The organism is Kocuria sp. CPCC 205263 (assembly GCF_040981075.1).
Lineage (GTDB): Bacteria > Actinomycetota > Actinomycetes > Actinomycetales > Micrococcaceae > Kocuria > Kocuria rosea.
On record NZ_JAVKPV010000018.1, the window covers coordinates 1 to 51,132 of the forward strand.

Genomic DNA, 51,132 nt, shown 5'->3' on the forward strand with positions numbered 1-51,132 from the left:
CCCCCGCTGCAGGACCTCACCGAGACCGACCTCGCCGACCTCACCGCCCTCATCGACGCCCTCCCCACCGGAGCTGACCAGGGCGATCGCCCGGGCCGGCACGCCGTCCCGGCCGCCGGCTGATCCGCCCGGCGCGGGCGCGCGGCTCAGGCCGCGGGCAGCAGCTCCGCCCGGTCGACGACGTCCAGGCCGTGGGCCTCGCCGACCGAGCGGTGCGTCACGTGGCCGGCCATCGTGTTGAGCCCGGCGGCCAGCGCGGGATCGGCGGCCAGCGCCGCCGCCACGCCACGGTCGGCGAGGGCGGTCACGTAGCGCAGCGTCACGTTGGTCAGGGCGTAGGTGGAGGTGTTGGGCACCGCGCCCGGCATGTTGGCCACGCAGTAGAACAGGGTGTCGTGCACCGGGAAGACCGGGTCCTGGTGGGTGGTGGGACGGCTGTCCTCGAAGCATCCGCCCTGGTCCACGGCGATGTCCACCAGGACGCTGCCCGGCTTCATCCGCCGGACCATCTCGTGGGTGACCAGCTTCGGGGCCCGGGCGCCGGGCACCAGCACCGAACCGACCACCAGGTCCGCCTCGGTCACCGCGCGCTCCACCTCGTAGGCGTTGGAGGCGACGGTCCGCAGCCGCCCGGCGTACCGGTCGTCCAGGGCGCGCAATCGGTCCACGTCGATGTCCAGGATCGTGACCTCGGCGCCCAGGCCCACGGCCATGGCGGCCGCGTTGGTGCCGGCCACACCCGCGCCGATCACGGTCACCTGGGCGGGGCGGACCCCGGGCACGCCGCCGAGCAGGACGCCCTTGCCGCCGCCGGTGGCGGTCAGGGCCGAGGCCCCGGCCTGCACCGAGAGCCGGCCGGCCACCTCGCTCATCGGCGCCAGCAGGGGCAGCCGGCGGTCCGCGGTCTGCACGGTCTCGTAGGCGACGGCCGTGACCCCGGCGGCCAGCAGGGCGCGGGTGAGCTCCGGCTCCGCGGCCAGGTGCAGGTAGGTGAACAGGATCAGGCCCTCCCGGAACCGGTGGTACTCGGAGGCGATCGGCTCCTTGACCTTCAGCACCAGGTCCGCCCGGGCCCACAGCTCGTCCGGGTCCACCACGACCTCCGCGCCCGCGGCGGCGAAGTCCTCGTCCGCGAAGCCCGAGCCGAGGCCGGCACCGGCCTGCACGAGCACCCGGTGGCCGCGGCGGCGCAGCTCGTGCACGCCGGAGACCGTGATGGCCACCCGGTGCTCGCTGGTCTTCACTTCGGTGAGAACGGAGATGATCATCGAGGGCCTTCCGCAGAAAACATAGAATGGTTGTCACAAAACTACGATCCGTCACCGTTGCCGGGGCAGAAGTCGACGATCCTTCGGCAGTCGGGGCAGAACTGGACGAACCATGGAGAAGGTGACCCCGCCCACGCGGTCCGCTCCGCAGGATCGGCGGCCCCGGGACGAGCTGGACGATCTCGACCGGCGCCTGCTCGCGCTGCTGCGGGAGAACTCCCGGGCGACCAACCAGGCGCTCAGCGAGGCCCTCGGCGTGGCCCCGTCCACCTGTCTGGCCCGGATGAAGGGTCTGCAGCGCTCGGGCGTGATCCGCCGGTTCACGGTCGAGGTGGACCCCCGGGCGCTCGGGAGCACCATCGAGGCCCTCATCAGCGTGCGCCTGCGGCCGGGGGCCCGGCACCTGATGTCCGCGTTCGGCGAGGGGCTGAAGTCGGTGCCGGAGGTGTCCCAGTTCTTCTTCCTGGCGGGCTCGGACGACTTCCTGATCCACGTCACGGCGCGGGACACCGACCACATCCGCCAGTTCGTCCTCGAGCACCTGTCCTCCAACCAGGCGGTGGCGGCCACGCAGACCAGCCTGGTGTTCGAGCACGTCCAGGGGTCCGTGGAGCCCTGACCGCTCGCGAGACCCTCAGCCGCGACGGGGCGTCCCGGCCGCGGCGCCCTGCGCGCGGGCCCTGACGGCGGCGGCCGCGTCCTCGGCCACGAGGTCCGCGTTGATCGCCGCGGCCGCGCCGACCCCCGCCCCCGCCGCCGAGGAGACCATGGCCGAGAGGTCGCCGGCGTTGCCGGCCGCCCACACGCCGGGGATCCCGGTGCTGCCCATCGGGCCCGTGGCGATGAGCGCCCCCGCGGGGTGGTCGGTCAGGGTGCCGCCGAGCTGCTCGTACAGCCCGGCCCGGGCCGCGAACCGGGGCGCCACGACCATGGCGTCCACCGGGACCTCCTGCCCGTCGTCGAGGACCACGGCGCGCAGCACGTCCCCGTCGGTGCGCAGCCGCTGCACGGACCCCTCGACCACCCGGATCCCGAGGGCGGAGAGCTGCTCCCAGGCCTCGGGGCCGGGGTCGGGCATCCGGTGCGGGAAGAAGGTGACGTCCTCGCTGAGCTGCCGGAACAGCAGCGTCTGGTGGATGCTCATGGGTCCCGCGCCGAGCACGCCGATGCGCCGGCCGCGGACCTCCCACCCGTGGCAGTAGGGGCAGTGCAGCACGCTCCGCCCCCACAGCTCGGCCACGCCCGGCACGTCGGGCAGCTCGTCGACCAGCCCGGAGGCGAGCAGCAGCCGCCGCGCGCGCAGCACGCCGCCGCCGGCGAGACCGACCGTGAACCCCTCCTCGTCCGCCCGGGCTGTGACGGCGCGGTCCCGGACGATCTCCGCCCCGTACTGCTCCGCCTCCCGCCGGCCGGCTGCCAGCAGCTCGAGCGGCGGGACCCCCTCCCGGCCGAGCAGGTTGTGCGCGCCGCCGGCCGGGGCGTTGCGGGGTTCGCCCGCGTCCACCACGACCACCGAGCGCAGGGATCGTGCCAGGGCGACGGCGGCGCTCAGGCCGGCCGCACCGCCTCCGACGACGACGACGTCGTACGCGGAAATGCTGCTCATGGTCCGTGTCCTCTCGTGCTGGTGGTTCATGCCCGGTGCGCCGCCCAGACGATGCGTCCGGCGCGCAGCACCAGGTCCTTCCGGTGCAGGACCGCGCCGGGGGAGTCCTCGGTGAGCAGGTGCTCGAGGGTGAGCAGGTCGTCGGCGGCCAGCCGGCCGGCGAGGACCGGGAGGGCGCGGCGCAGCGAGAGGTGCGCCCAGCGGCCCGTGCCGGGCGGGGCCGGCCGCGCCTCGACGCCGAACCGGCGCCGCCCCGTCAGCCGGAAGCCGGCCTCCTCGAGGTGGGGTCCCCAGTCGGGGACGGCGTTCCAGTGCGCCCGGGCGAGGACCTCGTGGCAGCGGCGCTCCAGGCCCGGGCGGCCGATCCCGATGTCCTCGGGCAGGAACCGCGGCAGCGCGTCCATCTCCACGACCGCCAGGAGCCCGCCGGGGCGCATCCCGGCACGGAGCTCACGCAGCAGCCGGTCCGGCGCGGCGAGCTCGTGCAGCGAGGAGGCCGCCCAGGCGAGGTCGACCGCCCCGACCTCGGGCCAGGCGGTGTCCAGATCGGCCTGCACCGTGCGGATCCGGTCGGACGGGCCCGGTGCGCCGGCCGTGGCGCGGAGCCGCTCGAGCCTTGGTGCCGACCGGTCGATCGCGACGATCTGCGCCGACGGGAAACGGCGGGCCAGGAGCCGGCTGCCGGAGCCGGTCCCCGCGCCGATGTCCGCGACCGTGCCCGGTGCGCCGCGGACGTGCTGGGCGACCCAGTCGAGCACCTCCTCCAGCAGCGGGGCCAGGACCTCGGCGTCCAGCTCGAGCAGCTCGGCCAGTCCGTCGTCGTCGTGCTGCTCGGGGTGGGTGTGGTGCCCCGCCGTCGGGTGCGGGGAGTCGCGCGGTGTCATGCCTCCACGGTAGGCGGAGAATGCCTTCGGGGCATACACTCTTGCCCATGACGCAAGAAATCGACCTGGACGCCGTGATCCGTCGCCGCATCCGCGGTCTCCGGCTGGCGCGCGGCTGGTCCCTGGACGCGCTTGCGGCCCGGTGCCACCTCAGCCCGTCCACGCTGAGCCGGCTCGAGACCGGGCACCGCAGGATCGCCCTCGACCAGCTGGTGCCCATCGCCCGGGCGCTCGACACCTCGCTCGACCAGCTCGTCGAGTCCCCCGAGGACGAGGACGTGGTGATCCGCCCGCAGCCCAGCAGCACGCCGGGGCTGACCATGTGGCTGCTGTCCTCCGAGCGGGCCCTGCACGGGATGACCGTGGCCAAAATGCGCATCCTGCCGGGCCCGCCCCCCGCACCGGACCAGCTGGCGGTGCACCCGGGCCGGGACTGGTTCACCGTGCTCTCCGGGACCGCCCGCCTGCACCTGGGCGAGCGGGTCGTCGTGGTCGAGGCCGGTCAGGCGGCGCAGTTCTCCACGATGGTCCCGCACGCCATCGTGGCGCAGGGCGGGCCGGTGGAGATCCTCACCGTGCTCGACCACGACGGCGAGCGTGCCCACCTGCACGCGGACGAGCCTGCCGACGAGCGGCGGGTGCGGGCGCCGGCCAACCGCCCGACGCCCGGCCAGGACGGACCCGACCCGGCCGGGTGAGGTGCGGCCGGGGCCGGGGTCGGGGCGCCCGGACGGCGGGCCGCTCGGGTCAGGCGCCCGGCGCCGCCGGCGCCGTCTCGGTGCGCCCCGACCGCCCGCGCCGCGCGGCCGGACCGGCCGAACCCGGGAACTGCGGGATCAGCGCCACCGACCCGGCGGCGACCAGGGCCACGGCGGCGAAGACGATGAAGTTCCACTGGAACGGCAAGGCCATCGAGCCGATCCAGCCGCCGATGAGCGGGCCCGAGATCGCGCCGATGCGGGCGAAGGACAGGGCCCAGCCGGTGGCGGTGGCGCGGGAGTGGGCGGGGTAGTACTCGGCCACCCAGCCGGTGAGCACCAGCGAGGTGGAGATCGAGCCGATGCCGGCCAGGGCCACGAACACGTAGTTGACCACGATGCTGTTGGGGAACATCAGCAGCAGGATCCCCGCCCCGCCCAGCAGGTAGAAGACCACCAGGATCAGCTTCTTGCCGTACGCGTCCGCGGCGCGGCCCAGGGCGATGCCGCCGGCGGCCGAGGCGAGGCTGAAGACCACCAGGAACGTCAGGGCCGGGCCGAGCTCGTAGCCGGCCGAGCGCATGATCGAGGGCAGCCACGTGTTGAGGCCGTAGACCAAGACCATGCCGCAGAACAGGGAGACCCAGAAGAACACCGTGGCGGTCAGGTAGCCGCCGGAGAACATCGCCGCCAGGGACTGCTTCCAGCCCACGGACCGCGCCTTCGCCTCCTCGGAGAGCACCGGCGTCCAGTCGCCCTCGACGAACGGGGCCACGCGCAGCCGCTCCGCCAGGCGGGCGGCCTCCTCGCGCCGACCCTTGCCCATGAGGTACTCGAGGGACTCGGGCAGCAGCCTGGCCACCAGCGGCAGCAGGACCACGGGCAGGAACCCGACGCCGACCACCCAGCGCCAGCCCAGCGTGGGCAGCAGGGCGATCGCCACGAGCGCGGCGGCCAGGATGCCGAGGGAGTAGCCGGAGTACATCACGCCGTAGTTGAAGGACCGGCGCCGCGGCGCCGAGTACTCGATGGTCAGGGCCGCGGCCACCGGGATGATCCCGCCCATGCCCAGGCCGCCGAGCAGCCGGAAAAGCCCGAAGACCTCCGGGGTGGGGGCCAGCGCGGCGCCCAGCTGCATGGTGGTGAAGATGGCCATCGAAACCAGCAGCATCCTCCTCCGGCCGATCCGGTCCGAGAGCGTGCCGATGACCATGGCCCCGATGAGCATGCCGACGAGGGCGTAGGAGCCGAGGCCGCCGAGCTCCAGCGGGGTGAGCTCCCACTCCCGGTGCTCCGCGAGGGCGGGCAGCACGGCGCCGAGCACGCCGACGTCGTACCCCTCGGCCAGGATCGCGAGCCAGCAGGCGAGCAGCACCCGGTTGGTCGTCTTCGGCGGGACGGGCCACGCGGCGGTGGTGGGACTGGTCATGCGGGAAAGTCCTTCGAAAGGCGGCGGGACGCCGGGGCGCGGGCGCTCGCCGGGGTGACCGGGACCCCCCATTCTAGGGAACGCCCGGGGCGGGGCGGTGGCGCCGGACGGGTGGCGGGGCCGGTGCGAATAATTGCCGTCCCCACCCGGTTGTACAGTCGAACAGGCGCCGCCCGCTCGAGGGCGCGCCGTCACCGCCTCGATCCAGGACCGTGAGATGACCTGTGCCCTGCCGTCCGTCCGGACGCCCCCGACCGTCCCGCACGTCTCCGACGGGAGCGACGACGACGCCCGCTGCCTCGGGGTGGACATCGGCGGAACGACCATCAAGTACGCGGTGGTGGACCCGGTCCGCGGCACCACCGTGGGCCCGGTCCGCCGGGTGCCCACGCCCGCGCCGGCCACCCCGGCCGCGGTGGTGGCCGTCCTGCGCGGGGTCCTGGAGAAGCTGGAGCGCGAGCCCGGGCCGGGCGGGCCCCTGGCCGGGGTCGGCGTGGGCGTCCCGGCGATCATCGACCACGGCATCGCCCGCTCCGCCGCCCACCTCGACGACTCCTGGATCGGCACGGACGCCCGGGAGCTGCTCGCCGCCGGACTCGGGCGCGAGGTCGCGGTGCTCAACGACGCCGACGCCGCCGGGCTGGCCGAGGTGCGCTTCGGCGCCGCCCGGAGCGCGAGCGGAACGGTGCTGGTGATCACGCTGGGCACCGGGATCGGCTCGGCGCTGTTCCTGGACGGGGAGCTGATCCCCAACAGCGAGTTCGGCCACGTGTGGTTGGACGGCCGGGACGTCGACGGCTGGGCCGGCGCCTCCGCCCGGATGGAGGAGGCTCTGGACTGGCCGACCTACACGGACCGGCTCCAGCGCTACCTGTCCCACCTCGAGCGCCTGATCTCCCCGGATCTCATCGTCCTCGGCGGAGGCATCAGCGAACGGCACCAGGAGTTCCTGCCGCACCTGCGGCTGCGCGCCCGCGTGGCCCCCGCGCAGCTGCGCAACGCCGCCGGCATCGTCGGCGCCGGCCGCCAGGCCCACCTCGGAGCCCTGCGGGCGTCCGGCCTCGTCGGCAGCCGCTGAGCCGGACCGGGGGCATCAGCCCCTGGTGTGCTCCGGCATCGGAGGCGCCGCCTCGGGCCGCCGGACGGTCTCCCGGGCGGTTTTCCGGGCGTCCAGCGGGCCGGTGCCCGCGGCGGTGGACCGTCGTTCCGGCAGCGCGCCGGGCCGCCCCCGGTCCTGCTGCTCCAGCCGGCAGAGCGCGGCGTTGTTCATGTTGATCGTGATCACGGCATCGACCCCTCGTAGCTCATGTCAGTGAATGTATGCGCGCCGCGGGGCCGCGCCGCAGACATCGGGGCGTTCCGTGCGTCACAGTCGGCTGTGCCGTCTGTCCGCCCTGGTGAGAAAGGGGTCAGTGGTTCGGTGACCGTGACTCTGTGACGCCCGGCGACGCCCGGGACGCCGGTGCCTGCAAGTTCGTGCACCGCGGCCGGGGGGCGGTGGACCGATGCGAAGGACTCTTCCCCTGTGTGACATGGATCTCTATCATGGGAAGGGACAGCGTGGTCGAGCACACCCGCCCGGCACCGGGACCTTCTGCAGCTCCCGATGCGCTCGCACGACTGGAGATCCCCGCCATGAGCCTTTCCGAACTGACCCCTGTTCCCGACGACACGGGACCCCTCGATGTCCTCCCCGGCATCGGTGTGGGTCCGGTCGTCGACCCGATCTCCTCCATCACCGTCTCCCACGTGGCGCGCTACCGGATGCGCACGGACCGCGCGGGACTGAACCTGCGGGCGGGCGAGGTGGTGCTGTGCGCGCCCTACGACCCGGTCGAGCTGGGCATGGTCGTCCTGGTGCGCTGCGAGGCCGACGGCTACAGCCCGGGCGCCCTGGTCCCGGCGTCCGACGTCGAGTACCTCGAACCGGCCGGTCCGTCCTTCGGCCCGTTCGTCTGGGGCACGCCGGGCATCCGCGGCTGAACGCCGCGTCCCGCCCGCCTGCCGCCGCGCCCGTCCTCGGGCCCGCGGCGGGGCCGGTCTCCGGCTAGGCCTCGGTGAGGGCGTCCGCGGCTGAACGCCGCGTCCCGCCCGCCTGCCGCCGCGCCCGTCCTCGGGCCCGCGGCGGGGCCGGTCTCCGGCTAGGCCTCGGTGAGGGCGTCCGCGGCTGAACGCCGCGTCCCGCCCGCCTGCCGCCGCGCCCGTCCTCGGGCCCGCGGCGGGGCCGGTCTCCGGCTAGGCCTCGGTGAGGGCGTCCGCCTTGTGGGTTGCCCGGGCCCCGGAGCTGTCGGACTCCACGATGTAGTGGGGATCGTCCGTGCTCGCGCGGTACGTGCGTCCGTCGAGCTCGAAGTCCTCGGTCTTCTTCTCGACGACCGTCCCCTCGGTCCTGCCCTGCGGGGTGTTCCACGTGACCCTGGTGCCCTTGCTCAGACCCATCCGCTGCTCCTCTGCTCGTCCGTTCCGGTGCGCGTGCGCCCCGAGGATGCCGCCGCCCAGGGTGCCCTGCCGTGCACGGTCCTCAGACTACGGAGCGCTCCGCGTCCCGGCTAGCGCGACGCGGAGGCTGGCTCGAGAGCGGCCGGGTCCTCGCGCGGGTCGCCGGCGTCCCGCTCCTCGTCGTCGGCGCGCGGCGCGGCGGGCTCGTCAGCGGTGACCACGAGGCGGCCCTCGGCGAGCGCCTCCGGCTCGACGTCCTGCTCGATCGTGGTGGCCAGCGGCTTCTCGGCGACGAAGCACAGCACGGCGGCCGCCAGCAGCCCCAGGGGCATGATCCACAGGTAGATGGGCGTCAGGGCGTCGTTGTAGGAGGTCACGATCGGGTCCTGCAGCGCCTGGGGCAGGGACGCGACCACGGCGGGGGTGAGCGAGTTGGCCCCGCCGGCGCCGCCCTCGAGCGCGGCCGCCGGGACGCGCTCGGCCATCAGCTCGGCCAGCCGGCTCGCGAAGACGCTGCCGACCACTCCCGAGCCGAGGGTGGCGCCGATCTGGCGGAAGAAGTTGTTCGCCGCGGTGGCAGTGCCGACCTGGCGCAGGGGGAAGGTGTTCTGCACGATCAGCACGAGCACCTGCATGGACAGGCCCAGACCCAGGCCGAGGACCGCGATGTAGAGGCAGACGTGCCACACCCCCTGCTCGGAGGTCAGGGTGGCGAGCAGCCCCATGGCCGCGGCCACGATCACGCTGCCGGCCACCGGCAGCCACTTGTAGCGCCCGGTCCGGCTCACGGCCTGGCCGGCGAGCACCGAGGTCACGAGCATCGTGCCCATCATCGGCACCATCAGCAGCCCGGACCGGGTGGCGTCGACGCCGAAGACCATCTGCAGGTAGGTGGGCAGGTAGCCGAGGGCCCCGAACATCGCCACGCCGGTGAGCAGCCCGGCGAGGGTGGTGAGGACGAAGTTGCGCTCGCGGAACAGGTGCATCGGGATGATCGGCTCGGCGGTGCGTCGCTCCACGGCCACGAACGCCGCGGCGGCCACGAGCGTCCCGGCGATCAGACCGAGGATCACGGGGTCGGTCCAGGCGTACTTGCCGCCGCCCCAGGTGGCGAACAGGACCAGGCAGGTCGTGGCCACGGCCAGCAGCACCATGCCGCCGATGTCCAGGCGCGGCCGGCCGCTGTGCCGGGGCAGCTTGAGGAACAGGACGGCCCCGGCCAGCGCGAGCAGCCCGAGCGGGATGTTGATCCAGAAGACCCAGCGCCAGCCGGGCCCCTCGGTGAAGAAGCCGCCGAGCAGCGGGCCGGCCACCGACGACACCGCGAACACCCCGCCCATGACGCCCATGTACTTGCCGCGCTCCCGGGCCGGGACCACGTCGGCGATCGCGGCCTGGGAGAGGATGATCAGCCCGCCGCCGCCGAGACCCTGGATCGCGCGGGCGGCGATGAGGACCTCGATGGTGCCGGCGAGCGCGCCGACCACGGAGCCGGCCATGAACACCAGGATCGCGCCCAGGAGCAGGGGCTTGCGGCCCATCAGGTCCCCGAGCTTGCCGTACACGGGCATCATGATCGTCGAGGCCAGGATGTAGGCCGTGATCACCCACAGCATCTCGTCGACCCCGTTGAGCTCGCCCACGATCGTGGGCAGCGCCGTGCTGAGGACGGTCTGGTTCAGCGCGGCCAGCAGCATGGAGAGCATCAGGCCGACGAAGAGCAGCGCGAGGTGCCGGGAGCCGGAGTCCGGTTCGGCGCGGTGGGCGGGGGTGCGGGTCATGAGAGCTTCTCCTGGAGACGGTGGAGGAGGGTGAGCGCCGACTCGTGGTCCTCGGTCGGTAGGCCGTGCGCGGGGGAGTAGCTCTCGGCGGTGATGGCGAAGCGCAGCGGGACGCCGCCGAGCAGGACCAGCATCCGGGCGACCTCGTCCACGCGGTGCTCACCGATCCCGGCCGACCACGCGGGGTCCCGGGCCAGCAGCTCCGCGAGGGTGTGGCGCACCAGGGCCTCGGCCTCGAGCATCAGCTCGTGCCGGCGGCGGCCCAGGCTCGGGTGGTCCTGCAGCAGCCTCCGGCGGCGCTCGGCGTCCCGTCCCGCGTAGGCGCTGCGGGAGACGGCCAGCAGCAGGCGCGAGACCTGGCCCAGCAGGTCGTGCTCGAGGGAGAAGCCGTCCAGCAGCTCCGGGTCCAGCGAGGGGGCCCGCATGCCCAGGACGGCGTCCTCCTTGGCGGGGAAGTAGTTGAAGAAGGTCCGCGGGGAGACGCCGGCCGCCGCCGCCACGGCCTCCACCGTGGTGCCCTCGACCCCGTGCTGCACCGCGAGGGCGGCGGCCGCCTCGTGGATGGCGGACCAGGTCTCGGCCTTCTTGCGGGCGCGCAGGGTGGGAGGGGAGTCGGCGTTCATGCCCACATTTTTGCATTTCTGCAAGTTTTGCACAACTGCAATATTTCCCGGGGTGCCCGCCGCGGCGGCCGGGCCCACTCGGCGGCGCGCGTCGGGCCCTCCGGCTCAGTCCTTCAGGGGGTCGTGGCCCCAGTTCATCAGGGAGTAGCGCCACCGGGTCTCGCGCACGTCCCCGTCGGGGCGCTGGGCCAGGTGGCGGTGGACGTAGCCGACCACCTTGCGCATGTGCTCGTGGTCGGCCTCGGTGCGCTCGCCCTTCGGCTTCTGCAGGATCTCCACGATCCGCCGCCCGGAGCGGTGGCCCACCGACTCCCCGCCGTCGTCCTGGCCCACCGAGGTGGACTCGTCGGTGTCCAGCCACGTCGACAGCTGCTCGGCGGTCATGTTGACGGCCTCGTCGAAGTCCTTGCCGGTGGTGTCGTCCTTCTCGCCCATGCCCTGCTCCTCGCTCTCGGACCGGGCGGCCGCCGTGTCGCCGCACGCCCTCGGTGCCCGGGCGCCCCGGGCACGAGGCCCAACCTACCGGCGCACCGAGGTGTCGGCGAGCAGCCGCGGGGCGTCGAGCACGGAGCCGCCGGCGGGCGGGTGCGGACGCGGCGCCCGGGCGGGTCTCAGGCCGCGACGCCCACCTGGATCAGGGTGTTCCAAGGGTCCTCGAAGCGCAGCACGGCGCCGTCGTGCCGGGTGGGGATCCGGTGGTCCGCGAGCCGGGACGCCAGGGCCGCGACGTCGTCGGCGTTCGGCAGGTCGATGTTGACCTGGCCCAGCCCCAGCGACGCCGCACGCGGGCCGGCCCCGGCGCTCTGCCAGGTGTTGAGCGCGATGTGGTGGTGGTAGCCGCCGGCGGCGATGAACAGGGCGGAGCCGATGTCGCTCATGACCTCGAAGCCCAGGATGTCCACGTAGAACTGCCGGCCCAGCGGGATGTCGCCCACCTGCAGGTGCACGTGTCCCAAGGTGGCCGGCGGCGCCGGGGGCCGCCCGCCCTGCTCGGCCAGGTGCTCCTGCAGGAAGCCGTTCGGGTCCAGGGGGTTGGAGGCCAGCGTGAGCAGGCCGGTGGGCTCCCGCCGCCACGTCTCGCGGGGGCGGTCCGTGTAGAGCTCCACCCCGTTGCCCTCGGGGTCGTCGAAGTAGAAGGCCTGGCTGTAGAGGTGGTCGGCGCTGCCGGTGAAGGAGCGGGGCGCCACGGTCGCCACGGACGCGAGCGCCGCGGCCAGGGCCGGCTCGTCGTCGAAGACCACCGCGGTGTGGAACAGGCCGGCCTGCCCGCGGCGGGCCGGCGGGAGCTCCTTGACCTGGCGCAGCCGCACGACCGTCCGGCCGTCCCGGCCCAGGACCGCGGTGTCCCCGGCGTGGGCAAGCACGTCGAGGGTGACGGCGTCCGAGTAGTAGGCGACCATCGTGTCCAGGTCGGAGACCAGCAGCTCCACCGCGCCCATCCGGGTGTCCGCGGACAGCAGGTCCTCGGCGGGGCGCTTCGTCAGGCTCTGGGGAGCGGGGTTCTGGGGAAAGATCGGCATCGCGGGGTTCTCCGTCGGCAGGGGCGGCGCATTGGTTGATATGTCCCCAAGAATAGTCCCAGAAGCTTTCCTGTGCAAGTAAATGGTGGTGCGGTGGGCTCAGAGGATGAAGATCAGGGCGGCGATCACCGCCAGGATGCCCAGGAAGACGAACCCCCACGCCTTGAGGTTGTCGGAGTCGTCCTCCTCGGGCTCGGCCGGGCGCGGCGGCCACCCGCCGGGGCCGGGCCCGAACACCGGCCCGGAGGTGCCCTGGGCACCGGCACCGGGACCGCCCGGGCCGGGTGCCCCCGGTCCGGGGTGCTGGCCCGGGAACTGCCCGGGGGGCGGCGGGGCCGGGCTCGCGGGGCTCACCCCCCACTGGGGGTTCTCGGGCGAGCCCGCCGGAGGGGCGCCGGGCGGGGGCGTGCCCGGGCGGATGTCACCGTCCGCGGCCGGGCCGGCCGCGGAGGAGGATCCCGCGGTCGGGCCCGACACCGGGGGAGCCGCCGGCGGCAGGGTCTCGCCCGAGAGCACGGGCCCGTCCTCGCGGTGGCCCCGCTCCGCCTCGTTCAGCAGGGTCACGAACTGCTCGAGCGGCTCGGACCCGTCGTGCTCCCGCGCCAGGAAGCGCTCGGCGCGGCGGCGCACCACCTTGTAGACGCGCCCGTCGTCGGGGACGCCCAGGTCCCGGGCGGCCCGCGCCACGGCCAGCGGGGGCTGCTCCGGGAGGGGGTTGGTGCCCCACTCCAGGAGCCCGGTCAGCAGCGGGCGCTCGAGCACGGCGGCCAGGGCGGCCCGGGCGCCCGGCACCCGGGTCAGCTCCAGCAGCCCGCTCGGCGGCGCGGACGGGCACCCCGGCACGTCGCTGGGCAGCCGGGCGGCGCGCTCCAGCCAGAAGGTGTCGCCGAAGAGGGTGGCGAGCAGCACGGCGGCGGCGAGCCGGTCGTCGCTCGGGGCGGCGTCCTCCGGGAGGCCCTGCTCCCAGTGCGTGCCGAGGGCGCGGCGGGCGGGCTCACCGGCCAGCCGGACGCGCAACTGCGCGTCCTCCGGGCCGCGGGCGGTCTCCGCGGGGCGCTCCACCGCGTGCCGCACCTGGGGGTCGAGCTCGGGGTCCATGGGCCACCTCTCCGTCGTCGTCCTGCGTCCATGCTCTCAGAACGTGCTGGACGGCGGCGGGGAGCCGACGGTGAGCCGGGCGGCGGGCCGCCCCGGGCTCAGGCGGGGAGCAGACCGCGCAGCTGCCCGGCGGCGACGCGGGGATCGGGGGCCTCGGTGACGGCGCGGACGACGACGACGCCGCGCGCCCCGGCCTCCAGCACCTGCGGGAGCCGCGGCTCGTCGATGCCGCCGATGGCGAACCACGGCACGGGCAGGACCTCCGGGTCCGCGTCCAGCCGGGCCTCCGTCAGCTCGGCGACCGCGCGGACGAAGTCCAGCCCGGTGGCCGGGCGCCCCGGCTTGGTGGGCGTGGCCCAGACGGGCCCGGTGCAGAAGTAGTCGACGTCCGCGTCCTCGAGCGCCGCCGTGGCCTGTCCGAGGTCGTGGGTGGAGCGCCCGATCAGCACGTCGGGGCCCAGGAGCCGCCGGGCCTGGGTGGGGCTGAGGTCGTGCTGGCCCACGTGGAAGACGTCGGCGCCCACGAGCGCGGCGATGTCGGCGCGGTCGTTGACCGCGAACAGGGCGTCGTACTCGGCGGCCACCCGGCCCAGCAGCTCCAGCGCGGCGATCTCCTCGTCCGCGTCGATGCTCTTGTCCCGCAGCTGGACGATGTCCGCACCGCCGGCACAGACGGCGTGCAGGAACTCCTCGAGGTCGCCTTGGTCCCGGCGGGCGTCCGTGCACACGTACAGCCGGGCGGCGAGGAGGCGGGCCGTCCGGGTGTCTCGCAGGGAGGACTCGGCGGGGGCGGAGGCGTCACGGGTAGGGTGGGTCACACGCTGATGATAGGTCAGCGGTTCTGCGGGAGCCCCACCGGGGGCTGAGAGGGCGACCATCGCCGACCGCCACACCTGATGCGGGTCATGCCGCCGGAGGAAAGGACGTTCCCTGTGACTGCCGCACACCCCGCCCCCACGACCGCGCCCCACCCGCTGGTCGACCGGCCCGAGCACGTCCGCGCCGACGTCGCCGTCGTCGGCGCCGGGGTGATCGGCCTGGCCACCGCCTGGGAGCTGCGCCGCCGCGGCCGCTCGGTGGTCGTGGTGGACCCCGAGCCGGGCTCCGGCGCCAGCCGCGCCGCGGCCGGGATGCTCGCCCCGGTGAGCGAGGTCCAGTACCAGCAGGAGCCCCTGTACCCCCTCATGACCGCCTCGGCCGCCGAGTACCCGGCGTTCGTGGCCGCCCTCGAGCAGGCCGCCGGCGGGACGGTGGGCCACCGGGCCACCGAGACCCTGGTCTGCGGCGTGGACGCCGCCGACCGGCAGGCCCTGGCGGACCTCCGCGCGCTGCAGGGGCGCCACGGCATGACGGTGGAGCCGCTGACCCTGCGCGCCGCCCGCACCTTCGAGCCGGCCCTGAGTCCGCGGCTGTCCGCGGCGTTCCGGATCCCCGACGACCACCAGGTGGACCCGCGCCGCCTCGTGGCCGGGCTGCTCGCGGCCCTCGTCGCCCCGGAACTCCCCGACCTCCCGGAGCCCGCCGGGCTCCCGGCCGCGCGCGACGGCGGACCGGCCCGCCTCGTCCACGACCTCGCCACGGGTCTGCGCCGCAACGCCGAGGGCGCGGCGACCGGCGTCCGCCTGGCCGGCGGCGGGATGGTCTCCGCGACCTGGACGGTCCTCGCCCCCGGCGCCGGGCTCGGCGAGCTCGAAGGGCTGCCGGAGGACTGGCACCCGCCGCTGCGGCCGGTGCACGGGGACATCCTGCGCGCCCGGGTCCCCGCCGGGGCGCCGGAGCTGCTCGGGCGCACGGTCCGCGGCCTGGTGCACGGGGTGCCCGTCTACCTGGTGCCCCGCGCCGACGGGACCGTGGTGATCGGGGCGACCTCCCGCGAGGACGACCTAACCGGTCCCAGCGCCGGCGGCGTGTTCCGGCTGCTGCGCGACACCCAGGCGCTCGTGCCCGGCGTGGCCGACCTCGAGCTGGTCGAGGTGCTGGCCCGCGCCCGGCCCGGCACCCCGGACGACATCCCGTACCTCGGCCGGGTCCGCGACCCGGACGACTCGCCGGTGCCGGGGCTCGTGGTCTCCACCGGCTACTTCCGCCACGGCGTCCTGCTCGCCCCGCTGGCCGCCCGGCTCGCCGCGCAGCTGGTGGACGGCGGGGCCGGAGCAGATCCGGCCGCCGACGCCGGGCACCTCGCCACCACCGACCCGCACCGCTTCGACCGCCCCGTCGAGGCCCGTCCAGGGGATCCCGCGCCGGCCGCCGCCGGGCCCGGGCCCCGGAGCAGGAGTACCCGATGACCGCCATCACCCTCAACGGCCGCCCGCACCGCGTGGCGGCGGAGGCGACCGTCGTCGACCTCGTCGCCGAGACCGTCGGCCGGGCCCTGGGCCCCGACGGCGCTCCGCTGGACGGCGGGCGCCTCGGCGTGGCCGTGGCCGTGGACGCCGCGGTCGTGCCCCGCAGCCGCTGGCGGCGGACCCCCGTGGCGGAGGGCCAGTCCATCGAGATCATCACCGCCGTCCAGGGAGGCTGACGTGACCGCCCCGCACCCCGACCCCCTCGTGCTCGACGGCATCGAGCTGAGCTCCCGGCTGATCATGGGCACCGGCGGCCTGAGCTCGCTGCACACCCTCGAGCAGGCGCTGCTGGCCTCCGGCACCGAGCTGACCACCGTGGCCCTGCGCCGCTACGCCCCCGGCCAGGGCGACTCCCTCTTCGCGCTGCTCGAGCGCAACGACATCCGGATCCTGCCCAACACCGCCGGGTGCTACACCGCCCGGGACGCGCTGCTGACCGCCGAGCTCGGCCGGGAGGCCCTCGAGACCGACTGGGTCAAGCTCGAGGTCATCGCGGACGAGGACACGCTGCTGCCCGACGTCGTGGAGCTCCTCGACGCCACCGAGCAGCTCGTGGCCCGCGGCTTCAAGGTCTTCGCCTACACCTCCGACGACCCGGCCGTCGCGCGCCGCCTCGAGGACCTGGGCGCGGCCGCGGTGATGCCCCTGGGCGCCCCCATCGGCACCGGGCTGGGCATCCTCAACCCGCACAACATCGAGCTCATCGCCTCCCGGGCGTCCGTGCCCGTGGTGCTCGACGCCGGGATCGGCACCGCCTCCGAGGCCGCCCTGGCCATGGAGCTGGGCTGCGACGCCGTGCTGCTGGCCAGCGCCGTCACCCGCGCCCAGGACCCGGTGGCGATGGCCACCGCGATGCGCCACGCCGTGCTCGCCGGCCGGCTCGCCGCCGGTGCCGGGCGCATCCCGGCCCGCCGCCACGCCCAGGCGTCCTCGCCCATGGCCGGGCGGATCGACACGGACGCCCCCGAGGGCGGACCGGCCGCCGGCCCGGCGGACGTGCCGCGCGGGGACTGGGCGCCCGTGGGGGAGCGGCCGTGAGCCCGCTGCCCCCGCTCGTGGAGCCCGGCCCCGAACTGACCCGCGAGGAGCTCGAGCGCTACGCCCGGCACCTGACCCTGCCCGGGATCGGGAGTCTCGGCCAGCGGCGGCTGCGGAACGCCCGCGTGCTCGTCGTCGGCGCCGGGGGGCTCGGGTCCCCGGCCCTGCAGTACCTCGCCGCGGCGGGGGTCGGGACCCTCGGGATCGTCGACGACGACGTGGTGGCGCTGTCCAACCTGCAGCGCCAGGTGGTGCACACGACCGCCGACGTCGGCCGCCCCAAGGCCGTCTCCGCCGCCGAGGCCGTCACCGCGCTCAACCCGCTGGTGGAGGTCCGCACCCACCCCGCCCGGCTGGACGCGGACAACGCCGTGGACATCATCGGCCGGTACGACCTGGTCCTGGACGGCGCCGACAACTTCGCGACCCGCTACGTGGTCAGCGACGCCGCCGCCCTGACCGGCACACCCTGCGTGTGGGGTTCCATCCTGCGCTTCGAGGGGCAGGTCAGCGTCTTCTGGGCCGGGCACGGGCCCACCTACCGGGACCTCTACCCCGAGGCCCCGCCGGACGGCGAGGTGCCCAGCTGCGCCGAGGGCGGGGTCTTCGGCATGCTCCCCGCCACCGTCGGCGCGGTCATGGTCACCGAGGCCGTCAAGCTCGTCACCGGCACCGGGGAGCCCCTGCTCGGCCGGGTGCTGCTGCACGACGCGCTCGCGATGACCTGGCGCGAGATGCGTCTCACCCCGGATCCCGACGCCGCCCCGGTCACCGCGGTGGCCCAGCCCGCCGCGGTTTGCGCGCTGCCCGGCGCGGACGCCTCCGAGACCGTCGGGGCGGCCGAGCTGGCCCGGCTGCTCGAGCGCCGGGAGCGCGGGGAGGCGTCCTTCGCCCTGGTGGACGTGCGCGAGGACTGGGAGCGGGAGCTCGTGGCCATCGACGGCGCCGTGCCCGTCCCGCTGCAGGAGATCCTGGACCGCGGGGCGGACGCCCTGCCCCCGGAGGCCCGCGGCACGGACCTCGTGCTGCACTGCAAGGCCGGGGCCCGCTCCGCGACCGCGCTCGCGGCGCTGCGGTCCTTCTACGCCGGGCGGGAGGAGCGGGTCCGCCACCTCGAGGGCGGGGTGCTCGCCTGGGTGGCGCAGGTGGAGCCGGACCAGCCGGTCTACTGAGCCGGACTCCTGCGCGGGACTCCTCATCCGATCTCCTGATCCGGGCCGGTACACCACTGCGGACGACGTGACCTTCTGTGACACCGTCGTGACATTCCGTGACGTGCGCCCGTCATCCGGTTGGTCCCGGACCGGGCGGTCTGGTCCCATGGCAAGTGCCCCATTCAGAGCGGTTGAGAGATCTGGCTCGACGACGCCGCAGCAACCCGTCCTTCTCAGGGGTCAGGGTGCTCATGCCAGAACCGATGGAGATCCCGGATCTGCAGTCGGTCCGTGACGTCAGCGTCCGGCGCTGCCGCCACCGGGCCCGCCCCGGCGCGACCGGCCGACCGGCAATCCTCGGTGCGACCGAGAGGACCACCGCATGACCCCGAGCACGGTCGAGGAGACCACCGCCCATCCCCGCGCCGGCACGGACTTCGCCGCCGGCCTGCCCGGAGACTACGCCGGGCTGCGGGAGCACTTCCGGCCGCTGTTCACGGAGATCGCCGCCGGCGCTCTGGACCGGGACCTCCGGCGCGCGCTGCCCTACGCGGAGGTCGACCGGCTGGACCGGGCCGGGTTCGGCACCCTGCGCGTCCCGGCGGCCCACGGCGGCCCCGGGGCCAGCCTCGAGGACTTCACCCGGCTGCTGGTCGACCTGGCCGAGGCCGACTCCAACATCGCCCACCTCTACCGCTCCCATCACGGCTTCGTGGAGTCCCTGCGCTTCCTGCCTCGGGAGCTCCAGGAGGTGTGGTACCGGCGGGTGCTGGCCGGGGCCACCGTCGGCAACGCCTCCACGGAGAAGGGCGGCAACGCGCTGGGCACCCTGAACACCGTGCTCACCCGGACCGCCGAGGGCTGGGAGCTCACCGGCCGGAAGTTCTACGCCACCGGCTCCGTCTTCTGCGACTACACCCGCGTCTCGGCCGCCCTGGACGGCCGGGACGGGCGCCGCTTCGCCGTCGTCGCCACGGACGCCGAGGGCGTGACGCTCGAGGACGACTGGGACGGCTTCGGGCAGAAGCTCACCGGCACCGGCACCGCGGTCTTCGACCGGGTGCGCGTCCCGGACGACGCCGTGCTGGACCGCACCGCCGGCAGCGCGGAGGCCGTCCACGAGGCCGCCTTCTTCCAGCTCGTGCTGCTGGCCGTGCTGGCCGGCATCGCCCGGGCGGCCCGGAGGGACGCGGTGGAGACCATCGCCGGACGCCGGCGGACCTTCAACACCGGGCTCGGCCTGCCGTTCCGCGACGACCCGCTGATCCAGGAGGCCACCGGGCGGATCTCCGCCAAGGCCTTCGCCGCCGAGGCCACCGTCCTGCACGCCGCCCGTGCCCTGGACGCCGGGATCGCCGCCGCAGCAGCGGCCGGCGCCGACCGGCCGGACTTCACCGGGACCCTCCCGGCGGCGCTGCACGAGTCCGAGATCGCCGTGGAGCACGCCCAGGTCACCGTGCCGGAGCTGGCGCTCGGCGCGGCCCAGGACCTGTTCCTCACCGTGGGCGCCTCCGCCACGTCCACGGCCAAGGGCCTGGACCGGCACTGGCGCAACGCCCAGACCGTGGCCACCCACAACCCGATCGCCTTCCGCGCCCGCGCCCTCGGCGACTACCTCATCAACGGCACCCTGCCGGAGGGCCTGAACGCCATCGGCGACGCGAAGACCGACGCCGCGACCGATGCCACGACCGACGCCGCGACCGTCGCCGACCGAACCCCAGGAGCCTGACGCATGAGCACCACGACCACGGCCGCCCCGGGCCGCAGCAGCATCGTCCACGGCAAGAAGCGCGTCCTGGCCTCGGCCTTCGCCGGAACCACCATCGAGTGGTACGACTTCTACCTCTACGGCACCGCCGCCGCACTCGTCTTTAACGTCCAGTTCTTCCCCATGGCCACCGAGCTCGGCGGCATCGTGGCGTCCTTCGCCACGCTCGCGGTCGGGGTCATCGCCCGGCCCCTGGGCGGGATCATCGCCGGGCACCTGGGGGACCGGATCGGCCGCAAGGCCCTGCTGGTGGCCTCCCTGCTGCTCATGGGCGTGGCCTCCACCCTGATCGGCCTGCTGCCCACCTACGAGGTGATCGGCTGGTGGGCCGTCGTCGGGCTCGTGCTCCTGCGCATCCTCCAGGGCCTGTCCGCGGGCGCCGAGTGGGGCGGCTCCGCGCTGCTGAGCGTGGAGCACTCACCGGCCCGGCACCGCGGGTTCTTCGGGTCCTTCACCCAGATCGGCTCCTCCGCCGGCATGCTGCTGGCCACCGGCGCGTTCTTCATCGTGCAGAACGTCATGAGCGAGGAGCAGTTCGCCGCCTACGGCTGGCGCATCCCCTTCCTGCTCTCGGCCCTGCTCGTGGCGGTGGGCCTGTGGATCCGCCTCGGCGTGGCCGACGCCCCAGAGTTCCTGGAGCACCGGGCCTCGGGCAACGTGGCCAAGGCCCCCCTGCGGGAGCTGCTGGTCCACCACCGCCGCCCGGTGCTGGTCACGATCGGCCTGCGCCTGGCCCAGAACGCCGTCTACTACCTGGTGACGGTCTACATGCTGACCTACCTGCGGGACGTGCGCGGGGACAGCGCCGCGGGTGTGACCGCGGTGATGATCGCCTCGGCCATCGGCCTGTTCTCCACCCCGTTCTGGGCCTGGCTGTCCGACCGGGTGGGCCGGAAGGTCGTCTCGGTGAGCGCCTACGCGGCGATCGGCGTCTTCGGCTGGGTGCTGTTCGCGTTCCTCGAGGCCGGCCCGCTCGCCCTGCTGCCGCTCGTGGTGATCCTCGGCATCAACCTCGTCCACGACGCGATCTACGGACCGCAGGCGGCCTGGTTCGCTGAGCAGTTCCCCGTGCACGTGCGGTACTCGGGCGTGAGCTTCGGCTACCAGGTCGGCACCGTCCTGGGCGGCGGGCTCATGCCGCTGATCGCCGCCCTGCTCTTCGCTGCCGGCGGGGACACCCCGTGGCTGATCGCCGGCTACCTCTCCGTGCTGGCCGTGCTCTCCGTCGTCGCCGCCCTGGCCGCGAAGGATCCCGCCCGGGACCAGCGCGGCACCGAACTCACCGATCTGCACGCCGGCCGGACCGCGGCCGACCCGGCCCTCGCGACCCCCGCCGCCGCGAGCGCCACCCGGACCACCCCCGAGAGGACCACCGTATGAGCCGCCCCCTGCTGCTGAACGCCTTCGACATGATGGTGCCCGTGCACCAGTCACCGGGACTGTGGCGCCACCCGGAGGCCGGGGTCGCCGGCTTCGACAGGCTCGAGTACTGGACATCGCTGGCCCGCACCCTCGAGGAGGGCGGCTTCACCGCGCTGTTCCTGGCGGACGTCCCCGGCGTCTACGACGTGTACGGCGGCGGGGCCGAGGCCACGGCCCGCGGGGGAGTGCAGTACCCGGTGCTCGACCCGCTCGTCGCGGTGCCGGCGATGGCCGCGGCCACCGAGCAGCTCGGCTTCGGGGTGACCGCCTCGGTCACCTACGAGGCCCCCTACCTGCTGGCCCGCACCTTCGCGACCCTCGACCACTTCACCCGCGGGCGGGTGGCGTGGAACGTGGTGACCTCCTACCAGGACTCCGCCGCCCGGAACCTGGGCATGGACCGGCAGATCCCGCACGACGAGCGCTACGACCGCGCCGACGAGTACATGGAGGTCATGTACAAGCTGCTCGAGGGCTCCTTCGAGCCTGGGGCGGTGAAGGCCGACGCCGGCGCCGGGGTGTTCGTGGACCCGGAGCTCGTGCACCCCATCGGCCACGAGGGCACCTGGTTCTCCGTGCCCGGCCAGGCGCTGACCCACCCCGGGCCCCAGGGCACCCCGTTCCTGTTCCAGGCCGGCGCCTCGAAGCGCGGACAGCAGTTCGCCGTGGACCACGCCGAGGCCATCTTCTTCATCGGCAACACCCCGCAGCTTGTGCGCCGGTGGACCGACGGCGTCCGGACGGAACTGGCCGCGCAGAGACGGGCCGAGGACGCCGTGAAGACCTTCGCCATGGCCACCGTGGTGGTCGCCGAGACCGACGACGAGGCCCAGGCCAGGCTCGACGGATATCGCCGGCACGTGGACATCGAGGGAGCGCTGTCCCTGTTCGGCGGCTGGACCGGCGTCGACCTGGCCGGGGCGGACCCCGATGCGCCGCTCGAGTACGTGGCCACCGACGCCAACCAGTCCGCGCTCGCGGCGTTCACCTCGCTGTCCCCGGACCGGACCTGGACGGTGCGGGACCTGGCCGAGTTCGTGGCCATCGGCGGCCGCGGGCCCGTCATCGCCGGGGCCCCCGGCACCGTGGCGGACGAGCTCGAGCGCTGGCGCGAGGAGGCCGGCGTGGACGGCTTCAACATCTCGGCGGCCGTGCGGCCGGCGGACCTGGAGCGGTTCACCACGATGGTGTCGCCGGAGCTGCGGCGCCGCGGCCTGCTGCCGGAGCCCCAGACCCTTCCCTCGGGCAGGACGCTGCGCGAAACGCTGACCGGCGCCGGGCCGAGGCTGGCCGACGACCACCGCGGGGCGTCCTACCGCCGGTGACCGCCTGAGCCGTCGGGGCACACCGCTCGACGGGTCCCGGGGTCGTCCGGCGTCCCGGTTCCTCGGAACGGAGCGCTCCTGCCCGGGAGAGGGCAGGAGCGCTCCGCCGCGCCGAGGCGCAGAAGGCGACCCCCGACCGCCGGGGAACGGATCATGGGGTCGCTGCACCGGCGTGGGGGCCGGTGCCACCTGAAAAGTACCAGACAGTAATATCGCGGTGCACAATCCTGTGTGAATGCATGAATCTCGCTTCTCGGGGGCCTCCCGGACGGATGCTGCGGCCGCCGACGGGATCGTCTGGAACTCTGGGACGATGGGCCCGGGCGATGGAGGAGGCCGGAGCATGGGCGATGCAGCCGACGCCGCACCACGGGCAGGCACCGGCCGGCTCCGGACGTGGGGGAGGCGCGTCCTCATGGCTCTGGCCGTTCTCGCCTCCCCGGTGATCGTCATGCAGGCATCGTTCCTCCTCGACACGGCACCCATGGTCGCGGTGGCCGACCGGGTCCAACCTGCTCCGGACTGGCGCGAGGAGGCGCACAACGTCTCCGGCGGACTGTTCTGCTTCGACCTCGTGGTCCCGTGCGACAGCATGTGGCGGGAGTACCGGACGGAGCGGCCTGTCACCGTGGCCGCGGTCCAGCGCATCAGCGACGAGGCGGGGCTGGGGGCGAGGGTCAGGGGTGACTGTGAGACCTCGCCCCTGCGTGCCGGCCACACCGGGATGTACACGGCGTGCTCGGCCGAAGGGGTCGTCGCGGGCTACGACGTGCGGATCCGGGTGCTGGAGCTCAGCGAGGACGATCCGCGGCGGATCATCCAGGTCGGGGTGAGCAGCATCGACAATCGCTGACCGCCCCAGGTGCGGTGAGCCTGATCCGGGGGTGTGGGGCGCAGCGGCACGTGCCACCGCCTGGCAGAACTGCACCAGTGCCGGGCAGTGACGCGTGAACCGGCACTGCACCACCGGCGGCGCCCGCTCCCGCCACCTCTGTCCCACCTATTGGATGCAACGGTCCACTAGAAGCCCCGGAGGATCACGTTCCAGTAGTCCTGGGGGAGGACCTCGAGGTCGAAGAACCAGGAGGCGCGGTTCGGGGCCAGCAGCGGCACGCCGGGGATGCTGGGCGCCAGTTCGTTGTCCCGGTCGAACTCGGCCAGCACGGCCCGGCCCCGCTGCACCGTCACGGGGGTCACGGTGTACCCGTCGTAGGAGGCCGTGGGCTCCCGGCCGTCCCGGGTGGCCAGGAGGTTCTCGGTGAGGACCTTCGTCTGGTGGCGCAGTGCCCCGCCGGACGAGGTGGTCTCCAGTGCGGCAGCGTCCCCGCAGGCCCACACGGTGGGCACACGGCGGTGGCGCAGGGTCTGTACATCCACGTCCGCGTAGCCGTCCCAAGCGGTGCCCGGGCCCGGCGCGGCGCCCAGTCCCGCGTCGGTGATCCAGGCCGGGGCCCGGTGGACGGGGCAGTGGTGCAGCAGGTCGTAGGACAGGTCCCGGGGCGTCCCGTCGACCGTGGCCCGCAGCCGGCGGGAGCCGGCGTCGATCGACTGCACGTGGGCGCTCGTCAGGACCGTGATGCCGTAGTGCCGGACCCAGGGCTGCAGCACCCGGTCCACGTCCGGCTGGCCGAACACGGTGGCGGTGGGCGTCAGCAGGGTCACCTCGATGTCCTGCAGGACACCCTGGCGCTGCCAGTAGTCGCAGGCCAGGTAGAGGATCTTCTGCCCGATCTGCGGAGTGGGCGCTGGGCCGTCCGGGATGGTGAACAGCGCCCGGCCGCGGCGCATCTCGCGGATCAGCTCCCAGGTCTTGGGGGCCAGCTCCACGGTGTAGTTGGTCGAGGCGTGCGGGCCGGCCATCGCCTCGGCACTGCCGGGAACACGGTCCCAGTCCGGTGTGGAGCCCGCGCAGATCACGACGTCCCCGTAGCCGATGTGCTCGCCGGAGGACAGCGTGGCCGTCCGTGCCGCCGGATCCAGTGCCTGGACACGGTCCTGGATCCATCGCACGCCGCGGGGCATCACGCGGTGCTGGGCCCGGGACATCTGCGACACGCTCTTCAGTCCGGCGCCCACGTAGGAGAGCATCGGCCGGTAGTGGTGCGTGGACTTCGGCTCCGCGATCACGATGTCCGTGATGCCCTTGCGGCGCAGTCGTGCAGCCAGGGAGATCCCGGCATTGCCGCCCCCGATCACGAGGACGTCAGTGGCGTGGTCCGAGGGTGCAGTGGTCATCATGACTCCGTGGGACGAGGATGGCTCCACGGCCCTGATCGGGGCCGCCCGACCATTCGACCACGAGCCGCGGCGCCCACGCCCGAGCGGTGGGCATCCGAGGGTTGAGGAGCTCTCGGGACGTCCATGTCGGGGAACTTGTCGGTCAGGGCGGCTGATCGCCGGAGCGATGCCGGTGCCTGTTCCGCCAAGGGTCCGGATGAATTGGCGTCGTGTGTCCCAAGGGATGCGAGACGTCTCGTCCGAGAAATTTGCGCCCGCATGTTTCCGCGGTTCGGCTTGTCTCGTAGCTATGTGCTTTATCCCTGCCCCTAGAATTGGATACTCAACGTTAGTTGCGAGACAGATGGGATGGACTTGGGGAAGCTGATCGGGTATGCGCGAGTGTCAACGCGGCAGCAGGATGCGGACCGTCAAGTGTCTGACCTACTGAACGCCGGCGTGCGGCGCGATGACGTGTATGTCGACAGCGGAGTGTCTGGAAGCCGTGCGTCACGACCGCAGTTTGACCGAGCGGTTGCTGCGCTTGAAAAGGGTGACACGCTGGTGATCACCACGCTGGACCGTCTAGGGCGGTCGACCCAGCACATGCTGTCCTTCGCCGAGGCGCTGCGGGGGAGAGGTGCGGGGTTGCGGGTGCTGAACCTCGGTGGGGGAGACGTGGACACCGCCACCCCGATGGGTTCGATGGTCTTCACCGTGATGGCGGCGCTGGCGCAGATGGAACTGGAGATCAAGCGAGAGCGGATCACCGACTCGGTGGCTAAGCGCAGGGCCGCCGGCAAGGACCTCGGCGGGCGCCGGTGGACCTTCACCGACTCCCAGATCCGCAACGCCGTGCGCCTGATCGAAGGCGGGGAGCCGGCCACCCAGGTCGCCTGCGACCTCGGGATGTCGAGGGCCACGCTCTACCGGCGGATCCGGGAGCTGCCGCAAGCGACGACGATCTGAGGTCGCTTGGACTGCTTGAACCCATGATGCATATGTCGTCCGACGATCGCCCCTTTCACGGTGCTTGCTTTCTGGGCGGCTGCTCGTCCACAGCGGTCCGGCGCACCCGAGGGGCCTCCTCGGTGCGTTGAGCGGCACTGCACGTCCGTCTGTGTGGGTCACTGCTCTTGCTGGTGGGGTGGAACACCCGAGGACAAGGGCCATGCCGAGCCCTGAGTCACGTGGTGGGCCGTATTGCCTGGTCCATCGCGGTGATGTAGCGGGTGAGGGCATCACGGTTGCGCTCCAGGAAGGCGATGCGCTCGATCATCGTGTCGCGCTGTTCGACCAGCACGGCCCGCGGGCGGGGGTCCGGGTTCTCGACGACGATCTCCTGCGTTTGATGCAGGCAGGGCAGCATGTCGCCGATGATGCGGGTGGGGACCCCGGCGTCGAGCAGGCCGCGGATCTTGAGCACGCGGTCGACGAGATAGTTGTCATAGTCCCGGTATCCGTTGGGCAGCCGCCGCGGTGTGATGAGCCCCTGCTCCTCGTAGTAGCGCAGCAGGCGCGTTGCCACCCCGGTCCTGTCCGACAGCTCACCGATCTGCATGCCCTCACCCCGACTTGACATTCACATAGGTGTGAATGTTGCAGGATGGAGCCATGCAACGCACACAGCCTTCACCCCACCTCGTGACCTCGCAGACGATGCGGCAGGTTCTGGCCGGCTTCCCGACTGGCATCGCCGTCGTCGCCGCAGCAGTCGAGGGCAGGATCGTGGGTCTTTCCGCGAACTCCTTCACCTCGGTCTCCCTGGACCCGCCGCTGGTGTCCATCTCGTTTGCGCACACCTCGACGAGCTGGCCGCTGCTGCGGGCAGCTCCCCGCTGGGGGATCAGCGTGCTGGGCGAGCACCAGACGCAGATCTTACAGGAGCTGCGCCGGCCCACCCGTGAGCGCTTCGACCGCATCGACATGGACCTCGACGCCGGGGCGGCCTTCGTGGCCGGCGCCCTGGCCAGGCTCACCGTCGAGCTCGACACCGAGATCGAGGCCGGCGATCACGTCCTGACCCTGCTGCGGGTGCTCGAGCTGCGTCGCGACGCCGAGCAGCACCCCCTCGTCTTCTTCGGCAGCAACGCCCACCGGCTCGCCCGCTGACCCTTCAACCACCGGAGCAACACCATGGCAGACCAAAAAATCATTCTCGGCATGTCCCTTGTCGACGGATACGGGAACCTGAACAACGCGTGGCGGGCCCCGCAGGTGGATCCGAGCAACTACGCCAACATCGAGGCGAACGTCCGCTACGCGCAGGCCGCGGAGCGGGGCAAGTTCGCCTTCCTCTTCACCCCCGATTTCCCGGCGGTGCGCCCCGGCGTCGAGCACACGACCATCAGCAACATCATCGACCCGATGATCGCGTTGACCGCCGTCTCCCAGGCCACCTCGCACATCGGGTTCGTGGCGACGGGCTCCACCACGTTCCAGGAACCGTTCAACCACGCCCGCCAGTTCAAGGCCCTGGACGTGCTCAGTCACGGCCGTGCGGGCTGGAACGCGGTGACCACCAGCGACCCGGCGGTCGCGGCGAACTACGGCAAGCCGGTCGCCGAGCGGTCCGAACGCTACGAGCGGGCCCACGAGTCGATCCAGATCGTTCAGGCGCTGTGGGGCAGCTGGGGAAAGGACGCCTGGATCAAGGACCAGGCCTCGGGACAGTTCATCGACAGCTCGAAGTTGCAGCCGATCAACCTGCAGGGTAAGTACGTCGCCTCCCGCGGCCCCCTGGGGATCCCGCCCTCGGAGCAGGGCCAGCCGGTCATCTTCACCTCGGGCGGGCCCAGCCCGCACCTGCTGTCGATCGCCGGGCGCTACGCCAGCGGCTTCATCGCCGAAGTCTGGACCATCGAGGAAGCCCGCGCCCAGCGCGCCATGGTCAGGAAAGCCGCTGAAGAGGCCGGCCGCGATCCCGATGAGATCAAGTACTTCGCCGGGCTCATGACCACCGTGGCCCCGACCGTGCGCGAAGGCCTCGACCGCCGGATCGCGATAGCGGGGGAGGTGCTCGAGGCGCGGGTGCCTCACCTGGGGGGCATGCTGGGCATCCCGCTGGACCGCAACCAGCTGGACCAGCCACTCACCCGAGAGCAGCTGTCGGCCGCCCACGCCTCCCCGATGGACCCGCGTTCCGAACCCGCATTGAAGGTGGCCCGGGAAGGGTGGACGATCCGCGACATCCTCGCCCACGGCGTCATCGACTACCACCCCACCACGGTCGGACCCGCAGCCGTGCACGCCGATCACCTGCAAGAGTGGTTCGAAGCCGGAGCAGCCGACGGCTTCTGGGTCTCGCCCGACATCTACGAGGACGGCATCGACGCCTTCGTCGACGAGGTGGTGCCCCTGCTGCAGCAGCGCGGCGTCTACCCAACCGACTACGCAGGCACCACCCTGCGCGAGAACCTCGGTGTCCCCGAGCAGTACGGGCCCGACCCCCGGCTTACCGGAGGCGCGCAGGCCTGAGCTCGCCGGTCGGCTCCGCGGCCGGGCCCGGCGACACCGAGACGGCTGCAGATCCACCGTCCCGCAACGGATGCCATCGGGATGGCACCTCCCATCTGAGGCGACGATTCCATCGATCCGGTCCAGCACAACGGGCGGCAGCACCGATGAAAGCCGTCGGCCCCGATACCGTTTGCCCATCGGTCCCGGGGTCGACGGCGACAACGGCCTCGGACTCGCCCCCCGTAGACGCGGACACCGGACCCGTACAGCCTCAGGGGAACCGCTTTACATATGGCCCGTTAGAGGCCACTCAGCCACGGAAGTTCTCACTTCTACTTGGACTCCCGTCCGACCGATTTGGACCTGCCATCGCGGTGCCGCGGTAGGGGCTCCTGTGTGGGCACCTGCGGGCTCTCGCCGAGGCGCTGCGGGTGTTAAACCTGGATGAGGGAGATGTGGGCGCCTCCACCCCGATGGGGTCGATGGTCTTCACCATCATGGCGCTCTGTCCTAGATGGAACTGGAGATCAAGCGGGAGCGGATCACCGACTTGGTGGCCAAACGAATGGTGGCCGGCAAGGACCTCGGCGGCCGGTGTCCCACCTTCACCGACAGTCATGTCCGCAGCAGGGTGTGGCTGATCGAGGGCGGGGAGCCGGCCACTCATGTCGCCCGGGATCTGGGCATGTCAAATGTCGCCCTCTACCGGCGCATCCGCGAACTGCCCCCGCCGATGACCATCTGAACGAGTCCCAGGCTTGGCATGAGAGCGGAGCCAATCCTTGCGGGGGGGTCTACACAGAGGCGCTACGCGAAAGGCCGCGAGTTGAGCCAGAACGCAACTCAATATTTACGGCCTTGAAATCGACATGGGTTTCCTGTGGTGAAAAATCTTGAACTACATTCACCTCCCCTCCTGAAGGGATTTTCACTTGGAAGCCGTTGATCTTGCCTGGCTGCTGGCAGCCTTTGCTCTCGTTCTGGTCATGTTCCCCGGGCTTGCCCTGTTCTACGGGGGCATGCTCGGGACCCGCCACACCCTCAACATGATCATGATGGTGATGAGCGCTCTGCCCGTCACCGCTGTCGTTTATGTCCTGGTGGGCCACGGACTCGTCCTGGGGGACTCCGTGTTCGGCCTGGGCCTGATCGGCAACCCTCTTGATCTGCTCGGCTTCTCCGCCCTCATGGTCGACGACGGGGCGGGGAGCACCTACTGGGGGGCGTTCTACATCCTCTTTGCTGCCATCACCATCGCCATCGTGGCCTCGGGCGCGGCCGGGCGGATGCAGTTTTCCGCCTGGCTGGTGTTCTCCGCCATCTGGTTGCTGCTCGTCTACTGCCCGCTCGCCCACTGGGTCTTCGCCTTCAGTGACGAGGAAGCCGGCACGGTCGGCGGATGGTTGCGCAACGTCATCGAGCTGCACGATTTCGCCGGGGGCACCGCGGTGCACATGAACGCCGGCGTGGCCGCCCTGGCCCTGGCCCTGGTTCTGGGCAAACGCAAGGCCTACCCCGGCCGGCCCCACAACCTCCCTCTCGTCGTCCTGGGTGCCGGCCTGCTGTGGGTGGGGTGGATCGGCTTCAACGGCGGTACTGCCGGTGGTGCGAACTTCTTGGCCCAGTACGTGGTGCTCACCACCCTGCTGGCCGGCTGCACCGGCATGATCGGCTTTACCCTCGTGGAGAAGCTGCGCGAAGGCCGCGCCACCACCCTTGGTCTGGTCTCAGGGCTGGTCGCTGGACTCGTCGGCATCACTCCCTCGGCCGATGCCGTCAGCCCGATCGGGGCGCTGCTCGTGGGCCTGTTCACCGGCGCGGTCGTCAGCGGCCTCATGACCCTGCTCAACCGACTGCGGGTGGACGAACCCTTGGACGCCTTCGCCATCCACGGCCTGGGCGGGATCGTCGGGACCTTCTGCGTCATCGTCTTCGGGGCCGCAGCCGCCCCGGCCGGAGTCACCGGTGTGCTCTTCGGCGGCAGCTGGGACATTCTTTGGCGCGAACTCGTCGCCATCGGAGCGACTTGCATCTACTCCTTCGTGATGACCTTCGTCATCGCCAAGGCCCTCGATCGGGTCATCGGACTGCGGGTCGACGAGAAGACGGAGTTCACCGGCCTGGACACCGTCCTGCACGCCGAGTCCGCCTACCACCTGGCCCGCAACTGACCTGACCGGCCACGAACCATCACACAGGAGGAGCATTCTGATGCTGCTGATTACCGCTATCATCCAGCCCGCCAAGCTCGAGGGGGTCAAGGCCGCCCTGTCGGGCATCGGGCTCTCCGGAATGACTGTCACCGAGGTCAGCGGTCACGGCGCACAGGGCGGGTCTACCGAGTACTACCGGGGCACCGGTTACCGGATCGACTTCCTGCCCAAGTGCAAGATCGAGCTCGCCGTCACCGCCGAGCAGGAGAACGCCGCCCTGGATGCGATCCGCACCGCTGCCCGCAGCGGTGAGATCGGCGACGGCAAGCTGTGGGTCACCGACCTGCGCCATGTGGAGAGGCTACGCACCGGCGAACAGGGCATAGACGCTATCGCCCGATCCTGAACCCCAGCCCCCCGCCCCTCAAATCCTTACCAACGGGGCCCCGTCACACCCAGGCACCACTTCGCACCCCCCGCTGAACGAGGAGAACACCATGAGCACCAAAGTCGCCATCATCGGCGCCGGTCCGGCAGGATTGGCCCAGCTGCGCGCTTTTGAAGCCGCCCGCGCCAAGGGGGGCCCGGTCCCCGACGAGATCCTGTGCTTCGAGCGCCAGGCCGACTGGGGCGGACAGTGGAACGCGACTTGGCGCACGGGTCTGGACGAGCACGGGGAGCCGGTGCACTCGAGCATGTACCGCCACCTGTGGTCCAACGGGCCGAAGGAGTGCCTGGAGTTCGCCGACTACAGCTTCGACGAGCACTTCGGTCGCCCCGTCTCCTCCTACCCGCCCCGTGAGGCGTTGCTCGACTACATCCGCGGCCGCGCCGTGAAGGACGGGGTGCGCCAGTACATCCAGTTCTCGACGGCGGTCCGCTGGGTGGACCGCGACCCGGCGACCGGCCAGTTCACGCTGCGGGTCGAAGACCTCGTCACCGGAGGAACCCGCACGTACACGGTCGACAAACTGATTGTGGCCACCGGACACTTTTGGTCCCCGAACGTCCCTGAAATCACCGGCATCCGGTCCTTCCCGGGCCAGGTGCTGCACGCTCACGACTTCCGCGGCGCCGAGGCCTTCGCCGGCAGGGACGTCCTGCTGGTGGGCTCAAGCTACTCGGCGGAGGACATCGGCATGCAGGCCTACAAGATGGGCGCCCGCTCCATCACCTTCAGCTACCGCACCCATCCGATGGGCTACTCCTGGCCCGACCGGGTCCGCGAGCTACCCTGCATCGAGAAGATCGACGGGTCGCAGGTCACCTTCATCGACGGGTCGGAGGGCACCTGCGACACGCTCGTACTGTGCACCGGTTACCGGCACACCTTCCCGTTCCTGCCCGAAGAGCTGGACCTGCGCACCCCCAACAACCTCTACCCCGACGGGCTTTACAAGGGAGTGGTCTCCCAGAAGGACCCGAATCTGTTCTTTGTGGGCATGCAGGACCAGTACTTCACCTTCAACATGTTCGACGCCCAGGCCTGGTTCGTACGCGACGTCGTCCTCGGGGCCACCGCCGTGCCGGCCGTGGCCGATCAATCGGCGGACGTCGAGGCATGGCTGAAGAAGCTGGAGGCGACTGAGACACACGAGGACGAGGTCGACTTCCAGACCGACTACGTCAAAGACCTGATCACCCGCACCGACTACCCGGGCTTCGATCTGGACGCGGTAGCCCAGCTGTTCAAGGACTGGTTGCAGCACAAGTCGGAGGACATCCTGGGCTACCGCGACCAGGTGCACCGCTCCGTGATGACCGGAACAACCGCCGCCCCGCACCACACACCGTGGCTGATGGAGATGGACGACTCCCTGGCACGCTACCTGTCCACAGCGGTCTCGGCTGCCAAGCAGACAGTCTGAGGCGAGCGGCGATGCACGTATCGGTACTCCTATATCCGGAACTGTTCACCACGAACCGTGGCGGCCGCCCATGTTCCGGGCACCATGTCCTGCCGGACTGGACGCCTTATGACCGGATCGGTGTCGTGGTGCAGGAGCCGCTAGGCGCGCTGGGGGCGAGCCTGATGCTGCAACTGGCCACCGCGCTGTTCTACGACGTGGAACCGGGGCGGCGGCGCGACCAGTACCCACCGCTGTTCGTCTTCCATGCCGGTGGCCGCTTCGGCGACCACTCCCCGATGGACGTCTGGCCGGCTCGCCGAGAGGTGTTCCTGTCGGAAGATTCGTACGAGATCCTCGGGGCGGTGCGCGACCGGGCAATCACCCGGTTGCTCGTCCCCGACCGCCCCAGGCCTCCTGCCGACAGTAGCGCCCAGACGCAGTGGGTGTGGGAGGCGCCCAGCGGGTGGACGGATGCGGCCAGTCACCGGGAGCAGCTGGTTTCTGCCTACGCATACTCCCCAACCGGGCAGGTTCCCAACCCGGACACCGTGATCAGCACGGACGCGCAGTGCTGCGAGTCCATGGTGGAGGACGTCCTCGAACCCCACCGGTGCTATTGGGGGTTCGCCGACCGTGACGACGAGGAGCTGCTGCGCATGGGGGCAGGCCCCAGCTCCGTGAGCGACCTCCGCCTGTGGCTGGACACCTTCCGGCAGCGACTGAACGAGGTTGATCCCATGCATCGACAAAAGATGTGGGAAGAACGCCGATCCTGCCGTACGGGGACCCGGATCACCCAGTCCTACCGCTCGGTAAGCGCCGAGGAAGCGCTATGCCTACTCGGAAGGGGCTCCATTGAAACCGGTGGTGCGCAGGGAAAGGCGCGGGGACTTAACCGGGCCTTTACCGGACCGAAACCCCTTATCGTCAACTGAGAATTACCTTTATTGAACAGCGGGAAAAATCCTGCCTCACTCTCGGGAGAAAACATGGAACAGCAGCTTCTCGGCATGATGACCAAAGGCGGATCCATCCACAAGGTGGAAAACGCTCACGAGAACATCCCCCCCATGAACGAGCCCGGGGTCAATGCCTTCATCGGCGACGCCTACGCCAACCCTGAGGGTTCCACCATGTGCAGCGGCTTCTTCGAGCTCAAGGCCGGTGAACCCCTGATCTACGAGTACACCTATGACGAGATGAAGTACGTGGTCAAGGGTCAGTTCAAGCTCACAGACCTGTCCACCGGGGAGCAGACGGTGGCCGACCAGGGGGACATCCTGTTCTTCCCGAAGGGCACCAACGTGAAGTTTGAGACCGACGACTACGCTCTCGGTTTCTTCACCGGCGACCGCGACTTCGCGGCCTGAGCCCGCTCGGCACACTTCAGGGTCAGCCGTGATCGACGAGGGTTTCGTCCCACCATGCAACGACGAGTACGTCCGTGGCAGGATCGCCCTTGCCTTCTCCGTTCAGGACCGCGCCCGCATGCTGGAGCACTTGGGCGCTGAACGCGCCGCCACGGTCTGCGCCGAGCTGGAGGCTTCGGCGTATGGCGAGGCCGAGGCCCAGTGGCTGGTCCACCAGGTAAGGCAAGCCACCGTGGGCACCCGTCTGGTGCTGGCCGGCCCGGAAATTGATGTCCTCGCGGCCCGTACCGATGCAGTGCGCAACGGCATGATTCCTGCGGAAGTCCTTCTGCTGCCCCGCCCGGATGAGTTCCGGCGGGTGTACTGCCCGCACTGCCGGACCGTCACTCGTATGCGGCGGGCGGTCGAGGGCACGACGGTTTGTTGCGGTTGCCGGCGTGAGCTCGAGGTGTTCGATCACTTCTCCCGCGGTCTGACGGCCTATCTGGGCGCCGAGTCCAACGCTGAAGAACTCACTTGACCGGCCCGGTGCGGGTGAGGTGCTGTACCGGAACCTCACCCGCACCGGCCGGTCGCATCAGTCCGTGCCGCCCAGCGACTCACTCTGTCAGCGGCACCACGAAAGGAACGTTGTGACCAGTCGGGTCCTGAGCACCTACCGGCGTCCTCTGCCTCTACGGCAGGGCCTGGCCCTGGTGGTGCTCGCGGTGCAGGACGAAGCGCCAGGGGTGCGATCAGTGGTGCTGGGCGCCGAAGACGGCACGGCCCTGCCGGAGTTCGTGGCGGGGAGTCATCTACTCGTGGAGTGTGCAACCAAGATCAACGCCTACTCGCTGACCGGATCCGGGATCGCGCCGGCCGAGTACACGATCTCGGTACTGCGCCAGGACGACGGTGGTGGGGGCTCCGTGTTCATTCACGGACTCCGACCTGGGGATCGCATCCAGACTTCCCAACCGCGCAACGGGTTCGCCCCGCGCGCCACCGCCACCCACCATCTCCTCATCGCCGGAGGCATCGGAGTGACCCCGGTGCTCTCACACGCGAAGACAGCCGTGCGGTGGGGCCACTCCTTCACCGTGCTCTACACCTTCCGCGATGGGGGTTCCCCCCATCTGGAGGAACTGCGGGACCTGTGCGGGGACCGTCTCCTCGCGTGCCCGGGCCGGGAGACCTTCATCCAGGAGCTGACCGGCACACTGGCCCGCCAACCCATGGGCACCCACCTCTACGTGTGCGGCGGCAACGGCCTGATCCAGTCCGTGCTCACCACGGCCCGCAGGCTCGGCTGGCCAGAGGAGCGCCTGCACTACGAGATCTTCGACGCCGAAGCCCTAGATCCCGGCGAGCCGTTCGTCGTGGATCTGCAGCGCACCGGAACGGAAGTGCTTGTGCCCTCCGGCGTCTCGATGCTCGAAGCGCTGGAGGATGAGGGCCTGAGGATCCCCAACATGTGTCGCCAGGGCGTGTGCGGGGAGTGCAAGATCCCCGTCACCTCCGGAACCCCGCTGCACCGCGACAGCTACCTGTCCGCGGAGGACAAGACGACCAACGACACGACGATGCCCTGCGTCTCCAGGGCAATTGGTGACCGACTCGGAGTGGATCTGTGAACACTGAAGCCCTTACCCATCCTGCGGGCCCCACCACAAGGCAGCCGGTGGCGTCGCTGCCCGAGCGCGTGCGCCGATTCCCGTTCCCGTTCCCGCACGACCAGTACATGTACAGCGTCAACGTGGAACCCGCCCGCCGGCTGAGTCCGACCGCCGGGGGCGGATGGGGCGATCGGATCGTCGAGGTGGACGAGTTCTACTTGCGGGACATCTCGGCCCGCCGCGTGGTCCTGGACCGGGACCCCACCCGGGCCGCGCAGATGCCGCACATGCGCCCCGGTGTGTGGGGGACGCTGCACTACCTGCTGGGTGAGCTGGCCGCGACCTACCCCGAGCAGATGACTTATGAGCGGACCGGCGACCGGTGCCGATGGGTGAACCGTCTCCAGCAGCTGGACCTGTCTTTCGAGTTCGGCGACGACGACTCCCTACCCGGCGGCGCGCTGCGGTTCATCTCGACGCAGATCCAGGAGGACTTCGCGCTGCTGGACCACCGCGAGGACGCCCTGTGGCTGGACGCCGGGGTGGTGTCCTTCGCCGCGGACTGGTCCATGGGCTTCAACGTGGGTCTGCCCTTCCGGGAAATCCACGGGCCCGTGCCCCGGGCGGCCGCGATGGGGATCGTCGAACGGGCCGAGCAGTTCATGATCAACCTCCAACCGGGAGACCCCTACCGCCGCACGAACTGGACGATGACGGTCGACCGCCGTCTCGACACCTCGACCGAGAGCTACCCCGAGTGGGCGCGGGACCGTTCTCTCGTGGGGGGCGACCCTGCACTGGCCGACCGGCTGCACCTGCGGGTCGAGGTCCAGCACCTGATCAAGGTCCCCACTACCGGGGCCCTGTTGTTCCTGATCCGCACACACCTGCTGTCCCTCCGGGACCTTGCCACCGTACCGGCCTGGCGTACCCGTTTCGGTGAGGTGCTGCGCACCCTGCCGGAGGACCTCGCGGAGTACAAAGGCATCGCTCGATTCAACGACGCAGCCGCTTCATGGTTGCTGGAAGGTTGAGAGAATGACCACCGCCCCGATTTCCTCTTCCAGCACTGCGCAGTCGGTGGTCTCCCTCATGGGTTCGATCGCCGATGTCGGCCGGGACCCCACCCGTGGCGGTTACTCACGACCCGTGTACAGCACGGCCGAACTGGACCTGCGGTCGTGGTTCGTGGAGGCCGCCCAGCGGCGTGGCCTCGACGTCGAGACCGACCGCAACGGGATCGTCTGGGCCTGGTGGGACGTCCCCGACCACGAACGCGCGGACGCCGTGGTCACCGGATCCCACGTGGACTCCGTTCCCGGCGGCGGCGCCTACGACGGACCACTGGGCGTGGCGTCCTCCCTGGCGGCCGTCGACATCCTGCGCGAACGCCGCTTCACCCCCTCCCGGCCGATCGCCGTCGCGGTGTTCCCGGAGGAGGAGGGCTCCCGTTTCGGGATCGCCTGCCTGGGATCCCGCCTGTTCACCGGGGCCATTTCCCCCGAGAAGGCACTGAACCTCAAGGACGGCGACGGCACGACCTTCGCCGACGTCCTGCGCGGCAACGGGCAGGACCCGGAGGCCGTCGGTGTCGACCGGGCCGGGCTGGACCGGATCGGGATTTTCCTGGAACTGCACGTCGAGCAGGGCCGGGGCCTGGTGGACCTGGGGGCACCCGTCGGGGTGGCCTCCTCCATTCTGGGTCACGGCCGCTGGCGGATCTCGGTGTCCGGGCAGGGCAACCACGCGGGCACCACGCTGATGACCGACCGGCGCGACCCCATGGTCGCGGCCGCCCGCGCCGTCGTGGCGGTGCGTGACATCGCCGTGCTCCACGACTCCGCCCGGGCCACCGTGGGTCGGCTGCAGCCGGTACCGGGCGGGACCAACGTGATCGCTTCCCGCGTGGACTTCTGGCTCGACGTCCGCCACCCCGACGACGCCGTGACGGCCGCGGTGGTGGAGCAGATCTATGCCGCGGCCCGCGCCGTCGCGGCCGAGGAAGGATGCTCGGTGACCCTGACCGAGGAGTCGCTGAGCACCACGGTTCACTTCGACACGACCATCGCCTCCGGTCTGGCTGCCGCCACCGGCGGCTCCCCTCTGCTGCCGACCGGTGCGGGCCACGATGCAGGCGTGCTGTCCAGCCATGTGCCCACGGGCATGCTGTTTGTGCGCAACCCCACCGGGATCTCCCACTCCCCGGAGGAACTCTGCGAGGACGAGGACGCCCGGGCCGGAGCAGCGGCCCTGGCCGACGCCCTCGCCGTCCACGCCGGCTGGGCGTCCCCGGCGGCCGGGTCGGCCCACGGCGTCGACGGCCACGGCGTGTTCCGGACGAGGTGACGCCGCGATCGGTTGTGGGCCGGTCGATGCTCAGGGGCGAGTCGTCGGGTGCGGGTCGGCGATGGCGAGGAACCGGATCGGCATGGTGACGAGCTTGGCCGGCCCGTGCGGTGCCTCGCCCTCGAACAGCAACGAGTCCCCGGGGAGCATGCGGTACTGGTGTGCCCCGTGGGTGTACTCCATCTCGCCCTCGAGCATGTACAGGAACTCCGTGCCTGGGTGCTGGAAGAGCGGGAACACGTCGGAGGCGCGGGTGAGGGTCACCAGCGTCGGTTCCAAGGCGTCCTCACGGTTGCGCAGGCTGCCGAGGATCTTGTACTCGTGTCCGCGGCGGGTGCCGCTGCGCACCACCACGGCACCCTCCCCGGCCTTGGTGTAGGAGGCCTGCCGCTCGGTCTCCACGCCGCGGAAGAGGGCGGTCACCGGGATGCCGAGCTCGTAGGCCACCCGGTCGAGTGTGGTCAGCGAGCAGGAGGTTGAGGCGCTCTCGATCTTGGAGATCATGGCCTTGGACAACCCGGTGCGCTCGGCGAGGTCGGAAGCGGTCAACCCCAGGGCGGCCCGGAAGTGCTTGACCTGCTCACCGATGGAGCGCTCGAGACGACCAGGGGGAGGTGCCCCGGGACCCGAAGCGGACGCGGCATCGGCGGGTTCCGCCGTGTTGTCCACTGTCTGCTGTTCACTGGTGGCCATCAGCCCATGGTATCTGGGGCGGCCCCTCCCAACCGCTACTCCCAGGGAGAGAGGGTCGACGTCGTCAGGGGCGGGTGCGGTCACGGTGCCTCCAGCTGGGAACGGAATCGAGGTGGTGGCGCTCCGGCGGGGCCTCACCACCTCGATCTATCGGGTCAAAGCGCGGGCGTGCTGAAGGAGCCGAAGTGGTAGTCCGGCTCAGCGTGCTGGTGTTCATCGAGACGACGCTCATCATGAGCATGTTGAGCGTCGACTTCACCCGGGTCATGCCGGCGTAGAAGAACGCCAGTGCGGGATTCATGAAATAGATCACGGCCACACTGCCCCTGCGGAGAGACCTTCGCCCATCGGAGGCTTCCTTTGCGGCCGGATCGGTGAGAGAAAAACGCCGTGTGGTGGCGCGAGGCCGGAGACTCAAAACACGAGCGTCCCGGTGCCCGGCCGGAAGGCGGCCGGGACGTCGCCCGCTCCGGTGGCGAGGTCGGCGACCATGGCTCCGATGAGTGGGGCGAACTTCGCTCCGTGCCCCGAGCACGGGGAGACCACGGTGACGCTGTCAGCAGAGTCCAGGACGAAGTTCTCGTCCGGGGTGTTGGTGAACAGGCAGGTGGTCTCGGCATACGGCTCCGGGACGAGACCGGGCAGGTGGCGCCGCACGTACTCGACGACCTTGGCGCGGTTGGCAGGATCGATCACTCCGTTCTGCTGGGCGGCCGAGCGCATCGGCCGGCCCCCGTTGTACTCGGCCAGCTTCTGCCCGGCGAACCCTGCGTCGAGTCCACCCGGCAGGCCGTAGACCTGCAGGTCGTCCTTGTGGATGAGGGTGGGCCAGGGCTGGTCGGCGTCGCGGTAGGGGAAGTGGTAGGCGTTCTCCTGCATCACCGTGAACCGCGGCAGTCCTGCGAGGAAGGCCGGGGGCAGGGACAGATGCTGCAGCAGGTCCGGCAGCCAGCCGCCGGCGGCGACCACCACATGAGCGGCCTCGAGGGTTGCGCCGTCCGGGCCCGTGACGACGAATCCGGTCCCGGAGCGGGTGATGAAGGCGACCGGCCAGGAGGTGTGCAGCTGCGCCCCGGCGGCCACGGCGAGGTCCACCATGGCCTCCACGGTGGTGTGGGCGTCGAGCACCCCTGCAGCGGGCTGGTGCAGGACGGGGGTGTCGAAGATGAACTGGGGCCAGCGCTCCATGGCCTCGGCGGGCGAGTACAGTGCGTGCTCCACCCCGGCCTGCTCCAGGACCCGGGCCAGGTCCTCGGGCTGCCGGATGCGGCCGTGGTCCACGCAGCCGACCCGGTCGATCAGTTGCTTACCGGAGTCTTTCTCCAGCTGGTCCCACAGCGGCTCTGCCCGGACCACGAGCTCGGCGTAGAAGGGTTCCGGGTAGGCGTAGCGGAAAATCCGGGCCGACCCGTGGGAGGAGCCCTGATCCCCGGCGGGGACGTCGCGCTCGAGGAGCACGACTTCCTCGCCGCGGGTGGCCAGCTGCCAGGCGGTGGCCGCGCCCATGAGCCCGGCGCCGACCACCACGTACGGGCCGGCTCTCACTGGGACAGCCCGGGGATCCAGGTGGTGCCGGCCAGTGGGACCTTGGCCATCGCGGCGGCCTCCACCGTGAGGGCCACGAGGTCCTCGGGTTCGAGGTGGCGCAGGTTGGACTTCCCGCAGGCCCTAGCGATGGTCTGGGCCTCCATGGTGAGCACGCGCAGGTAGTTGGCGATCCGTCGCCCGCCCTCGACCGGGTCCAGGCGGGCCGAGAGCTCCGGGTCCTGGGTGGAGATCCCGGCGGGGTCGCGGCCGTCCTGGAAGTCGTCGTAGTACCCGGCGGCCGAGCCCAGGGCGGCGTACTCGTGCTGGTACTTCGGGTCGTTGTCGCCCAGGGCGATCAGGGCCGCGGTGCCGATGGCCACGGCGTCGGCGCCCAGGGCCATGGCTTTGGCGACGTCGGCGCCGGTGCGGATGCCGCCGGAGACGATGAGCTGGACCTTGCGGTGCATCCCCAGCTCCTGGAGGGCCCGTACGGCCTCGGGGATCGCGGCCAGGGTGGGGATGCCGACGTTCTCGATGAACACCTGCTGGGTGGCCGCAGTGCCGCCCTGCATGCCGTCGACCACGACGACGTCGGCCCCGGCCTTCACGGCCAGTGCGGTGTCGTAGTAGGGGCGGGAGGCGCCGACCTTGATGTAGATGGGCTTTTCCCAGTCGGTGATCTCGCGCAGCTCGGCGATCTTGATCTCCAGGTCGTCGGGCCCGGTCCAGTCGGGGTGGCGGCAGGCCGAGCGCTGGTCGATGCCCACGGGTAGGGTGCGCATGGCCGCGACGCGCTCGGTGATCTTCTGGCCCAGCAGCATCCCGCCGCCGCCGGGCTTGGCCCCCTGGCCAAGGACCACCTCGATGGCGTCGGCCTGGCGCAGGTCGTCGGGGTTCATGCCGTAGCGCGAGGGGAGGTACTGATAGACAAGGGTCTTGGAGTGCCCGCGCTCCTCGGGGGTCATGCCACCGTCCCCGGTGGTCGTCGAGGTCCCGACCCCGCTGGCGCCGGTGCCCAGGGCCTCCTTGGCGTTGGCCGACAGCGCCCCGAAGCTCATGCCGGCGATGGTCACGGGGATGTCCAGGTGCAGCGGTTTGGAGGCGTGGCGGTCGCCGAGGACGACGTCGGTGTCGCAGCGTTCCCGGTAGCCCTCGAGCGGGTAGCGCGACATCGAGGCGCCCAGGAAGAGCAGGTCGTCGAAGTGCGGCAGCTTGCGCTTGGCGCCCCAGCCGCGGATGTCGTAGACGCCGGTGGCCGCGGCGTGCTGGATGTCGGCGATGGCGGCGCGGTCGAAGGTGGCCGACTCGCGCAGGCCCAGCTGCCCCGGGGTGGGGGCGCCGGGTGCTGCAGTGGGGGAGTGGAAGTCCGTGATGGTCATGGCGGGTCTCCTCAGTAGGCGCTGGAGTTGGCGGCGTTGAAGTGGTACAGGGTGCGGCCCGAGCCGTAGCGGCGGAAGTCTGCCGGGTCCTCGTCGCGCCCCGCCGCGGCGAGCAGTTCGGCGAGTTCCTCGAGGTGCTCGGGGCGCATCTGCTTCTCGATGCAGTCGGAGCCCAGGGAGGCCACGGTGCCCTTGACGTAGATGCGGGTCTCGTACAGGGAATCCCCGAGGCTGTCTCCAGCGTCGCCGCACACCACCAGGCGCCCGGCCTGGGCCATGAACGCGGACATGTGCCCGACGTTGCCGCCCACCACGATGTCGACGCCTTTCATGGAGATCCCGCAGCGGGCGGAGGCGTTGCCGTCGACGACGACGAGCCCCCCGTGGCCGGTGGCGGCGACCGCCTGGGAGGCGTCGCCCTTGACGTGGACGCGCCCGGACATGATGTTCTCGGCCAGGCCCTGGCCGGCGTTGCCGGTGACGGTGATGTCGGCGCTCTTGTGCATGCCGGCGAAGAAGTAGCCGACGTGGCCCTCGACGGTCATGGTCAGCGGTCGGTCGATGCCGACGGCGATGTTGTGCTTGCCGGCCGGGTTGCGCACCAGCCACTCGGGGCTGGTGTCCGCGGGGTCGTGCAGCGCCTGGTTGAGTTCGCGCACCGAGGACTGGGCGAGATCCACCACTGTGGTGTCCGCGGTCTCGACGGCGGTCGGGGCGGGTTCGTGGGCGACAGCGGTCATGTCAGATTCCTCCTGGGATCGTGGGGGGGTCAGGCGCGCCAGGTGTAGACCTGGCCGGGCTCGGGCTCGAAGACACGGGCGTTCTCGATGCCCGGGAGCTCTGCTAGGGCGCGGAACTCGGAGGCCATGGCCACCCAGTCCTCGGTCTCAGCAATGACGGCGGGCTTGCACGAGATGGGGTCGCGGACCACGGCCATGCCGTCCTTGGTGGTCACGACCAGGGTGTAGAAGCCGTCAAAGACCTCGCTGAGGTTCTCCAGGGCGGTTTCCAGGTCTTCGCCGGCCTCCAGGCGGGTGGCGATGTAGCGGGCGGCGACCTCGGAGTCGTTGGCGGAGTCGAAGACGACCCCGGTGCGCTGGAGCTCCTTGCGGATCGAGGCGTGGTTGGAGAACGACCCGTTGTGCACCAGGCACAGGTCGTCGGCCACGGAGAAGGGGTGGGAACCGGCTGCGGTGACGGCGGACTCGGTGGCCATGCGGGTGTGGGCCACGCCGCGGGACCCGGCCATGGACACCAGGTCGTGCGCCTCGGCGACGTCGCGGGGGTTGCCCACGCTCTTCATGACGGCCACGTGCTGGCCTTGACCGATGACGTCGAATCCCGTCAGCACGGCGTCCAGGGCGGCGGTAAGCTCCGCCGAGGTCGCCCTGCCGGAGACCAGGGTGGTGTTGCCGAGGACCTCGACCGACACCTCCGCCTCGGGAAGCTCGAGCTCCAGTTCCGCCCCGAGCTGGGCCGGGGTCTTGCCCAGGTCCGTGCCGAGCAGGCTCAGCACGGTGGAGTCCTGGTCGTTGAGCTGCGGGTTGTCGTAGACCGCCATACCCGCGGAGTCGGGGCCGCGCTCGATCACCTCGCACAGCATGGTGTTCAACAGGGCACCGAGCTGGGGGCGCAGGGCCGGGTTCTTGATCTGGAGGGCGGCGATTCCGCACATGGTGGTTCTCCTCGGGTGTGCTTCGGTGGAAGATCCGGGTCGAAAGACTCAGAAGTGGGTCAGGTAGGTGGTCAGCTCCCACTGGCTCACCTGGTTGTGCCAGGACAGGAACTCCTCTTCCTTGGCCCTCGCGTAGTACTCGCCGATCGCACGGTCACCGCCGATCGAGGCCAGCACCACCTCGTCCTGGCGCAGTGCTGCGGTCGCGTGCAGCAGCGTGGCGGGCAGTTCCACCGCAGCCTCGGGCTGCTCGCCGGGACCGCACGGGGTTCCCGGGTCGACTTGCCGGTCCATGCCGTCCAGGCCGGCCTCGAGGACGGACGCCATCATGAGGTAGGGGTTGCCGGAGCCGTCGCCGCCGCGCAACTCGATGCGCTTGTCGTCGGGGACGCGGATGAAGTGGGTGCGGTCGTTGCCACCGTAGGTCGCCTTGCGCGGGGACCACGTGGCTCCGGAGACCGAGGTCTGGGCGTTGCGCCGCTTGTAGGAGTTCACGGTGGGCGCCATGTAGGCCAGCAGCGCCGAACTGTGCTCGAGGACACCGCCGATGAAGGAGTAGGCATGCTCCGAAAGTCCCAGGCCGCGGACGTCGTCGCGGTCCGGGAACAGCGGCCGGTCCCCGTCCCACAGGGACAGGTGCATGTGCATCCCCGAGCCGGGTCGGTCGGTGAAGGGCTTGGGCATGAACGTGGCCGTCATGCCGGCCTCGGCGGCCAGCATGGAGATGATGTAGCGGGCGATGATCACCCGGTCGGCGGTGACCATCGCGTCGGCGTAGGCGAAGTTCTGCTCGAACTGGCCTGCGCCGTCCTCGTGGTCGTTGGCGTAGTTGCCCCAGCCCAGGGAGTTCATCGCCTCCGAGATGGAGGTCAGGTGCTCGTACATCCGGGTCACCCCGCGGGCGTCGTAGCAGGGGTGCGGTGAGTTGTCGCGTTCGTCGGCCGTGGTGATGGAACCGTCCTCGTTCGCCTTCACCAGGAAGTACTCGAGCTCCGCGCCGACCATGGGCCTCAGACCCCGCTCAGCCAGCTTGGCCAGCGTTTTCTTCAGAGCCACGCGGGGCGCATAAGGCCACGGTTCGCCGTTGACGTGCGGGTCGCACTGGACCATGCCCAGGCCCTTTTTCACGAAGTGCAGCGGGGTAAAAGAGGACAAGTCTGGAACGACGACCAGATCCGGGTCCTGGGGTTCCTGGCCGATCATGCCCGCGGCGAAACCGGCGAACCCCATGCCGTCGTACTGCAGCTCATCAGCGGCCGAGACGGGCACGAGCTTGGCGCAGGGGCGGCCGGTCATGTCGACGAAAGTGGCCAGGAGGAAGTCGACGCCGTCGGCCCGGGCCAGCTCCGCCAGGGAGGGCGTGGGCAGCGCGGCCAGGTCGAGATCGGTGGCGGGACGAGTCAGCGGAGCGGTGGCGGTCATGGGAACATCCTTCGCTAGTGTCTCATTATGAAACAGTGTTCACCATCAATAAACCATAGAGGTGTTTCCATGGGGGCACCGGGTGTTTCGAGACGGTAAAAAATGAAGGAGCCGAAAGTGGTCCGTATGTCTGCGTCGCCTCCCGTGGTCCTCGGCCTGTCACCGGCGGGGCCTGGAGTGCTTGAGCGGGCGGCCAAGGTCTCTGTCAGCGATGCGCGGGTCTGAAGGACACCACTGCCACGAGGCCCTCGCCGGTGAGCTCGGCCGCGGTTCGCCCACGGCAGCGCACGGTGTCGTGTACGCCGAGCGCATGTTCAGCGCCGTCGACCGCCAAGGTCACCCGCCCCGCCAGCAGGATGGCGCACTGGCCGAAAAGGACTGGGCGCGGACGGCTCCGCCGCAACTGTTCGACCACCACCGACGCGCTGACGACGGTGTGGCGGGCGATCACATTGAGGGCATGCACGGGCCCGTTGGGCAGTTCAGCTTGGACCGCTGCATCCCCAGGGAAGCGGAAGGGGGCTCCTCGCTCCACGTCGTGCAGGCGGCCGTCAACCGTCAACGTCACCGGACCCCCCATTACCACGGTGAAAACCCTTTCCATATCGGGAAACTCGGAGAACGAGCCCGCCTCGTTGATCACGGCCAGGCTCAGTCGCCAGGCGTATCCTTTGCCATCGTCGATCTCCTGGGTTGCGATCTCTCGCGTCGTTCCTCCACCGTTGCGCCAGCTGGTGGGGCGCAACGCCCGATATCTGATGATCGGACCGGTGCCGTACTGGCTCATGGGGTTCTCCTGGTTGCTGAGGAATTCTCCTGGTTTCTTGCCTTGCAAGACCGTTGAATTTTAGTAATCAATGCGGCCGCCCGGACCGGGGTCACCACGTTCGTCGCCGTGGACCTCGGCGACGAGGAACTGGCCGTCGCACGGAGGTTCGGTGTCACCCACACCGTCGACTCGAAGGAGGCCGACCCCGTCGAAGCGATCCGGGAGTTCACGGGCGGGTTCGGGGTCGATCTGGTGATCGACGCGGTCGGCATCGCGCCGACCTTCTAGCAGGGGTTCGAGGCCTGTGACCTGGCGGGGCGCATGGTCCTAGTCGGGGTGCCCGACCCCGGCAACACTTGGGAGATCCCGCTGGACCCGGTGTTCGAGGGCGGCGGTTCGATCAGGTCGGCCTGGTACGGCGACACGCTGCCCTCCCGGGACTTCCCGATGCTGGTGGACCAGTACCGGGCCGGTCGGCTGGACCCGGACGGTTTCGTGACCGAGCGGATCGGCATCGACGAAGTGGAGCCCGCGTTTGAGAGGATGAAGGCCGGCACTGTGCTGCGCTCCGTCGTCGAGATCGCCCCTGCTGCGCCGGCCGCCTGGTGAGCGCCTCTAACCTCTGACCTGCTCCCGGTTGCACCGGTGCAGTCACGGCAGTTGCATCAGTGGCGCGATGTTCACGGCGTTTCAGCGGCTACTTGTACTGCAATCAGTACCGGCCGACCCGTACGGTGCGCTTCCAGTTGGTTCCGTAGTTCTGCATGTGGATGCGAGTGCGGTCAGCGCGAAAAAAGTCCTGGGCGAACTCCACCGGCGCCCGGTGCACGTCCCATGCCACCCGGCGGATGTCCAGCAGCGCCGCCGCCGGATCGACCGCGAGCAGCATGGCCTGCTCGTCCGTGGCTGATGTCACCTCGACCGTCTCCTCGGCGCGATCAAGCTCCAGCCCGTACTCGCCGGCCAGCAGGTGGTAAAGCGAGTTCGTCAGGTCGTGAGAGAGCAGGCCAGGAAATCGCGCCGAGGGCAGCACGGACAGGTCCAGGGACCACGGGACCTCGTCGACTAGGCGAAGCCGCCGGATGCGCAGGACGGGCTGGTCCTTGGTCAGCTCCAGGTTGCGGACCTCGTCGGCCAGCGGCAGTCCCATGGTCGCGCCGAGCACCCGGGTGGCGATGGTCCGGCCCTGGTGCATCACCATTTGCGGAACGCCCTCCACGGTGTTCAGATGGCGCTGGATGCGCCCGTCGTGGAAGAACACTCCGCCCGACCGGCCGAGCACCCGCCGGAGGGTGCCCTCGTCTTCCAGGCGTTCGATGGCTTGGCGCAGGACCGCGCGCCCGATGCCCAGGTGTTCGGCGAGGGCGCGTTCGCTGCCGATCAGCTCACCGGGCCGGAACCGTTCCATCCGGCAGTGCCGGGCCAGTGCGGCGTAGGCCAGCTCGGCGGCGGGCACCTTTCCCGCCGCCGAGGGCTCCTGGCTGTTCATGGTGCACGCACTCCTCCGCGGGGACGGCTACGCTCCCAGCGCGGTGAGCGATTCGTCGAGGGCGCCCACGAGCCAGTCGATGTCGGCGGGCTGGAACGCGAGCGGCGGGCGCAGCTTCAGCACGTTGCCGTGCGGGCCCGCGACAGACGTTAGCACTCCGCGTTCGCGTAGCTGTTCGAGCACCCCCAGGGCTAGGTCGCGGTCCGGTTCACGGGTGGCACGGTCCGTGACGAGCTCGAAGCCGATGAACAGCCCCGTGCCCCGGACGTCCCCGACCGCGGAGTGCGTGCCGGCTAAGCCGGTCAGGCCCGAGAGGAGCTGGGCGCCCACCGCACGGCTGTGTTCCTGCAGCCCTTCCTCCCGGATGGTCGTCAGCACCGCCTGTGCGGCGGCCATGGACACGGGGTTGCCGCCGAAGGTGTTGAAGTAGGGGATGGTGTCGCTGAACGCGGCGAGCACGTCCGCCTTGGCCACGAGCCCGGAGACCGGGATGCCGTTGCCCATGGGCTTGCCGAGGGTCACGACGTCGGGCACGATCCCGTGCCGCTGGAACCCCCAAAATGCCTCGCCGGTGCGCCCGAAACCGGGCTGGACCTCATCGGCGATGATGATGCCACCGGCGCGGTGGATCACCTCGGCCGCCTCCTGAAGGTAGCCGGCGGGACCGGGCAGAACCCCGTCGGAGGAGAAGATCGAGTCGGCAATGAATCCTGCGAAGCGGATCCCCTGCTCCTCCATGTCCGCGATCGCGTCCCGGACCCGGTCGGCGAACCAGAAACCGAGCCCGGCGCCGTCGGGTCCGGCGGTGGGACCCAGACGGTAGGCGTCGGGGGCGGGAACGAGGCGGGTGGTGGGGCTCAACGGCTGGCCCGAGCCCAGGGCCGGGGATACCCCCGAGGTCAGCTCGCTGGTGCCGTGGTAGGCCTCGGTAGTGGCGATCATGCCCTCGCCACCGCTGTACGCCTTGGCCACACGGATGGCCAGATCGTTGGCCTCCGAACCGGTGCACATGTACATGGCCTTGTCGAGCTCCCCGGGCATCGTGGAGAGCAGGTCGTCGGTGTAGTCGAGGATGCGCTCGTGCAGGTATCGCGTGTGAGTATTGAGTGTCTGCATCTGCTCGGTCACCGCCGCGATGACCGCCGGGTGGCAGTGCCCCAGGCTGGCCACGTTGTTGTAGACGTCCAGGTACTTGCGCCCGTCGGCGTCCCACAGGTACTGACCCGCCCCCCGGACCAGGTGCACGGGGTTGCGGTAGAAGAGCCGGTACGACGCTCCGAGCACCTCGTCACGGCGCTCGGTCAGGCGGCGCACCCCGGGCGCGAGGTTGGCGGCGTCCTGTGCGCGATAGCTGTTGGTGTCCATGATGGTGGAACGCGCGGCCATGGGTGAGCCTCCTTGATGATCACGATGTGCACGGTCGTGTGCACGGAACAATGGATGGGAATTATCGGGAAAGGGCGTCTAAGGACTCCGGGAGAACCTGGCCACCGTCCACCGTGAGCATCTGGCCTGTGACATAGGCGGCCTCGCGCGTGGCGAGGAATGCGGCGGCGTAGCCGATCTCCTCCGGACGCCCCAGGCGCCCGGCCGGGACGGCGGTGGACATGGATCTCAGGTAGTCCTCGCCCAGGTCCTGGAGTCCCTCCGACTCCACGTTGCCGGGCAGCACCGCATTGACTGTGATGCCGCGCGGGGCCAGTTCGACGGCGGCGGTCCGCATGAATCCGAGCTGAGCCGCCTTCGACGCGCCGTAGTGGGCCCAGCCCGGATACCCCGTGGTGGGGCCGGTGATGGATGAGGTGAGGACGACCCGCCCCCGGCCGGAGGCGGTCAGCGCGTCGAGGCAGGCCTGCACGGAGTAGATCGACCCTTTCACGTTGACGTCCAGCACGTCGTCGAGGTCCTTCGGTGACATGGTCTCCAACGACGCTTGCGGGAAGATCCCCGCGTTGGCGCACAGCACGTCCAGCCCGCCCCAGGCGTCCATGACAGCGCCCGTCATGGCCCGGCAGGATTCCGGGTCGGCCACGTCGACCACCACGCCGAGGGTGCGGCCCGAGCCCATGTCCTCGAGCCGGGTCACCGCCCGGTCCAGGTCGGTGGCGCTGCGGGCGGCGACGGAGACATCCGCCCCTGCGGCGGCGAAGACCGAGGCGATGCCGAACCCGATGCCCCTGCTGCCACCGGTAATCAACACTTTCGTGCTGGAGAGATCGAAGAGTGGAGTGCTCATCAAACGTCCTTTCAGGATGGTCGGGTCGCCCCCGTGATCGGAACCGCATGGGAGCGACGTCGTGGACTGGCGAGGACCCGATGTCGGCGCCGTCGCGGGAAGTCGTCCCAGCGCCCACGGTCGTGGGGACGACCCTTTGGTGCTCATGAGATGCACGGCCATGTCGGCGGGGCCCAACCCTCGAGATGTCGTGTCGATGGGCTCAAGTCTGTTCGAGCGGCGCCGGCTCCGGGCGCCGGCACGTTAACACCGGGTGACGATAAGGCCGCCGTAACTAAATGGTTTGTTTCCGGCCCCCCGCGGTGTAACCGGTGCGTGAACTATGCGGGATCGGTGCCGGAAGTCCACCGAGGGCGTGCCATACTCGCCGTCGGGGCCCATCCCTCCTCAGTACGAGGAGCATCCCGTGAACGCCACGACCTTCACCTCACCACTGGCTGTGTTCGACGACCTCCGGCGCGGCGACCCCGCCCCGGACTGGATCGTCGCGGCAGCCGTCACCGCCTGGGACCTGGACCCGGCACGAACCTTGATCTCGATGATGGCCGTGTCGGAGAACGCCACGTTCCGCGTCGACGTCGACGGCACACCCTGCTGGATCCTGCGCGTGCACCGCCCCGGTCACGTGGGCGACAACGCCCAGATCGCCAGCGAGCTCACCTGGATGCACCGGCTGGCGGAGGACACGCAGGTGCACGTCCCCGGCGTGGTGCCCACTGCTTCCGGACAGTTGGTGCACGCCTTCACCGGCTCCAACGGTGCCCCGTGGTTCTGTGTGGCCTTCACCTTCGTGGCGGGCGTCATCCTCGAGGACGTCGCTGATCCCCGCCCGTACTATGGCCGGATCGGCGCGATAACGGCGCGCCTGCACGACCAAGTGCAGCACTGGGCGCCCCCGACAGGGTTCACCCGGTTCTCCTGGCGGCTCGAGGACATGCTGGGGAAGCGGAGCCGGTGGGGGGATTGGCGCCGGGCCGAGTTGACCACCGGGGAGACCACTGTCCTGGAACGGGCCGAGCTCGCGGCCGTCACCGTTCTGGACACCCTTCCGCACACCCCGGAGTACTGGGGCCTGGTGCACGCGGACCTGCGCCCGTCCAACATCATGATCGACGACGACGTCCTCACGGTCATCGACTTCGACGACTGCGGCTTCTCGTGGCTTCTCTACGACTTCGCCTCCGCGCTGTCCTTCATCGAGCACGAGGCCTACACCCCGGACATCGCCAAGAGCTGGGTCGAGGGATACCGCACCGTCCGTCCCCTCGACGATGAGTCCCTGGCGCACGCGGCCGCCCTGAGCATGGTCCGCCGGCTGACCCTGCTCGGCTGGACCACCACCCACCGCCCGGACGCCTTGCCGTCGCAGCTGTGGGACGCACAGATCCCGGGCACCGTCAGCGTGGCCGAGCGCTACCTGGTCTCACCGACCTGGCTCTTCGACTGAGCCCGTCACCACACTCCCCACTGGTCGCGGCACGAAACCTGCCGCGGCGCGCCCACTCGTTCTTGGAAGGACTTTCGCGGTGCGGATCAGTCGAGCTTGGGCCTTGGTGATCGTTCGATCGCCCACGTGTCCCTCCACCAGTTCTTCCCGACCCCGCTCCGGGCCCGTCAACCTGGGAGGAGAAGCGGTGTGGTCTCCACGGATCCGGTGTGGTTTTCCACGGGCCGGAAGGAGATTGAGGCTTGTGAGCGCTGCGCTTGATCTGACTGGCGGACGTGGGGCGGGAGATGCTCCTATCTGATGTTCAGACGGTGGTGGGGCGCGCGGTCGGCCGCGGAGATGCCGAAAGCCCGGCCAAACTCTGCGGCTGCCGCGCCACGTTTGTCCTGCTGCCCTGGACGTTCAGGGGTTGCCCCAGCTGTGTGCGGATCCGCAGCGGGGTCGCATCGAGTCCGGTCCGGGCCTGTTGCTCGAGCCGGCACAGCGCGGCGTTGTTCATGTTGATCGTGACTATGGTGTTCACCTTGGTACCTCACGGACTCGAACGGAAGGGATTTCGTGGGCGCGGCCTCAGCGACGATCTCTCGCCACCGGTGCGGAACGGGGACCTGCCCTGGACGAGCTTCCCGGACAGGGTCGGTGATCGACGAAGTGGACGGCGCCGGTGGCCGTCAAACGGAGTCACGACCCGGGTGCGCAGTACCTGCGCCGGCCCCAGGTCCGTGCCGGGGGGTCCGGTTCCCTGTGCAAATCTGGTAAGCCGTGCTTCTCGATCCGGGCCCGGATCGCGGCGGTGTTCGAGCTGATCCGCCGGGGCATCGAGGGGGGGCGGCGACGACCGGATCCCCAGGGCCCCTTGCCTGCTGACGGCCTGGCAAGAGTACGGTTCGTGGCCGATGTCCTCGGCGTCGCTTCGTCACCGGAGGCCTCTGTTGTCCCGCTTGCCCTGGAGGTACCCGGCCGTCTTTCCGGTGGGGCGGAAGGAACACCGCGACGATCCGGGTGCGGTCTGAGGTCAACGGGCCAGGGTGAAGCTGTAGCCCACGTTACGCACCGTGGTGATCAGGTGCTCGTGGTCGGCGCCCAGCTTGGCGCGCAGGC

Annotated in this window: 50 protein-coding genes, 3 pseudogenes and 2 riboswitches; of the genes and pseudogenes, 27 read left to right on the forward strand and 26 right to left on the reverse strand. The window is 70.9% G+C overall.

Annotated elements, in window-relative coordinates; genetic code table 11:
• Positions 1–146 precede the first annotated feature (146 nt).
• Positions 147–1,268, reverse strand: a complete 1,122-nt coding sequence (gene ald / locus RF647_RS17950) for an alanine dehydrogenase (protein ID WP_368812904.1) — start codon at positions 1,266–1,268, stop codon at positions 147–149.
• Positions 1,269–1,380: 112 nt separating this feature from the next.
• Between ald and RF647_RS17955 the strand changes: the two genes are divergently transcribed.
• Complete coding sequence (locus RF647_RS17955) at positions 1,381–1,887, forward strand: Lrp/AsnC family transcriptional regulator (protein WP_368812905.1); 507 nt, start codon at positions 1,381–1,383, stop codon at positions 1,885–1,887.
• Positions 1,888–1,902: 15 nt separating this feature from the next.
• Here RF647_RS17955 and RF647_RS17960 read toward each other — a convergent pair whose 3' ends face one another.
• Together RF647_RS17960 and RF647_RS17965 are read right to left on the reverse strand one after the other, a co-directional pair.
• The gene (locus tag RF647_RS17960) at positions 1,903–2,874 is read right to left on the reverse strand and encodes an NAD(P)/FAD-dependent oxidoreductase (protein ID WP_368812906.1); all 972 of its coding nucleotides are present in this window, start codon (positions 2,872–2,874) and stop codon (positions 1,903–1,905) included.
• A gap of 26 nt (positions 2,875–2,900) precedes the next feature.
• Positions 2,901–3,758 (reverse strand): trans-aconitate 2-methyltransferase, encoded by an 858-nt coding sequence (locus RF647_RS17965; RefSeq protein WP_368812907.1) that lies wholly within the window; start codon positions 3,756–3,758, stop codon positions 2,901–2,903.
• 47 nt (positions 3,759–3,805) lie between these two features.
• On the opposite strand from RF647_RS17965, the gene RF647_RS17970 reads away from it, so the two are divergent.
• On the forward strand, positions 3,806–4,456 hold the full coding sequence (locus RF647_RS17970) for a helix-turn-helix domain-containing protein (RefSeq protein ID WP_368812908.1): 651 nt from the start codon (positions 3,806–3,808) through the stop codon (positions 4,454–4,456).
• Positions 4,457–4,505: 49 nt separating this feature from the next.
• On the opposite strand, the gene RF647_RS17975 is transcribed toward RF647_RS17970, so the two are convergent.
• Positions 4,506–5,885 (reverse strand): MFS transporter, encoded by a 1,380-nt coding sequence (locus RF647_RS17975; RefSeq protein WP_368812909.1) that lies wholly within the window; start codon positions 5,883–5,885, stop codon positions 4,506–4,508.
• Positions 5,886–6,102: 217 nt separating this feature from the next.
• Between RF647_RS17975 and ppgK the strand changes: the two genes are divergently transcribed.
• A complete protein-coding gene (ppgK, locus tag RF647_RS17980; protein WP_368812910.1) occupies positions 6,103–6,963 on the forward strand; it encodes a polyphosphate--glucose phosphotransferase in 861 nt (286 codons plus the stop codon).
• Positions 6,964–6,978: 15 nt separating this feature from the next.
• On the opposite strand, the gene RF647_RS17985 is transcribed toward ppgK, so the two are convergent.
• The gene (locus RF647_RS17985) at positions 6,979–7,170 is read right to left on the reverse strand and encodes a hypothetical protein (protein ID WP_368812911.1); all 192 of its coding nucleotides are present in this window, start codon (positions 7,168–7,170) and stop codon (positions 6,979–6,981) included.
• A gap of 350 nt (positions 7,171–7,520) precedes the next feature.
• Between RF647_RS17985 and RF647_RS17990 the strand changes: the two genes are divergently transcribed.
• Positions 7,521–7,868 (forward strand): hypothetical protein, encoded by a 348-nt coding sequence (locus RF647_RS17990; RefSeq protein ID WP_368812912.1) that lies wholly within the window; start codon positions 7,521–7,523, stop codon positions 7,866–7,868.
• A 252-nt stretch (positions 7,869–8,120) separates the two neighbouring features.
• Here RF647_RS17990 and RF647_RS17995 read toward each other — a convergent pair whose 3' ends face one another.
• From RF647_RS17995 to thiE, 7 genes are all read right to left on the reverse strand, one after another.
• Positions 8,121–8,324, reverse strand: a complete 204-nt coding sequence (locus tag RF647_RS17995) for a DUF2945 domain-containing protein (protein WP_368812913.1) — start codon at positions 8,322–8,324, stop codon at positions 8,121–8,123.
• A gap of 110 nt (positions 8,325–8,434) precedes the next feature.
• Entirely contained in the window at positions 8,435–10,105 is a 1,671-nt protein-coding gene (locus RF647_RS18000) for an MDR family MFS transporter (protein WP_368812914.1), read from the reverse strand.
• Complete coding sequence (locus RF647_RS18005) at positions 10,102–10,728, reverse strand: TetR family transcriptional regulator (protein ID WP_368812915.1); 627 nt, start codon at positions 10,726–10,728, stop codon at positions 10,102–10,104. The genes RF647_RS18000 and RF647_RS18005 overlap by 4 nt, the downstream gene beginning before the upstream one ends.
• Before the next feature lie 105 nt (positions 10,729–10,833).
• Positions 10,834–11,163, reverse strand: coding sequence for a DUF3140 domain-containing protein (locus RF647_RS18010; protein WP_368812916.1), 330 nt, complete (start codon positions 11,161–11,163; stop codon positions 10,834–10,836).
• A 176-nt stretch (positions 11,164–11,339) separates the two neighbouring features.
• On the reverse strand, positions 11,340–12,248 hold the full coding sequence (locus tag RF647_RS18015) for a VOC family protein (RefSeq protein ID WP_368812917.1): 909 nt from the start codon (positions 12,246–12,248) through the stop codon (positions 11,340–11,342).
• Positions 12,249–12,347: 99 nt separating this feature from the next.
• The gene (locus RF647_RS18020; RefSeq protein ID WP_368812918.1) at positions 12,348–13,346 is read right to left on the reverse strand and encodes a hypothetical protein; all 999 of its coding nucleotides are present in this window, start codon (positions 13,344–13,346) and stop codon (positions 12,348–12,350) included.
• 98 nt (positions 13,347–13,444) lie between these two features.
• Entirely contained in the window at positions 13,445–14,074 is a 630-nt protein-coding gene (gene thiE, locus RF647_RS18025; protein WP_368812951.1) for a thiamine phosphate synthase, read from the reverse strand.
• A 105-nt stretch (positions 14,075–14,179) separates the two neighbouring features.
• Positions 14,180–14,283, forward strand: a riboswitch (TPP riboswitch).
• Here thiE and RF647_RS18030 point away from each other — a divergent pair.
• From RF647_RS18030 to RF647_RS18065, 8 genes are all read left to right on the forward strand, one after another.
• A complete protein-coding gene (locus tag RF647_RS18030; protein ID WP_368812919.1) occupies positions 14,279–15,634 on the forward strand; it encodes an FAD-dependent oxidoreductase in 1,356 nt (451 codons plus the stop codon). It overlaps the preceding riboswitch by 5 nt.
• Positions 15,631–15,870, forward strand: coding sequence for a sulfur carrier protein ThiS (gene thiS, locus RF647_RS18035; protein ID WP_109244369.1), 240 nt, complete (start codon positions 15,631–15,633; stop codon positions 15,868–15,870). Before RF647_RS18030 ends, thiS begins: the two co-directional genes overlap by 4 nt.
• A gap of 1 nt (position 15,871) precedes the next feature.
• Positions 15,872–16,732, forward strand: coding sequence for a thiazole synthase (locus tag RF647_RS18040; RefSeq protein WP_368812920.1), 861 nt, complete (start codon positions 15,872–15,874; stop codon positions 16,730–16,732).
• Complete coding sequence (gene moeB / locus RF647_RS18045; protein ID WP_368812921.1) at positions 16,729–17,904, forward strand: molybdopterin-synthase adenylyltransferase MoeB; 1,176 nt, start codon at positions 16,729–16,731, stop codon at positions 17,902–17,904. Before RF647_RS18040 ends, moeB begins: the two co-directional genes overlap by 4 nt.
• Before the next feature lie 157 nt (positions 17,905–18,061).
• Positions 18,062–18,156: riboswitch (SAM riboswitch) on the forward strand.
• Positions 18,157–18,268: 112 nt separating this feature from the next.
• Positions 18,269–19,618: an acyl-CoA dehydrogenase family protein gene (locus tag RF647_RS18050; RefSeq protein ID WP_368812922.1), complete on the forward strand. Its 1,350-nt coding sequence runs from the start codon at positions 18,269–18,271 to the stop codon at positions 19,616–19,618.
• A gap of 3 nt (positions 19,619–19,621) precedes the next feature.
• Positions 19,622–21,037, forward strand: a complete 1,416-nt coding sequence (locus RF647_RS18055) for an MFS transporter (RefSeq protein ID WP_368812923.1) — start codon at positions 19,622–19,624, stop codon at positions 21,035–21,037.
• A complete protein-coding gene (locus tag RF647_RS18060; protein ID WP_368812924.1) occupies positions 21,034–22,404 on the forward strand; it encodes an LLM class flavin-dependent oxidoreductase in 1,371 nt (456 codons plus the stop codon). Before RF647_RS18055 ends, RF647_RS18060 begins: the two co-directional genes overlap by 4 nt.
• A gap of 415 nt (positions 22,405–22,819) precedes the next feature.
• On the forward strand, positions 22,820–23,257 hold the full coding sequence (locus RF647_RS18065; protein WP_368812925.1) for a hypothetical protein: 438 nt from the start codon (positions 22,820–22,822) through the stop codon (positions 23,255–23,257).
• A gap of 167 nt (positions 23,258–23,424) precedes the next feature.
• Here the strand turns inward: RF647_RS18065 and RF647_RS18070 are convergent, their stop codons facing one another.
• A complete protein-coding gene (locus RF647_RS18070) occupies positions 23,425–24,639 on the reverse strand; it encodes an NAD(P)/FAD-dependent oxidoreductase (protein ID WP_368812926.1) in 1,215 nt (404 codons plus the stop codon).
• Between the two features lie 357 nt (positions 24,640–24,996).
• On the opposite strand from RF647_RS18070, the gene RF647_RS18075 reads away from it, so the two are divergent.
• The gene (locus RF647_RS18075; RefSeq protein ID WP_368812952.1) at positions 24,997–25,590 is read left to right on the forward strand and encodes a recombinase family protein; all 594 of its coding nucleotides are present in this window, start codon (positions 24,997–24,999) and stop codon (positions 25,588–25,590) included.
• Between the two features lie 217 nt (positions 25,591–25,807).
• On the opposite strand, the gene RF647_RS18080 is transcribed toward RF647_RS18075, so the two are convergent.
• Entirely contained in the window at positions 25,808–26,182 is a 375-nt protein-coding gene (locus RF647_RS18080) for a MerR family transcriptional regulator (RefSeq protein ID WP_368812927.1), read from the reverse strand.
• Positions 26,183–26,235: 53 nt separating this feature from the next.
• Here RF647_RS18080 and RF647_RS18085 point away from each other — a divergent pair, with 53 nt between their 5' ends.
• The 12 genes and pseudogenes from RF647_RS18085 to RF647_RS18140 all read left to right on the forward strand — a co-directional run bounded on the left by RF647_RS18085 (position 26,236) and on the right by RF647_RS18140 (position 37,394).
• Positions 26,236–26,733 carry a flavin reductase family protein gene (locus RF647_RS18085; protein ID WP_368812928.1) on the forward strand — a complete coding sequence of 166 codons (498 nt, stop codon included), beginning with the start codon at positions 26,236–26,238 and terminating at the stop codon, positions 26,731–26,733.
• A gap of 51 nt (positions 26,734–26,784) precedes the next feature.
• A complete protein-coding gene (locus RF647_RS18090; RefSeq protein ID WP_368812929.1) occupies positions 26,785–28,098 on the forward strand; it encodes an NtaA/DmoA family FMN-dependent monooxygenase in 1,314 nt (437 codons plus the stop codon).
• A gap of 407 nt (positions 28,099–28,505) precedes the next feature.
• Positions 28,506–28,825: pseudogene (locus RF647_RS18095) on the forward strand (recombinase family protein); the annotation flags it as partial.
• 187 nt (positions 28,826–29,012) lie between these two features.
• The gene (locus tag RF647_RS18100; RefSeq protein WP_368812930.1) at positions 29,013–30,251 is read left to right on the forward strand and encodes an ammonium transporter; all 1,239 of its coding nucleotides are present in this window, start codon (positions 29,013–29,015) and stop codon (positions 30,249–30,251) included.
• Between the two features lie 40 nt (positions 30,252–30,291).
• Positions 30,292–30,639: a P-II family nitrogen regulator gene (locus RF647_RS18105; RefSeq protein WP_368812931.1), complete on the forward strand. Its 348-nt coding sequence runs from the start codon at positions 30,292–30,294 to the stop codon at positions 30,637–30,639.
• A 91-nt stretch (positions 30,640–30,730) separates the two neighbouring features.
• Entirely contained in the window at positions 30,731–32,101 is a 1,371-nt protein-coding gene (locus RF647_RS18110) for an NAD(P)-binding domain-containing protein (protein ID WP_368812932.1), read from the forward strand.
• An 11-nt stretch (positions 32,102–32,112) separates the two neighbouring features.
• Positions 32,113–33,018, forward strand: a complete 906-nt coding sequence (locus tag RF647_RS18115) for a hypothetical protein (RefSeq protein WP_368812933.1) — start codon at positions 32,113–32,115, stop codon at positions 33,016–33,018.
• Positions 33,019–33,153: 135 nt separating this feature from the next.
• Positions 33,154–33,453, forward strand: a complete 300-nt coding sequence (locus RF647_RS18120) for a cupin domain-containing protein (RefSeq protein ID WP_368812934.1) — start codon at positions 33,154–33,156, stop codon at positions 33,451–33,453.
• A 28-nt stretch (positions 33,454–33,481) separates the two neighbouring features.
• Positions 33,482–33,973: a dimethylamine monooxygenase subunit DmmA family protein gene (locus tag RF647_RS18125; protein ID WP_368812935.1), complete on the forward strand. Its 492-nt coding sequence runs from the start codon at positions 33,482–33,484 to the stop codon at positions 33,971–33,973.
• Positions 33,974–34,148: 175 nt separating this feature from the next.
• Positions 34,149–35,066, forward strand: a complete 918-nt coding sequence (locus RF647_RS18130) for a 2Fe-2S iron-sulfur cluster-binding protein (protein WP_368812936.1) — start codon at positions 34,149–34,151, stop codon at positions 35,064–35,066.
• Between the two features lie 47 nt (positions 35,067–35,113).
• Complete coding sequence (locus RF647_RS18135; RefSeq protein WP_368812937.1) at positions 35,114–36,082, forward strand: DUF3445 domain-containing protein; 969 nt, start codon at positions 35,114–35,116, stop codon at positions 36,080–36,082.
• 4 nt (positions 36,083–36,086) lie between these two features.
• On the forward strand, positions 36,087–37,394 hold the full coding sequence (locus RF647_RS18140) for an allantoate amidohydrolase (RefSeq protein WP_368812938.1): 1,308 nt from the start codon (positions 36,087–36,089) through the stop codon (positions 37,392–37,394).
• Between the two features lie 30 nt (positions 37,395–37,424).
• Here RF647_RS18140 and RF647_RS18145 read toward each other — a convergent pair whose 3' ends face one another.
• The 7 genes from RF647_RS18145 to RF647_RS18175 all read right to left on the reverse strand — a co-directional run bounded on the left by RF647_RS18145 (position 37,425) and on the right by RF647_RS18175 (position 44,877).
• Positions 37,425–38,087 carry a helix-turn-helix domain-containing protein gene (locus RF647_RS18145; protein ID WP_368812939.1) on the reverse strand — a complete coding sequence of 221 codons (663 nt, stop codon included), beginning with the start codon at positions 38,085–38,087 and terminating at the stop codon, positions 37,425–37,427.
• A 414-nt stretch (positions 38,088–38,501) separates the two neighbouring features.
• Positions 38,502–39,632, reverse strand: a complete 1,131-nt coding sequence (locus tag RF647_RS18150; protein ID WP_368812940.1) for an FAD-dependent oxidoreductase — start codon at positions 39,630–39,632, stop codon at positions 38,502–38,504.
• Complete coding sequence (locus tag RF647_RS18155) at positions 39,629–40,993, reverse strand: FMN-binding glutamate synthase family protein (RefSeq protein WP_368812941.1); 1,365 nt, start codon at positions 40,991–40,993, stop codon at positions 39,629–39,631. The genes RF647_RS18150 and RF647_RS18155 overlap by 4 nt, the downstream gene beginning before the upstream one ends.
• Positions 40,994–41,004: 11 nt before the next feature.
• The gene (locus RF647_RS18160) at positions 41,005–41,733 is read right to left on the reverse strand and encodes a protein glxC (RefSeq protein ID WP_368812942.1); all 729 of its coding nucleotides are present in this window, start codon (positions 41,731–41,733) and stop codon (positions 41,005–41,007) included.
• Positions 41,734–41,762: 29 nt separating this feature from the next.
• Positions 41,763–42,668 carry a glutamine amidotransferase gene (locus RF647_RS18165; protein ID WP_368812943.1) on the reverse strand — a complete coding sequence of 302 codons (906 nt, stop codon included), beginning with the start codon at positions 42,666–42,668 and terminating at the stop codon, positions 41,763–41,765.
• A 48-nt stretch (positions 42,669–42,716) separates the two neighbouring features.
• Entirely contained in the window at positions 42,717–44,090 is a 1,374-nt protein-coding gene (gene glnT, locus RF647_RS18170) for a type III glutamate--ammonia ligase (RefSeq protein WP_368812944.1), read from the reverse strand.
• A 205-nt stretch (positions 44,091–44,295) separates the two neighbouring features.
• Positions 44,296–44,877 carry a HutD family protein gene (locus tag RF647_RS18175; RefSeq protein ID WP_368812945.1) on the reverse strand — a complete coding sequence of 194 codons (582 nt, stop codon included), beginning with the start codon at positions 44,875–44,877 and terminating at the stop codon, positions 44,296–44,298.
• Positions 44,878–44,934: 57 nt separating this feature from the next.
• On the opposite strand from RF647_RS18175, the pseudogene RF647_RS18180 reads away from it, so the two are divergent.
• Positions 44,935–45,468 (forward strand): annotated as a pseudogene (locus tag RF647_RS18180) (zinc-binding dehydrogenase).
• A gap of 103 nt (positions 45,469–45,571) precedes the next feature.
• On the opposite strand, the gene RF647_RS18185 reads toward RF647_RS18180, so the two are convergent.
• The 3 genes from RF647_RS18185 to fabG form a co-directional block, all read right to left on the reverse strand.
• Entirely contained in the window at positions 45,572–46,348 is a 777-nt protein-coding gene (locus RF647_RS18185; RefSeq protein WP_368812946.1) for a GntR family transcriptional regulator, read from the reverse strand.
• 27 nt (positions 46,349–46,375) lie between these two features.
• Positions 46,376–47,734 carry an aspartate aminotransferase family protein gene (locus tag RF647_RS18190; protein ID WP_368812947.1) on the reverse strand — a complete coding sequence of 453 codons (1,359 nt, stop codon included), beginning with the start codon at positions 47,732–47,734 and terminating at the stop codon, positions 46,376–46,378.
• Between the two features lie 61 nt (positions 47,735–47,795).
• On the reverse strand, positions 47,796–48,584 hold the full coding sequence (gene fabG / locus RF647_RS18195; protein ID WP_368812948.1) for a 3-oxoacyl-ACP reductase FabG: 789 nt from the start codon (positions 48,582–48,584) through the stop codon (positions 47,796–47,798).
• A 406-nt stretch (positions 48,585–48,990) separates the two neighbouring features.
• On the opposite strand from fabG, the gene RF647_RS18200 reads away from it, so the two are divergent.
• Positions 48,991–50,031 carry a phosphotransferase enzyme family protein gene (locus tag RF647_RS18200; protein WP_368812949.1) on the forward strand — a complete coding sequence of 347 codons (1,041 nt, stop codon included), beginning with the start codon at positions 48,991–48,993 and terminating at the stop codon, positions 50,029–50,031.
• A 304-nt stretch (positions 50,032–50,335) separates the two neighbouring features.
• On the opposite strand, the gene RF647_RS18205 is transcribed toward RF647_RS18200, so the two are convergent.
• Both RF647_RS18205 and RF647_RS18210 read right to left on the reverse strand, forming a co-directional pair.
• Positions 50,336–50,554, reverse strand: coding sequence for a hypothetical protein (locus RF647_RS18205; protein WP_368812950.1), 219 nt, complete (start codon positions 50,552–50,554; stop codon positions 50,336–50,338).
• A 492-nt stretch (positions 50,555–51,046) separates the two neighbouring features.
• Positions 51,047–51,132, reverse strand: a pseudogene (locus tag RF647_RS18210) (DNA-binding response regulator); the annotation flags it as partial.

Bases quoted from the DNA above. Each gene is read 5' to 3' on its own strand.
- ald (WP_368812904.1), bottom strand. From the start codon at position 1,268: ATGATCATCTCCGTTCTCACCGAAGTGAAGACCAGCGAGCACCGGGTG.
- RF647_RS17955 (WP_368812905.1), top strand. From the start codon at position 1,381: ATGGAGAAGGTGACCCCGCCCACGCGGTCCGCTCCGCAGGATCGGCGG.
- RF647_RS17960 (WP_368812906.1), bottom strand. From the start codon at position 2,874: ATGAGCAGCATTTCCGCGTACGACGTCGTCGTCGTCGGAGGCGGTGCG.
- RF647_RS17965 (WP_368812907.1), bottom strand. From the start codon at position 3,758: ATGACACCGCGCGACTCCCCGCACCCGACGGCGGGGCACCACACCCAC.
- RF647_RS17970 (WP_368812908.1), top strand. From the start codon at position 3,806: ATGACGCAAGAAATCGACCTGGACGCCGTGATCCGTCGCCGCATCCGC.
- RF647_RS17975 (WP_368812909.1), bottom strand. From the start codon at position 5,885: ATGACCAGTCCCACCACCGCCGCGTGGCCCGTCCCGCCGAAGACGACC.
- ppgK (WP_368812910.1), top strand. From the start codon at position 6,103: ATGACCTGTGCCCTGCCGTCCGTCCGGACGCCCCCGACCGTCCCGCAC.
- RF647_RS17990 (WP_368812912.1), top strand. From the start codon at position 7,521: ATGAGCCTTTCCGAACTGACCCCTGTTCCCGACGACACGGGACCCCTC.
- RF647_RS17995 (WP_368812913.1), bottom strand. From the start codon at position 8,324: ATGGGTCTGAGCAAGGGCACCAGGGTCACGTGGAACACCCCGCAGGGC.
- RF647_RS18000 (WP_368812914.1), bottom strand. From the start codon at position 10,105: ATGACCCGCACCCCCGCCCACCGCGCCGAACCGGACTCCGGCTCCCGG.
- RF647_RS18005 (WP_368812915.1), bottom strand. From the start codon at position 10,728: ATGAACGCCGACTCCCCTCCCACCCTGCGCGCCCGCAAGAAGGCCGAG.
- RF647_RS18010 (WP_368812916.1), bottom strand. From the start codon at position 11,163: ATGGGCGAGAAGGACGACACCACCGGCAAGGACTTCGACGAGGCCGTC.
- RF647_RS18015 (WP_368812917.1), bottom strand. From the start codon at position 12,248: ATGCCGATCTTTCCCCAGAACCCCGCTCCCCAGAGCCTGACGAAGCGC.
- RF647_RS18020 (WP_368812918.1), bottom strand. From the start codon at position 13,346: ATGGACCCCGAGCTCGACCCCCAGGTGCGGCACGCGGTGGAGCGCCCC.
- thiS (WP_109244369.1), top strand. From the start codon at position 15,631: ATGACCGCCATCACCCTCAACGGCCGCCCGCACCGCGTGGCGGCGGAG.
- RF647_RS18050 (WP_368812922.1), top strand. From the start codon at position 18,269: ATGACCCCGAGCACGGTCGAGGAGACCACCGCCCATCCCCGCGCCGGC.
- RF647_RS18055 (WP_368812923.1), top strand. From the start codon at position 19,622: ATGAGCACCACGACCACGGCCGCCCCGGGCCGCAGCAGCATCGTCCAC.
- RF647_RS18060 (WP_368812924.1), top strand. From the start codon at position 21,034: ATGAGCCGCCCCCTGCTGCTGAACGCCTTCGACATGATGGTGCCCGTG.
- RF647_RS18065 (WP_368812925.1), top strand. From the start codon at position 22,820: ATGGCTCTGGCCGTTCTCGCCTCCCCGGTGATCGTCATGCAGGCATCG.
- RF647_RS18070 (WP_368812926.1), bottom strand. From the start codon at position 24,639: ATGACCACTGCACCCTCGGACCACGCCACTGACGTCCTCGTGATCGGG.
- RF647_RS18080 (WP_368812927.1), bottom strand. From the start codon at position 26,182: ATGCAGATCGGTGAGCTGTCGGACAGGACCGGGGTGGCAACGCGCCTG.
- RF647_RS18085 (WP_368812928.1), top strand. From the start codon at position 26,236: ATGCAACGCACACAGCCTTCACCCCACCTCGTGACCTCGCAGACGATG.
- RF647_RS18090 (WP_368812929.1), top strand. From the start codon at position 26,785: ATGTCCCTTGTCGACGGATACGGGAACCTGAACAACGCGTGGCGGGCC.
- RF647_RS18105 (WP_368812931.1), top strand. From the start codon at position 30,292: ATGCTGCTGATTACCGCTATCATCCAGCCCGCCAAGCTCGAGGGGGTC.
- RF647_RS18110 (WP_368812932.1), top strand. From the start codon at position 30,731: ATGAGCACCAAAGTCGCCATCATCGGCGCCGGTCCGGCAGGATTGGCC.
- RF647_RS18115 (WP_368812933.1), top strand. From the start codon at position 32,113: ATGCACGTATCGGTACTCCTATATCCGGAACTGTTCACCACGAACCGT.
- RF647_RS18120 (WP_368812934.1), top strand. From the start codon at position 33,154: ATGAACGAGCCCGGGGTCAATGCCTTCATCGGCGACGCCTACGCCAAC.
- RF647_RS18140 (WP_368812938.1), top strand. From the start codon at position 36,087: ATGACCACCGCCCCGATTTCCTCTTCCAGCACTGCGCAGTCGGTGGTC.
- RF647_RS18145 (WP_368812939.1), bottom strand. From the start codon at position 38,087: ATGGCCACCAGTGAACAGCAGACAGTGGACAACACGGCGGAACCCGCC.
- RF647_RS18155 (WP_368812941.1), bottom strand. From the start codon at position 40,993: ATGACCATCACGGACTTCCACTCCCCCACTGCAGCACCCGGCGCCCCC.
- RF647_RS18160 (WP_368812942.1), bottom strand. From the start codon at position 41,733: ATGACCGCTGTCGCCCACGAACCCGCCCCGACCGCCGTCGAGACCGCG.
- RF647_RS18165 (WP_368812943.1), bottom strand. From the start codon at position 42,668: ATGTGCGGAATCGCCGCCCTCCAGATCAAGAACCCGGCCCTGCGCCCC.
- glnT (WP_368812944.1), bottom strand. From the start codon at position 44,090: ATGACCGCCACCGCTCCGCTGACTCGTCCCGCCACCGATCTCGACCTG.
- RF647_RS18175 (WP_368812945.1), bottom strand. From the start codon at position 44,877: ATGAGCCAGTACGGCACCGGTCCGATCATCAGATATCGGGCGTTGCGC.
- RF647_RS18185 (WP_368812946.1), bottom strand. From the start codon at position 46,348: ATGAACAGCCAGGAGCCCTCGGCGGCGGGAAAGGTGCCCGCCGCCGAG.
- RF647_RS18190 (WP_368812947.1), bottom strand. From the start codon at position 47,734: ATGGCCGCGCGTTCCACCATCATGGACACCAACAGCTATCGCGCACAG.
- fabG (WP_368812948.1), bottom strand. From the start codon at position 48,584: ATGAGCACTCCACTCTTCGATCTCTCCAGCACGAAAGTGTTGATTACC.